Raw genomic sequence first — 57,671 nt, 5'->3', positions numbered from 1 at the left:
CGGGATGTCGGTGCCGGCGCCGAGCCGGGTGAACAGGGCGGCCAGGCCCGCCTGCAGGACGGTGAACAGGGTGGTGCGGTGGGTGCGGGCGAGGTCGAGCAGGGCGGTGTGCAGCTCGGCGCCCCAGGCGAGGTCGACCGAGTCGGCGGCGCCGCTGGGCGCGGGCGGGCGGGGGCGGTCGGTGGGCAGCTCCAGTTCCTCCGGGAGCCCGGCCAGGGTGGTTCGCCAGTGGTCGAGTTGACGGGCTGTCAGGCTCTCGGGGTCCTGCTCGTCGCCGAGCAGGTCGCGCTGCCAGAGCGCGTAGTCGGCGTACTGGATCGGCAGCGGCTCCCAGTCGGGGCCGCGGCCGGTGAGCCGGGCCCGGTAGGCGGCGGCCAGGTCGCGCAGCAGGGGGCCGAGCGACCAGCCGTCGGCGGCGATGTGGTGCAGCACCACGAGCAGCACGTGCTCGGTCGGCGAGAGGGTGAACAGGGTGACCCGAATGGGCAGTTCGCAGCTCAGGTCGAAGGTCTCGGCGCACGCCGCGTCCCGCTGTCCCGGATAGTCGGCCGGGGTGCAGTCCAGCGCCCGGAAGCGCGGCTGCGCCTCCTCGGCCGGCAGGATCCGCTGCACCGGCAGGCTGTCGGCCACCGGGAACACCGTGCGCAGCGACTCGTGCCGGGCGACCAGGTCGGCCGTCGCGGCGCGCAGCGCCTCATAGTCCAGCGTGCCGCGCAGACGCAGGGCGAACGGCAGGTTGTACAGCGCGCTGGGCCCCTCGATCTGGTCGACCAGCCAGAGACGCTGTTGTGCGTACGAAACCGGGATCACGGTGCTACCTCTACTCACGTCTCGGGCCACGGGGTGTTCGGGTCAGGCGCTCAGGCGTCGGCGAGCTGGGGCCGGATGCTGGGCCGGCAGTCCAGCACCTCGACCGGCTGCCCCATCGAGACGGCGATCTTGCGCGCGCCGCGGTAGGGGTCCCGGCCGTGCGCGCAGAGCACGTTGTCGACCAGCATCACGTCGCCGACCTGCCAGCGTTCGCGCACGGTGGCGGCCCGGTAGGCCTCGTTGAGCAGGTCGACGTCCGCGCGCTCCAGCGGTTCGCCGTCACCGAAGCCGGTGTTGAACGGGAAGCCGTCCGGGCCGAACTCGTCGGTCATCGCCTCGCGAATGTCCGGGTCCAGCGACCACTCGTTCCAGAAGGCCAGGTGGTTGAACCAGACCTCCTCGCCGGTCGCCGGGTGGTGGATGGTGCCCGGGCGCAGCTGGGCGGTGCGCAGGTTGCCGTCCGCCAGCCACTCCCAGGTGATGCCGTTGGCCCGGCAGTAGGCCTCCACCTCGGCCCGGTCCTCGGTGGCGAAGGCGGTGCGCCAGCCGAGCGAGACGTAGTCGGAGTAGTTGCGGGTGAGCGTCCACCCGGTGGCGCGCATCCGCTGCACCAGGTGCGCGGGCAGCGAGGCGAGCACCTGGCGGACGTCGGCGGTGGGCGTGGCCCCGCCCTCCTCGGGGGCGGTCAGGCAGGCGAAGAGCAGCCGGCCCGGGAAGGTGAGGGTGTAGCTGTTCTCGTTGTGCATCCGGATCGACTGGGCCGGCGGCAGGTCGGTGGAGGAGAAGACACCGTTGCCGTAGTCGCTGCGCGGGGTGGCCTTCTCGCGGTAGGGGGTGCGCTCGGGGATCAGCACGTCGCGCACCGCCCCGACGTCCTCGGTGCCGGCGACCGGCAGGCCGCGCAGGAAGATCGTGCCGTGCCGGTGCAGCGCTTCGGTGAGCTCGCGCTCGTTCTCCCGCAGCCACTCGCAGGCCTCGCCGAGGTCGGCGGTGCGCGGCGCGTGGGCCAGGGCCGGGCGGCCGGGGTTCAGTTCCCAGGTCAGCATGGCGGCGCTCACTGCCCGGCGAGGGAGGCGGTCAGGCTGGCGGGCCTGATGTCGGTCCAGTTGGCCTCGATGTAGTCGAGGCAGCCCTGGCGGGTGTCCTCGCCGTGGACGGTGGTCCAACCGGCCGGCACGTCGATCCAGACCGGCCAGAGGGAGTGCTGGTTCTCGTGGTTGACCAGCACCAGGTAGCCGGCGCTGTCGTCCTCGAACGGGTTGCTCATGGTGTCCTCCTCGGGTGGCTTCACCTGCTTGGATGCTTAGAAGGTAGGCCCGGGGAGGACGGCGGTTGGGCAGTAGTCGAGGCAGGAAGGCGGCAGTTGGGCGCCCGTCAGGTGCCGGTCGGGCCCTCGCGCCGCGCGCGGTGCAGGCGCGAGCCCACGACGGCGAGCAGGGTGATGCCCAGGACCGGGTAGATCGAGCCGGGCAGCTGCCAGTGCCAGGCGACACCGCGCCCCCATCGGTGGGGCGCCAGCCACATGGCGTGGCAGGTGAACACCGCCAGTGTGGTGCCGAGCAGCACCCACCGCGCCGTGGTCCTGGCCTCCACGGCCAGCAGTGCGATGAGCGGGATGCACCAGACCCAGTGGTGGGTCCAGCTGATCGGCGAGACCAGCAGCCCGGTGAACGCCGTGCAGACGGCGCCCCACGCGTCGGCCCGGCGCATGTACCGTGCGGAGCGCCCGGCCAGGACGGCCACCGCGAGGCCGAGGGTGCCGACGACGGCGGAGGCGGCCAGCCCCAGCACGCCCGGGTCGTTCACGTCGAGCAGTCGGCAGACGGCGCCCCGCAGGGACTGGTTGTCCATGATCACCGTGGTACCCACCCTGCTCGGGTCCCAGAGGTAGCGGGTCCAGAAGCCGAAGGAGGCGTCGGGCAGCACCAGCCAGCCGACCAGACCGGCCGTCAGGAACGTTCCGGCCGAGACCAGAGCCGCTCTGACCCGGCCGGTGAGGAGCAGGTACACGGTCAACAGACCCGGAGTGATCTTGATTGCGGTGGCCAGGCCGATGCCCACGCCCTTGAACCGGCTCCGGTCGGGCCGGGTCAGGTCCCACAGGACCAGGCACAGGATGCCGAGGTTGACCTGGCCGTACTGGAAGGTGGTGTACACCGGTTCCAGCCAGACGCCGAGGCCCGTCGCGAGCAGGACGACGGCTGCCCCGTGGCGTGCGCGGGGCCAGCCGGCCAGGCGGAGCGAGAGGTGCACGGCCAGGGCCAGCAGCGCGAGGTTGAGGAGCACCACCAGCACGCGCAGCGTGCTCACCTCGAACCAGGTGCTCGGCACGAGGAGCATCGCGGCGAACGGCGGGTAGGTGGCCGGCAGGTCCCAGACCCGCATGGCGTACAGGTCCGCGCCGTGGGCGACGGCGGCGCCCTCACCCCGGTAGACGAGCATGTCGACCATCGTCGAGCCGTGGATGTGGCGCACCAGGGCGAACGCCGCCAGCAGCACCGCCGCGACGCAGGCCGCGGCCGCGGTCACCGCTGTCGGTCTCGCGGGGCCTGCGGTGTCGCCCCGCCCGTTCGCGACCGCCTGCCGCATCCGCCGCTTCAGATCCAACGCACGCACCACGACACCCCCCTGTCGGCATGGACCGGATCGCTTCCGCTGATCAGCGACCGGATCCGATCACCGTAACCGGCCCGCCGGCCCGCGCGTTTCGCGCACGAGCGGTCCGCCGCGCGAGCGGCGACTCGAAAGCGCTTGCGGGGCTGGGCAGATGGGGCCTCTCGGGCGGACTGTGCCGGTTCTGCAACAAAGCACCTTGGGGCAATCCCCTGGGTGGGGTTCAGCGCGGGGTGAGGCGGACCGGGAAGTGGTCCAGGCCGAAGTTGATGATCGAGCGGTTGTGGGTGACCGGGCCGGTCGGTTCGATCACGGCGACGCGTTCCAGCATCGCCGTGAACAGGGCGCCGAGTTCGGCCTTGGCCAGGGGTGCGCCGATGCAGTAGTGGGCGCCGAGGCCGAGTGCGAGGTGCTTGTTGGGCGAGCGGTCGAGGCGGATCTCCTCCGGGGCTTCGAAGGCCTCCGGGTCGCGGTTGCCGGACCAGACCCAGACGGCGACGCGGTCGCCGCGGCGGATCGCGCGGCCGTCGAGCTCGGTGTCCCGGGTGGCGGTGCGCAGGGTGTGCAGGCCGACCGAGGTCCACCGCAGCAGCTCGTCCACGGCGCTCTCCATGCCGACCTCGCCCTGCTGCAACTGCCGCCACAGCTCGGGGTGCTGGGCCAGGGTGTGCAGGCCCATCGCGGCGGTGTGACGGACCGTCTGGACGCCGCCGACCACGATGTTGTCGAGGTTGAGCACCACGTCCTCGACCGGCAGCAGCTTGCCGCCGACCCGGTAGGTGGCCATCTTGCTGATCAGGTCGTCGCGCGGGTCGGTGCGGCGCAGCATCACCTGGTGCAGCAGGTAGGGGATGAGCTGCTGGTGGCCGGCCCGGCGCTCCTCGGGGGTGCGGCCGAGGAAGGCGACGTCGCAGACCCGTTCGACCATCTCGCGGTCCTTCTCGGGCACGTCGAGCAGGTCGCACATGACCGACAGCGGCAGCGCGGAGACGGCGTCGACCAGGTCCACCTCGCCCAGCTCGACGGCCCGGTCGACGATCGCGGCGGCCAGGCCGGTGATGCCGCCGGCGGCCGCGCGGACCGGGCCGGGGCCGAAGAACGGGTTGGCGGGGGCCCGGAGTTCGCGGTGCCGGGGCGGGTCGGTGAGGGCCATCATGCGGCCGGAGCCGACCGGCACGTTGCCCACGCCGGCACCGAGCAGCGAGCCCTGCTCGGAACTGTAGAGCGCGGCGTCGCGCAGCACCTGGGCGCAGTGCCGGTAGGAGAGCACCGACCAGACCGGACCGTCGTCGGCGGTGTCGGTGCGGTGCACGGCGGCCTGTTCGCGCAGTTCGGCGACCAGGGCGGGGGTGTCGGGGCGGGCCCACAGGTCCGGGTCGGTGAGGTCGACCGCGGTGGTGGTGCTGGTGGTCATGTCTGCTCCATCGTCAGCTGGTGGGCGGCGGCGGGCCGCGTGATCAGGGAGGTCAGCAGCTCGACCGGGCCGGGCAGGTCGACGGTGGCGAGCAGGTGGCCGCCGGGGACGGTGTGCCGGCCGAAGGCGGCGCGGGTGTGCTCGGCCCAGCCGTCGAGGCGGGCGGTACCCACCATCGGGTCCTCGGCGCCGATCACGGCGTGCAGGGCGGCGTCGAGCGGCGGGTGCGGCCGGTGCCGGTAGCCGGTGGAGACGGCCAGGTCGGCGCGGATGCTGTGCAGCGCGTGTTCCTTCAACTCGGGTTCGAGTTCGATCAGTTCGCCGAGGCCGGCGAGGCGCAGCAGGTCGTCGGCGTCCTGCTGCTGCGGGCGTTCGGGGCCGATCCAGTCGGCGGGCGGCGAGGCGGCGGCGGCGACCAGCAGCTCGGGCCGCCGCCCGGCGGGCAGCGCCTGGGCCACCTCGTAGCCGAGCAGGGCGCCGAAGCTCTGCCCGTAGAAGCCGAACCGGCCGGTCAGGTGCGGGTCGAGGGCGTGCACCACGGCCTCGACCAGCAGGTCGAAGCTGCCCGGCATGGGGTGGCCGAGCCGGCCGCCGCGGGCGGGCAGCCGCAGCGCCCAGACCTCGGCGACGGGGGCGAGGGCGCGGGCCAGCCGGGTGTAGGCGGTGGCGTCTCCCCCGGCGTGCGGGAAGCAGAACAGCCGGTAGGGGCTGTGCGGTTGGGGCACGGGGACGAACAGCCAGTCCCCCTCGACGCGGGGCCGCACCCGCGCGGCGGTGGTCACGCGCCGCCGACCCGGGCGCGGGCGGTCAGGCTGGGCCGGGGGGCGGCGGGCCCGGCCGCGGCGGCCTGCTCGACGGTGGTGGTGAAGGCGGCCAGGTCGGCCGAGTCGAGCAGGTGGCGCATCTGGAGCTCGATGCCGAGCTTGCGGCGCAGCAGGTGGACGACCCGCAGCGCGGTGAGCGAGTGGCCGCCGAGCGAGAAGAAGTCGTCGGTGGGCAGCACCTCGGGCACGCCGAGCACGCTGGCCCAGACCCCGGCGACCTGCTCCGCGAGGCCCTGACCGGCCGACGGTGCGTCAGTTGACGGGACATCAGTTGGCAGGGCGTCGACCACCGGCGCGGGCAGCGCCGCCAGGTCGACCTTGCCGTTCGGGGTGAGCGGCATGGCGTCCAGCACGGTGATCGCCGAGGGCACCAGGTGGGCGGGCACGGCGGCGCGCAGCCGCTCGGTCAGCTCACTGGCAGTCACGGCGCCGGTGACGTAGCCGACCAGCCGGCGGTCGCCCGGGGCGGGCTCGTGCACGGTGACGGCGGCGGCCTGCACGCCGGCCAGCTGGGCCAGGGCGTGCTCGACCTCGCCGAGCTCGATCCGGTAGCCGCGCAGCTTGACCTGCCGGTCCACCCGGCCGACGTACTCCAGCAGGCCTCCCCGGCCGCGCCGGGCCTGGTCGCCGGTGCGGTACATCCGGGTGCCGGCCGCGCCGAAGGGGTCGGCGAGGAAGCGCTCGGCGGTCAGCCCGGGCCGGCCGACGTAGCCGTGGGCCACGCCGGGCCCGGCCAGGTACAGCTCGCCGACCTCGCCGTCGGCGACCGGCGCGAGCTTCTCGTCGAGCAGGTAGAGGAGCACGCCGGCCATCGGCTCGCCCAGGTGCGGGCCGGGGCCGCTGATCGGCGCCACGACGGCCTCGACGGTGCACTCGGTGGGCCCGTACAGGTTGAACGCCTCGATGCCGCCGTCGGCCAGCTCCCGCCAGGTGCGCTCGGGCACGGCCTCGCCGCCCATGAACAGCCGGGGCACCCGGGCGCCGGCCAGCGGCTCGCGCAGCAGCTCCCAGTGCGAGGGGGTCAGGTCGAAGTCGGTGACGGCGTGCTCGGCCAGCAGGGCGGCCAGTCGGGCCGGGTCGGCGCGGTGCTCGTCGCCGATCACCAGCAGGGTGTCGCCGCGGCAGATCCGGGACCACTGCGGGACGGAGGCGTCGAAGGAGACGCTGGCGTTCCAGCCGACCACGGCGGGCTCGGCGCGGAAGGCGCCGACGGTCTCCAGGCCGGTCAGCAGGTCGGCGACGGCGCCGCGCGCCACCTCGACGCCCTTGGGGCGGCCGGTGGAGCCGGAGGTGTAGATGACGTAGGCCGGGTCGAGCGGGTGCCCCGACTCGGGCAGTTCGGGCCCGTCGGCGGCGGCGTCGGGGCGCAGCACCGGCACGCCTTCGGCGGCGGGCAGGCCGTCGGCGCTGATCAGGGCGGCGAGCCGGGCGTCGGCGGCCATGAAGGCCAGCCGCTCGGCGGGGTAGGCCGGGTCGAGCGGCACGTAGGCGGCGCCGGCCCGCCAGACGGCGAGCAGCGCGACGGGCAGCTCGGCGGTGCGGGCCAGGTGGACGCCGACCCGGTCGCCGCGGCCGACTCCCCGGGCGCGCAGGGCGCGGGCCAGGGCGGCGGTGCGGCGGTCGAGTTCGGCGAAGTCGAGTCGGTCGGCGCCGGCCAGCACGGCGGTGCGCTCGGGGTGGGCGGCGACGGCGTCGCGCAGGCGTTGCAGCAGGTCGGTCATGACGGTTCCCCAGGTGGTCGGTGGCGGGTCGGCGAAGGTCGGCGATGGTCGGCGCAGAAGCGGAGGTCAGCGCAGGTCGGCGGCCATGCGGTGCAGGGCGTCGGTGTAGGTGTCCATGAACTGCTCGGCGGTGTCGTCGGGGACCAGGGACCGCTGGTGGTCGACGGCGAGCAGCACCCGCTGCGTGACCGGGTCCTGGATCACCGAGGCGCCGAAGGTGAAGCTGTTGGGTTCGTGGCGCAGGGTCGGCTCGGTGCCGATCCGGCCGTCCACGATGCGGGCCGTGCTGAGCCGGCCCAGGGCGTGGAAGCGCAGGTAGCCGAACTGGCTGTCCAGCGCGGTGTCGGTCATCAGCCGGGCCAGCCGGGCGAACGGCACCCGGCGGTGCGGCATCATGTCGAGCTCCTCGCGGTGCACCTCGCGCACCAGGGCGAGCAGGTCCTCGGCGGGCTCGCAGCTCAGCGGCACGGTGTTGAGGAAGAGCCCGTAGACCTCGGTGCCGCCGAGCCGTTCCAGCCGGCCGTTGACGGCGAGGCCCGTGGTGACGCGGCGTCGGCCGGTGATCGCGGCGAGGGCGTGCAGGTGGGCGGCGAGCGCGACCGACTTGACGGGCACGGACAGGGCTTCGGCGATCTGCCGCAGCTGTTCGGGTGCCTCGGGCAGCACCCGTTCGACGGTGCGCGGTGCCTCGTGCACGTCCTCGCTGCCGGGGAAGAGCTGGCCGCTGGCGCCGGTCAGGCGCTCGCGCCAGTAGGCGAGCGACTGCGGGTCCTCGGCGGCCTGGCGTTCGACGGCGACGAAGTCGCGGTAGGCGGTGCGCGGCGGCGGGGTGGGGGCGCTGTGCGGGTCGGCGGCCAGCGCTCCGTGGCGCTCCAGGATCTCGGTGAGCAGGGAGGTGAAGCTCCAGCCGTCGAGGATCGCGTGGTGCTCGGAGACGGTGAGCTGGAAGGCGTCGTCGGCCAGGCGCTGCACGGTGATCCGGAACAGCGGCGGTTCGGCGAGGTCGAAGGGTGTCCAGCGGTGGGTGTCGAAGACCTCGCGGACGGCCGCGTCCTGGTCGGCCGTGCCGCGCAGGTCGGCGAAGTCGACGGGCGCGGGCAGCGGGCCGTGCACGAGTTGCAGCGGTTCGCCGTAGCCGGCGACGTCCAGGCCGGTGCGCAGCACCGGGTGGCGGTCCATCGCCTCGCTGACGGAGCGTCGGAAGGCGGTCTCGTCGAGGTCGCCGGAGATCCGGTAGGAGTTGACGTTGTGGTAGCTGTCGGTGCCGCCGGCGACCTCCATGTGGAAGACCATGGAGAGCTGCATGGAGACCATCGGGTAGGCGTCGGCGAGGCCGGGCGGCAGTTCTGCGCGGTCCTCGGGGTCGATCAGGGCGAACGGCTCGTGCGCGTCCGCGCCCTGTTCGACGGGCTTGGCCAGCGGCAGCAGGGCGGCGACGGTGGGGGCGTTGAAGACGTCCCGCAGGCTGATCCCCCAGCCGCGCTCGTGCAGGGCGCCGGCCAGCTGGACGGCGCGGATGGAGTCGCCGCCGAGGTGGAAGAAGTCGTCGTGCACGCCGATGCCGTCGACCTCCAGGACCTCGGTCCAGACGGCGGCGAAGGCCTCCTCCTCCGGGGTGCGCGGCTCGACGTGGCGGCCGGTGGCGGCGGTGGCGCGCTGGCCGGGGGCGGGCAGCGCGGCGCGGTCGACCTTGCCGTTGACGGTGAGCGGCAGCGCCTCCAGCACGGTGTAGCTGGCCGGGACCATGTACGGGGGCAGCGAGCGGCCGAGGAAGCCGCGCACGTCGGCGGGTTCGCGCCCGGTGAGGTAGGCGGTGAGGCGGTCCTCGTGCACGGTGACCACGCAGGCGTCGACGTCCGGGTGGGCGGCGAGGGCGTTCTCGATCTCGCCGAGCTCGATCCGGAAGCCGCGCAGCTTGACCTGGAAGTCGGCGCGCCCGATGTACTCCAGGCCGCCGCCGGGCAGCCGCCGGGCCAGGTCGCCGGTGCGGTAGAGCCGGGCGCCGGGCGGGCCGTAGGGGTCGGCGACGAAGCGGCCGGCGGTCAGCCCGGGCCGCCCCCAGTAGCCGTGGGCCAGGCTGCCGCCGCCGATGTACAGCTCACCGGCCGCCCCGGGCGGCACCGGCCGCAGCCAGTGGTCCAGCACCTGGGCGCTCAGGTGCGGCATCGGCGCGCCGATCAGGCTGCGCTCGAAGCCCGCGCTGCCGGCCAGGTCGTGGGTGGTGACGTGGACGGTGGTCTCGGTGATGCCGTACAGGTTGCACAGCCGGGCCGGGGGCGCGGGCGTCAGCTCGAACCAGCGCTGCACCACGGCCGGGTCAAGCGCCTCACCGCCGAGCATCACCCACTTGAGTGCGGGCAGTTCACGCGGCTCGCGCCGCAGCACCAGCTCCAGCTGGCGCAGCGCCGAGGGGGTCAGGCAGAGGTAGGAGACCCGCTCGCGCTCCAGCAGTTCGGCGAACTCCTGCGGCGAACGGCTCGTCAGGTACGGCACCACGACGAGGCGGGCGCCGTGCAGCAGCGCGCCCCACATCTCCCAGACCGTCCAGTCGAAGGCGTAGCTGTGGAAGAGCGTCCAGGTCTCCTGCGGGCCGAAGCCGAAGTGCTCGGCGCCGTCCGCCATCAGCCGGCTGACGTGCTCGTGGGCGACGGCGACGCCCTTGGGGCGGCCGGTGGAGCCGGAGGTGAAGATGACGTAGGCGACGTCGCCGGGGCGGCCGGCGGCGGGCGGTCGGGTGTCCGGGCGGGCCGCCAGGTCGGCGGCCTCGGCGGTCAGGTCGTAGGCCTGCCAGGGCCCTTCGGGCACCAGGTCCGGGCGGTCGGTGACCACCAGGGCGACCTGGGTGTCGCCGAAGACCAGCGCGGCGCGGTCGGCGGGGGCGGCCAGGTCCACCGGCACGTAGGCGGCGCCGGTCTTGAGCACGCCGAGGACGGTGACCAGGACGTCGGCGGTGCGCTCCAGCAGCATGCCGATCCGGTCGCCGGGCCCGGCCCCGCGGGCGCGCAGGGCGTGCGCGAGGCGGTTGGCCCGGCGGTCCAGCTCGGCGTAACTCAGGTTGTGCTCGCCGTCGCTGACGGCGGGTCGGCCGGGGTGGGCGTCGGCGGCCCGCTCGAACAGGTGGTGCAGGCAGTGGCCGGGGGCGTCGGTGGCCGGGGCGGTGTCGGCGGCGCGGGTGGTCAGGCGCAGCACGGTGGCGTCGGGGTCGTCCAGGGCGGCGCCGAGCAGCTCGTCGTAGTCGGCGGCCAGCCGGTCGACCGTGCCCGGGTCGAAGAGCTCGCTGCGGTACTCGGCCTCACCGCGCAGCTCGCCGCCACCGTCGCCGCCGTCGAAGACGGACCAGGTCAGGTCGAACTTGGCGGTGCCGTTGGCGCGCACCCGGCTGACGGCACTGGCCGGGCCGAGCGCGAGCGGGGTGCGGTTCTCGCCGTGCGCGCCGAACACCACCTGGACCAGCGGCGGGTGCTGGGCGGTGCGGGCCGCGCCGAGCTGGTCGACCAGCTGGTCGAACGGCACGTCGAGGTAGCCGTAGGCGTCGAAGGCGGTGTCCTGCACGTGCTCCAGCAGGGCGCGGAAGGTCAGTTCGGGGCCGAGCCGCAGCCGCAGCGGCAGCAGGTTGACGAAGTAGCCGAGCAGGTGCTCCAGTTCGGGGCGGTCGCGGGTGGTGACCGGGGTGCCGATCAGCAGGTCGTCGGCGCCGGTCCAGCGGTTCAGCAGCAGCGCGAACGCGGCGAGCTGGACGGTGAACGGGGTGACGCCCTCGGCCTCCGCCAGCTCCCGGACCCGGGCCGCGGTGCCGGGCGCCAGGTCGAAGTCGGCGGTCCGGCCGGCCGCGCCGCGCTCGGAGGGCCGGGGCCGGTCGGTGGGCAGCTCCAGCAGGGCGGGCGCGCCGTGCAACTGCTGCTTCCAGTAGGCCAGGTGCTCCTCGTAGGAGGTGTCCAGCTGCTCCCGGGCGTAGTCGGTGTACTGCACCGTCAGTTCCGGCAGTTCGACCTGACGGTCCGTCAGAGCTGCGCCGTAGAGCTCGACGAGCTCGCGCTCGAAGACCTCGGCGGACCAGCCGTCCCAGACGATGTGGTGGACGGCGAACAGCACCGTGGTGCGCTCGTCGGCGAGCCGGAAGGCCTCGGCCCGCAGCAGCGGGCCGGTCGCCAGGTCGAAGGGCTCGGCGCTGCGGGCGGCAAGAAGTTGCTCCAACCGCTCGGGCCGGGCGGGCTCGTCGAGCGGGCGCAGGTCGGTCACCGCGAGCGGCACGGCGAGCGTGGGGTGCACCTGCTGGCGGGGGCCGTCGGGGTGCAGCGCGAAGGTGGTGCGCAGCGCCTCGTGCCGGGCCACCAGGGCGTCCAGCGCGCCCTGGAACAGCGCGAGGTCGAGCGGGCCGGTGACCTCGAAGGTCCACGGGGTGCAGTAGGTGACGGCCTGCGGGTCGAGGCGGTCGAGGAACCAGAGGCCGCGCTGCAGCCCCGAGACGGGCGCGCTGTGCGCCGGGTGGTCGGACGGGCTCACGGCCGCGTCTCCTTCCTGTGCGTTCTGGGCCTGGGTCACTTGGCGGCCAGCCGTTCGGCGATGGCGCTCACGGTCCGGCCCTTGAACACCAGTTGCGGGGGGACCCGGGTGCCGGTGGCCTGGGACAGCCGCATCGCGACCCGGACGGCGGCCAGCGAGTTGCCGCCGATCCGGAAGAAGTTGTCCTCGCGCCCGACCTCGGCGAGGTCGAGCACCTCGCGCACCGCGTCGGCGACCAGCCGCTCGGCCTCGGTCAGCGGGTCGGCCGCGGCGGCGCGGCGGCCGGCCGGGGCGGGCAGCGCCTTGCGGTCGACCTTGCCGTTGTGGTTGAGCGGCAGGGCGTCCAGCACGTCGAGGGTGGCGGGCACCATGTGCTCGGGCAGCAGGCCGGCCAGGTGGTCGAGCAGCGCGTCCGGGTCCACCGGTCCGGCGCCGAGGGTGACGTAGGCGGCGAGCCTGCGGTCGCCCGGGGCGGGCTCGTGGACGGTGACGGCGGCCTCCTGGACGGCCGGGTGGCGGGTGAGCGCGTCCTCGATCTCGCCGGGCTCGACCCGGAAGCCGCGGATCTTCACCTGGTCGTCGATCCGGCCGGTGACCTCCAGCAGGCCGTCGGCGTTCAGGTGGCCGAGGTCGCCGGTGCGGTAGAGGCGCTCGCCGGGGGCGCCGAACGGGTGGGCGACGAAGCGGGCGGCGGTCAGCGCGGAGCGGCCCAGGTAGCCGTAGGCGAGGCCGCCGCCGGTGGCGTACAGCTCGCCGGTGGTGCCGGGCTCGACCGGGCGCAGCAGCTCGTCCAGGACCAGCACGCCCTTGCCGTTCAGCGCGGTGCCGATCGGGACCGAGTTGCCGGCGGGGGCGGCCCGGTCGACCTGGTGGCTGGTGGTCAGGCCGAGGCTCTCGACCGGGCCGTAGCCGTTGGCGACCGCCAGCTGCGGGTAGCCGGCCAGCGCCTTGGCCACGTGGGTGACGGAGGCCCGCTCGCCGGCGGTGATGGCCAGCTTGAGGCCGTCGTAGGTCTGCGGGAACTCCTCCAGCAGGAAGTTGAACAGGCTGGCGGAGAGCTGGAGCTGGGTGACGCCGTGACGCGGGGTCAGCTCGGCGATGGCCTGCGGCTCCGGCCGCTGGCCGGGCTGCAGTACGCAGGTGCCGCCGAAGCAGAGCGCGCCGTAGAGCTCCAGCGCGAAGGCGTCCCAGGAGACCGGCGAGCACTGCAGCCAGACCTCGTCGGGGCCGAACCGGGCGTAGTCCTGGCCGAGGTAGGTGGTGGTGAGCGCGCGGTGCGGCACGGCCACGCCCTTGGGGCGGCCGGTGGAGCCGGAGGTGAACATCACGCAGGCCAGGTCGGCGCCGTCGATGGGCAGGCGCAGGTCGTGCGCCGCCTGCCGGGCCAGGTCGCCGGCCGCGGCGTCCAGGTCGAGCTGGCGCTCGACGGCGAACGGCACGGTGGCGTGCCGGTGGGTGATCACCGTGCGGGCGCCGGCGTCGGCGACCGCGCCGGCCAGCCGCTCGGCCGGGAAGTCCGGGTCGAGCAGGGTGTAGGCGGCGCCGGCCTTGAGCGCGGCCAGCAGCGCGGTGACCATCTCGGGCCCGCGCTCGGCCAGCACGGCGACGGTGTCGCCGCGGCCGATGCCGAGCTCCGTCAGGCGGCGCGCCAGGCGGTTCGCGTCGGCGTTCAACTCGCCGTACTCGATGGTGCGTTCGCCTGCGATCAGGGCGGTGGCCCGGGGGTTGCCGGCGGCCCGCGCCTCGAACAGGGCGTGCACCGGCACCTCGACGGCGGCGGCCAGGGTGCCGAGCCACTCCTCGCACAGGGCGGCCATCGCGGCGGGGCCGAACAGGTCGCTGTCGTACTCGAAGCGGCCGGTGAAGCCGGTGCCGAGGTCGTCCACCGAGACGGACAGGTCGAACCGGGAGACCGGGTTGGAGTGCAGGGCGCGGGTGACCTGGTGCCCGCCGACGGTGAACGGCCGGGTGTCCAGCGGGTGCAGCTCCAGCAGCACCTGGCAGAGCGGGTTGCGGTCCTCGGGGCGCTCCTCCAGCACGGCGGCGGCGATGTCGTCGAACGGGACCTCCTGGTGCCGGTAGCCGCCGATCGACACCTCGCGCACGTGGCGGACCAGCTCGCGGAACGAGGCGCCCTCCGCCAGCTGCAGCCGCAGCGGCAGCAGGTTGACGAAGTAGCCGATCAGGCCGTCGAGTTCGGCCCGGCCGCGGGCGTTCACCGGGGAGCCGAGCACCAGGTCGCGCTGCCCGGTGCGGCGGTGCAGGGTCAGCGCAAGGCCGGCGAGCAGCACCATGAACGGGGTGGCGTCCTCGCTGCGGGCGAGCGCCCGGACGGCCTCGGCCACCGGGTCGGGCATGGTGAACCGGTGGAAGGCGCCGCGGAAGGCCTGCTCCTCGGGCCGCGGGTGCTCCGGCTCCAGTGCGGGAGCGGTCGGTGCGTCGCGCAACTGCTGGCGCCAGTAGTCGAGCTGACGCTCCGCCTGGTCGTCCTGGTACTGCCAGGCCGCGTAGTCGCCGTACTGGACGGCCGGCTCCGGCAGCTCGGCCGCCCGGCCCTCGGCCAACGCGGCGTACAGCTCCTGGAGTTCGCCCTCCAGCACCGGCAGCGAGCCCTCGTCCCAGACGATGTGGTGGAACATCAGCAGCAGGGTGGCGGTGTCGCCGGTGCGGAACACCCGGGCCCGCAGCAGCGGTCCGGCCGCCAGGTCGAAGGGCTCCAGCGCGGCCTCGGCGACCAGTTCGTCCACCTGCTCGGCGGTGGTCTCGGTCAGGGTGAACGGCAGCTCCACGGCCGGGTGGACGACCTGGCGCGGCCCGTCCTCGGCGAGCTCGAAGGTGGTCCGCAGGCTCTCGTGCCGTGCGACCACGCCGGCCAGCGCCTGCCGCAGCAGCTCGGGGTCGACCGGTCCGGCGAAGCGGAACACCCAGGGCACCACGTAGGTCGGCGAGTCCGGGTTCCACTGGTCGAGGAACCACAGGCCGCGCTGGAACTTGGACAGCGGGGCCTCGGTGGCGCCGGTGCGGACCGGGGCCGGGCGCTCGCCGGCGGCGGCGGAGCTCACGGCGGCGGCGAACTCGGCCAGCGTCGGCGCGTCGAAGATGGTGTAGGGCGAGATCATGCCGAAGACGTCGAAGACCCGGCCGACCACCCGCACCGCGGTCAGCGAATCGCCGCCCAGGTGGAAGAAGTTGTCGTCGGCGGTCACCTCGGGCACCCCGAGCACGTCGGCCCAGACCGCCGCGATCAGCTGCTCGGCGGGGGTGCGCGGCGGCCGGCCGGCCGACTGGCCCGCGGGTGCGGCCTGCGGGGCGGGCAGCGCCGCGCGGTCCACCTTGCCGGCGGCGGTCAGCGGGAAGGCGGCCAGCGCGGTGAGGGTCGCCGGGGCCAGGTGCTCGGGCAGCCGCTCGGCCAGCCAGGGCCGCAGCTCGGCGTACTGCGGGGCATCGCCGGTCACGTAGGCGGCCAGCCGGCCCTCGTGCGCCACCACCAGGCAGCCGGTGATGCCGGGGTGGCCGGCCAGCACCTGCTCGACCTCGCCGGGCTCGACCCGGAAGCCGCGGATCTTCACCTGGTGGTCGGTGCGTCCGAGGAACTCCAGCGGACCTTCCGTTCCGGTTCGGCGCACCAGGTCCCCGGTGCGGTAGAGGCGGTCACCGGGGCCGCCGGACGGGTCAGCGACGAAGCGCTCGGCCGTCAGGCCCGGGCGGCCGAGGTAGCCGGAGGCCAACAGCGGCCCGCCGACGTAGAGTTCGCCCGCCTCACCGGCCGGCACCGGACGCAGCCGCTCGTCCAGCACGTGCAGCCGCCGGCCGCCGAGCGCGCTGCCGATCGGCACCCGGGCGTCCGGCTGCCCGCCGGCCGCGTCGAACCGGTGGGTGGTGGCGGTGATCACGGTCTCGGTCGGCCCGTAGGCGTTCAGCAGCTCGATCCCGGTGGCCGCCCGCCAGGCGGCGGCGGTGGCCGGCTCCAGCTTGTCGCTGCCGGAGACCAGCAGCCGCAGGGTGCGCGGCACCCGCCCGCCCAACGCCGCCACCACGTCCTGGAAGTAACCCGCCGCCAGGTTGGCCACGGTGACGCCCTCGGCGTCCAGCAGGTCCAGCAGCGCGGCGGGGGCCAGCAGCCGCTGCTCCGGCAGCACCAGGCAGGCACCGGCGCTCAGCGCGGCGAGCACCTGCTCCACCGCCACGTCCACGGTCGGGCGGGCGAACTGGAGCACCACGTCCCGCTCGGTCAGGCCGAACGCCTCGACGGCGGCGGCCAGGTGGCCCGTCAGGGCGGCGAGCGGCACGTGCACGCCCTTGGGGCGGCCGGTGGTGCCGGAGGTGTAGATGACGTAGCCGGGGCCGGCGGCCGTGCCGCCCGCCCGCTCGGTGAGCTCCTCACCGTCCAGGGCCAGGTCCGCGCCGGCGTCCTCGGCGATCCAGCGGTTGCGCTCCTCGGGCGCCTCCCGGTCCAGCGGCAGGTAGGTGGCGCCGGCCCGCAGCACCGCGACCAGGGCGACCACGTGGTCCAGCCGGTCGCGGCCGGTGACGGCGACGGTGCGGCCGGGGCCGAGCCGGGCCGCGAGGGCGGCGGTCAGGCCGTCCAGCTCCCGGTAGCTGACGGTCCGTCCACCGGTCCGCACGGCCGGCCGGTCCGGGAAGCGGTGGACGGCCGCGGCGAACGGCTCGAACGCGTGCTCGGCGGGCCCACCGTTTCCGGTGCGGCCTCCTGTTCCGCCAGGAAGATTTCGAGAGGACATCAGCGAACCCCAGAGGTGAGAAAGATCGGCGACGAATTGAACGATAGGGAGGATCTCCCGGCCCTACCGGCAGGAATTGAGGAAGGAAATCGGCAGTTTCACGAGCGGTTTCCGAGCAGGCTTGATCAGGCTCCGGATCAGGTCATGGTGCCGATTTCCGGGCAGGCCGGTCAGTCGACCCGGACCGGCGGAATGCGCCGGCCGACGATCGATCAGAATCCCTCCGGGGACCAGACGTCCTCCCGGTCGAGGGCCTGCGGAGCGTATTTCCCGAGCGCACTGATCAGCAATCGGAGTTCCAGCGCCAGGCATTCCGCAAAACGTCGCAGTCCGCTTTCCCGGTCCTCCGCGACGGCGAGCAGCGCCGCCCGGCCGAGGCCGACCGCGCGGGCCCCCAGGGCCAGGCTCTTGACCGCGCGGGCGCCTTCCCAGATCCGCCCCGAGACCAGCAGGCAGGGCGGCGGCGCGGCGGCCAGCCGGCGCAGGCACTCCGCGAGCGGCAGCCCGACGTGCGGCAGGAACACCCCGGGCGCCCAGCCGGTGCCGCCCTCGGCGCCGTCCACCACGACGGCGTCCGCGCCGGCCTCGTGCGCCACCCGGGCGGCCTCGGCCACGTCCCGGCCGGGGTAGAGCTTCACCCAGATCCGCACCCGCGGGTAGTTGTTGCGCATCAGCCGGATCTGCTGGCGCAGGATCTCCGCCGTGAAGGTGCCCGGGGTGGCGGTCCGCAGCACCCGCCCGTCGCCGAACAGCGCGTCCAGCCCGAACCGGTCGCCGAGCGCGGCGGCCGCCTCGGCCTCCAGCACGGTCATCCCGCCCAGGCCCGGCTTGGCGCCCTGGCCGACCTTCAACTCGAAGGCCAGGCGGCCCGATTCGAGCAGCGGCAGGGCGGCCGGGTCGCTGTGCACCAGGTTCCACACCTCGGCGTCGGCGTCCTCGGTGCTCTGCTGCACGGCCACGCCGCCCAGCCCGTCCGGGAGTTCCTCGGTGTAGGCGCGCAGCCGGCCGAGCAGGGTGCGGTCGGCGGCCTCGCCGAGCCGGCCGTAGCCGTTGACCGGCACCACGTTCTCGCCGATCACCATCGGGATGCCGAGCGCCCCGGCCTGCCGGCTCAACGCCAGCCCGAGGTCGCCGCCGGCCGCCCGGGTGGAGCCGGTCGCCGAGGCGTACACCGGCAGGGCGGAGGTGAACCCGCCGATTTCGGTGGACAGTTCGACGTCCCGGTAGTCGGGCTCGCGGCCGAGGTCGATCAGCTTGGCGAGCCGCTGCGGCAGGAAGAGCGGCGGCACGATCCGCAGCGCGTCCAGGGCATCCGGCAGCGCGGCGTGGTCGGCCGGCTCGGGGCGGCCGGCGCCGAACAGCACGTGGCCGTAGTCCTCGGCGGGCGGGAACGCGGCCGCCGCCCCGGCCCGGGCCCGCCGCCGGACCTCCTCCTCCGGGAAGCCCGGTGCGCTGAGGTCGCTCACGGGGAGACCACCCCGGGCAGCTTCGGGAAGGCGCTGGCCTGCCAGACGGCGTCCAGCCCGGCGACGTACCGGGTGAACCGCTCGACGCCGATGCCGAAGCCCGCGCTGGCCGGCACGCCCTCGCGCACCAGGTCCAGGTACCAGCGGTACTTCTGCGGGTTCTCGCCGGTCTCCCGCATCCGGGTGATGATCTCCGCGTAGTCGTTGGTGCGCTGGCTGCCGCTGCACAGCTCGCCGTAGCCCTCGGGGGCGAGCAGGTCGAAGTTGCGCAGCAGGCCCGGGTCGTCCGGGTGCTCGCGGTCGTAGAAGCCGCGCGAGCCCTTGGGGTAGTCGGTGACGAAGAACGGCCGGTCGCGCCGGGTGGAGAGCAACGCCTCGCCCGCCCAGTCGAGTTCGGCGTCCGCGCTCTGCGGATGGCCGACGCCCTGCAGCTCGGCGACCGCCTCCGCGTGCCGCATCCGGCCGAAGGAGCCCTTCAGCAGCTCGGCGAACGCCTGCGGGTCCCGGCCGAGTTCGGCGAACTCCTTGGGCAGCTCGCGCAGCGCACTGTCGACCATGTGCACCACCAGGTCCTCGGCCAGCTGCACGACATCGTCCCGGCTCGCACCGGCCACCTCGACGTCCAGCTGGTGGAACTCGGCCAGGTGGCGGCTGGTCCCGGCGGTCTCCAGCGGCTCCAGCCGGACGTTGGGGGCGATGCAGAAGATCTTGTCGAAGGCGAGCAGCGAGGCCTGCTTGTACAGGATCGCACTGGTCATCAGCTTGTACCGGTGACCGTAGAAGTCGATGTCCACCTGCTTGGAGCCGCGCGCGCCGGGGTCGGTGACCGGGCCGATGATCGGCGGCAGCAGCTCGGTGAAGCCCCGGCCTCGCAGGAACTCACGGGCAGCGGTGAGCAGTTGCTGCTGGACCCGGAGCGCGCCGCGGGTGGTCGGCGAGGTCAGGTGCCGGCCCGGGTCGGTGGGGGGCAGGGGCGTGGCGTCGGTCATGGTGGGGAGTCCTGTTCTCTCGTGGGATACGTGGGTGAAAGCTGACGGGGTGTCAGCGAACTGCGGGCAGGCCGCGGGGTGTCGGCGCGGGCAGGCGCTCGGCCAGGCCGTCGTAGCGCCGCTGGACGTGCGAGAGCGCGGTCAGCAGCCCGGCCGAGCCGAGGATCGGCGGGCGGCCCCCCTCGACCAGCCCGGCGATCGGCATCGAGCCGACCGAGGACCAGCGCAGCCACCCGTCCGCGCCGAGCGAGCTGCGGGCGCGCCCGGCGTTGTCCGGGTGCAGGCAGTACGGCACGTCCAGGTAGCCGGCCGCGAACGCCCGCACCAGCGCCCGCCCGAGGTCGGCGTCCAGGTCCAGCACCGTGCCGATCAGCGCCCTGGCCTCGGCCTCGATCCCGGTGTCCGGCGGCGCGGCGCCCGGCGGGCCGGCCCGCTCGACCGCGGCCGCAGCCGCGGCGGTCTCCAGCGCCCGCACGTTCTCGGCCACCGTCGGAATGCGGTGCGCCTCGGCCGTGGTCTTGACGATCAGTCGGGCGGCGCCGCCGCGCACGGCGAGCCGCGCCGCGTCCTCCAGCAGCAGCCGCGCGCCGCCGGGCGTGCGCGGGTAGACGCCCATGTAGGCGTACACCACCAGGTGCCGGTCCACGTCCGCCAGCAGCTCGTCGGCGATCCGGCCGAGCGCGACCAGCGCCTCCAGGTCCTGGCGGGCGTTGGCCTGCTGGGCGTAGCTGAGCGAGACGCTGCGCAGCCCGTGCTGACGGAAGAACAGCGCCTCCAGCACGCTGATCGCGATCAGCAGCGAGGGCGGGCAGAGCTGGCCCATCATGCAGCCGCCGAAGGTCTCCAGGTGCGGCTCGACGGCGGATCCGCGCGCGGCGGCCAGCAGTCGGCAGCTGCGCTGCCAGTTCGCCACCGCCTCGTGCAGCGGGGTGCGGCCGTACGGCAGGCAGTAGGAGACCGGTCCGCCCTCGGTGGCATCCAGGCCGGCCGCCAGCAGCGCCCGGACGATGCCCTCCGGCGCGGCCGAGCCGTGCCGGACCTGCACCGGGAAGCCCGCGTCCGCCACTCCGCGCAGCACGCCCCGGGTGACCTCGACCGGGTGGGTGGCGATCGGGTAGCCGTTGAGCCCCGCCCCGGCGGCCAGCGCCCGCCGGGCGGCGTCGAGGTCGCCGGTGCGGGTGTAGCTGTCCAGGGTGACGGTGCCGACGGTGACGGCGAGCGCCGCCCGGGTGGCGAGCAGGCCCGCCCGCATCGCGCCCGCCTGCGCCATGCCCATCCGCGGCTGCACCACCAGGGCGCCGGCCCGCGCGGCCTGCGCCACGAAGGCGCCGAACCCCGGCGCTTCGGCCCCGGGCGGCACGGACGGCCGCACAGCGGGCCCCGTCACGGCAGCCCCCGTCACAGCAAGACCTGCGAGCGCAGCCCCGCGACGAACTCGCGGAAGCCCGCGACCGAGGAGCCCTCCTCGAACACCGCGTCGAAGCCGGCCGCCAGCAGCACACGCTCGCGGTCGGGGTCGTCGGCTCCGGCGATGCCGAGCTTGCCGCCGATCACCGTCGGGGTGAGCCGCAGTTCGGGGCAGGCGCGCAGGGCCGGTATCACCCGCAGGCCCTCCTGGTGGCCGTGCCCGTTGACACTGCTGATCACGATCAGGTCAGGCTCGATCCGGCGGCACTCCGCGAGCAGCAGCGCGTCCGGAACGCAGGCGCCCAGGTTCGTCACCCGGTGGCCCAGTTCCTCCAGCAGCAGTTGCAGGAAGACCAGGTTCCAGGTGTGCGAATCCGAGGCCATCGTCGTCACGACGATCTCCAGCCCGTTCTGCTCGGCATTTCCGTGCTCCACAACTCAGCCCTCATCGGTAGAGATCGGCGATGGAATCCCGCCGACGCCCCGGCCGGCGGCCCGGGAATTCCGGCGCGGATTCCGCGACGGCCCAGCCCCGCCAAGAACGTTAGGAGTGAACAGGTCCGGCGAGCGGCAGCTCGTGCGGCAAGATTCGGGCAGCTAGCGGCAGATTCGGCATGACCTGTACCTGCCGTCAACCCGCCGCCAACCTGCCGTCGGCACGCCACCGACCCACCGTCAGCCCGCTGCGGCTACCGCGAACAGCGGGGCCGACACCTCGCCGACCGGCGCCAGGCGCCGCCCCGGCTCCTCGCGCACCAGGCGCCGGCACAGGTTGAGCACCGTGAACCGCACGCCATCGCGGGCGGCCACGCTGCGGATCAGCCCGCGCGAGAGCAGCTCGTGCACCGTCGCCAGGCAGGTCTGCGGCGCCCAGCCGCTGCGCACCACCGCGTCCTCCCCCGACCAGTCCCCCGGCTCGTCCACCAGGACGTCCAGCAGGGCTCTCTGACGGTCCGTCAGTCGACGGATCGCCGGCTCCACCTCGTCCCGCAGGTCGCCGCGCGCGCCGAACACCACCGGCGGGGCCGCCAGCGTGAACGGCACGGCCGCCAGCCGGGTCACCAGCTGCGCGGTGGACTGCACCAGCGCCCACCCCGCCGCGCGCTCCAACGCGCCCGGCAGGCCGTCCAGATGGCGGCAGAGCTCGGCGACGGCAGGCGCCTCGGTGCGCCCCAGGGTGTAGCCGGGGCGCAGCCTGGACAGGTGCGAGAGCAGCAGCCGCACGGCCGCGACCTGTGCCAACGCCTCCGGCTCGGCGTCGAGTTCGGGCGCCGGCACCGGCAGCGGCGCGAGCGGGATCACCTGCCCGCCGGGCAGCGGGCGGGCCTCCCGCGCGGTGATCAGCACCCGCAGCCCCGGGCAGTGGTGGAACAGCCCGTCCAGCTGGCCGGCGTCCACCCCGCCGTCCGCGCCGTCCAGCACCAGCAGCACCGGCCGGTCGCCGAGCCCCGGCACCAGGTCGTCCAGCACGCCGCGCCACGGGTGCGGGCCGCCGCCGCACTCCACCCAGCGCACCGACCAGCGGGCGGCCAGGTGCAGCCGGCGCGCCACCTCCAGCGCGAGCCGGGTCTTGCCCACTCCGCCCAGGCCGACCAGCGAGACCAGCCGGTCGCCGTGCACGGCGAAGGCGTCGGTCAGCACCTCGGCCTCCATCTCCCGGCCGACGATCGCCCCGCGCGCCACCGGCGGGGCCGCCGGCTCGCCCAGCGACTCCGGCACCAGCGGGTGCCGGCGGGCGGCCTCCTCGAAGTCCGTCCGGCTGCGGCCCTCCAGCCGCAGCGCATCCGCCAGCAGTCGGACGGTCTCGTTGCGGGGCCGGCGCACCCGGCCGCTCTCCATGTCCCGGATCGCCCGCACGCTCAGGGTGGCGTGATCGGCCAGGCACTGCTGGGTCAGCCCGATCCGCTCGCGCCGTACCCGCAGCAGCTCCCCGAAGCCCGCCGCCGTCTTCACCGCTTGCATCGACTGCACGCCGTCCATGCTTCGTCTGCCCTTCGTGATCCCGGACTCCCTGTGTCGTCGGGCCCGGCGTCGGCAACAGCACTGGGGTCCCCGCGCAGCCCGTGGTCCGACCGCGCGGGCCCCGGTGGTCAGGCTGTGGCCTCCGAACCGGTTCCCTCCGGTTCCCGATGCTCCAGGCTCGCCATCTACGCCGGATCAACGGCCGGTCACCGGCCCCACTCATGACCTTCACACTGACCTCACAGGCTGTCACCACCAGGGCGGGCCTGCTCGAACACCCTCCCGAGGGGCGGAAGTTGATCATCCGACAGGACCGCCGCAGCTGGCACGCGGAGAGCCCCGTGCACCGGCGTGCAGCCGGGCGCGTTTACCGGCCCGGGGCCGTCGGTGCCGGCAGCCTGCCCGAACGGGCAGGTGGCTGCCCCGACGGGATCGGAGCCTGCGCACCGCCACCGTGCTGCGGATCGCCGTCGTGCCGCTGCTCGCCGCCGTGCCGCTGATCGCCGCCGGCTCCGGCGACGCCGCCCTGCTCTCCCGCACCCTGCCCACCGCCCGGCACCGCCGCTTCGCCCTGGCGGTCTCGATCGGCTGGGGAACCCTCTCGGTGGCCGGGCTGCTCCTCGGAGACGGGCGTGGGCGGTGTAGGTCACAGCGGGGTTGACCTCAAGTCTGCTTGAGGTTGAAGACTCCGTGCTGTCCGAATCGCAGTGATTTAAACAGGAGAGTGATCAGCATGCGGACTGTGCAGGCGGAGCGTTTCGGCGGCCCCGAGGTTCTGGTTCCGGGCGAGGCACCGGAGCCGGTCGCCGGTCCGGGACAGGTACTGGTCGAGGTGTCCGTCGTGGGCATCACGTTCGTCGAGACCCGGATCCGCCGTGGCGTCGACCAGTGGCACGCCAAGCCCGAGCTGCCGTACGTGCCGGGCGGCATGGTGGCCGGCCGGGTGAGCGCCGTCGGGGAGGGAACGGATCCGAGCTGGATCGGTCGGCGCGTGCTGGCCGACGCGGGGCCCACGGGTGCCTTCGCCGAGCGGGTGGCCACCGATGCGCAGGGCCTGGTCCCGGTGCCCGACGGGCTGGAGCTGCGCGAGGCCGCCGCCTTGCACACCGACGGCAGCACCGCGACGGGCCTGGTCGAGGGCGCCCGGATCGTCGCCGGGGAGTGGGTGCTGGTCGAGGCGGCGGCCGGCGGTGTCGGCACCCTGCTGGTCCAGTTGGCGCAGGCGGCCGGGGCCCGGGTCATCGGGATCGCCCGCGGGGAGCGCAAGCTCGACCTGGTCCGCGCCCTGGGAGCCGAGGCCGCGATCGACTACACCGCACCGGACTGGACCGAGCAGGTGCTCAAGGCGACCGGCGGCGCGGGAGTCGACGTCGTGTTCGACGGTGTGGGCGGGGAGATCGGCCGGGCCGCGTTCGAGCTGACGGCCCGTCACGGCCGGTTCTCCGTGCACGGCGCCGCCAGCGGTCAGCTGACGGCGATCGAGCCCGCGGACGCGCAGCGGCGCGGGGTCGAGGTGATCGGGATCGAGCAGCTGTACGGCTTCCGGCCGCGGATGCGCCAGTGGGCCGAGCAGGTCATGACGGAGGCGGTCGCGGGCCGGGTCCGCCCGGTCATCGGACAGCTCTACCCGCTGGAGCAGGCCGCGGACGCGCACGCCGCGATCGAGAGCCGCAGCGCCCTGGGCAAGACCCTGCTGCTGGTCTGACCGTGTTCACCAGGCTCACCGCGCGCTGCCGCCGGCCAGGTCGGCGAGCAGCTCGCGGGCCGCCCGCGCCCCTGACGCCATGGCGCCCTGCACCGAACCCGTGGCCCGGTGGTCCCCGCAGACGTACAGCCCCGACTGCCACCTGCTCGTGCGGATCAGCGGGTGCGGCGCGGGCATCGCCGGCAGCGCCCCGTCGATCCGGTACCGGGCCAGGAACTGCCAGTCGGCGGCGTCCACCCCGTACAGCTCGCCGGCCCGCCCGCGCGCGAACGCCTCGCCCGCCGCGCCGTCCAGAACGGAGGTCGCGACCAGCGCCCGCCCGTCCGGCGAGCAGCCCGGCACCACCTCGGAGAGCACCACCGTGTTCAGCACCGCCCGGTCGGCGTCCACCACCAGGGTCGGCTCGGGCAACGGGCTGCGGGCCGCCGCGTGGTAATAGGTCGTCACCGACCGCGTGGGCACCGGCGCGAAGCCCGGCAGCAGGCGCGCGGCCGCCGCCGGCCCGGTCGCCACCACCACCGCACGCGCCCGCAGCACCGATCCGTCCGCCAGCACGACCCCGTCGGCACGGACCTCGGCCACCGGCGCACCGCACGCGACGGTGCCCGGCGCCAGCCCGGCGGCCAACTGCTCGGGGACCGCCCCGATCCCGGCCTCCGGCAGGCACAGCGTCCCGCGCAGCATGCTGCGCCACACCAGGTGGAACACCCGGCTGGAGGTCTCCAGCCCGTCCTCCAGGAACACCCCGGCCAGGAACGGCCCCAGCACGGACTCCACCGTCCGGTCGGAGACCCCCGCACCGGCCAGCGCCCGGTCCGTCGCCACGTCCCGCCCGTGCCGCAGGAGGGACGGGGGCGCGAGCGCGTCCCGGGCGGTGAGCAGTCCGAGGGCGGCCAGGTCGCGGAGCGGCAGCGCGCCGCCGCGCAGCGCCTCGGCCGCCTGGCGCGGGCGCCGGGTCGGATCGGTGACCCGGTGGTTGCCCTGACGGCCCGCCAGCAGGAACCCGGGCGTGAAGGGGCGCAGTCGCAGGGCCCGCAGCTCCAGGCGGCGCTTCACCTGCGGGTAGGCGGTGTTGAACACCTGGAAGCCGCGGTCCAGCCGGAAGCCGTCGACCAGGTCGGTGCGCATCCGGCCCCCGACACCGTCCTGCGCTTCCAGCACCCGGACCGGCCGACCGGCTGCCGCCAGGTCCAGCGCGCAGGCGAGCCCGGCGACCCCGGCGCCCACCACGATCACCGGATCCGAGCCGGCCGTCTCCGTGCTGGTCACCCGCACTCCCTCGCCTCGCGGTCACTGCTGACCCAGTGTCACCCGCGACCACCCCGTTGCGGGGTGCACGACGCGCGGCGCCGGGTGGGAGGGCGCCCGCATTCGCAGCGAGAAGGGCCTGCGCCGGGGTGGACGAGCGGCGGCCGCCGATCAGCCGCTGACGTTGAGCGTCGCGTACTCCTCGACCCCGAGATCGGTCAACACGCCCCGGAGCCGGTCCAACGCCCTGTCCCGGTCCAGGCCCGGCTCGATCTCCAGGTCGAGATGGCAACGTCCCATCCCACTGCCGGCTCCCGTGACCTCACCATCGGAGCCGAACGCGGCCTCCAACGCCTCCTCGACCTCGTCACGGTCGATCGGCAGTCCGGCGAAGACGATCTCCACGAACACCACGGTCCTCCCTCTCAACCCGGCGAACCATACCGGTCAGGCTCTAGTCCGGCGGGCGCTGGAGGAGCCGTCGGGAGGCCTCGAAGCCCAGCCGTTCGTACACCGGTACGGCCCGGCGGCCGGAGTGGACCGTCACGCGCAGGGAGCCCAGGCGGGTCGCGTGCTGCGAGGCGGCGTCCACGAGTGCCGAGCCGATCCCCCGGCCCCGGTGCTCCGGCAGGACGAAGACGCTCTGTATGTCCCCGGCCAGGCGGTTCGTCGCGCCGGGCCGGGGCACGCGGGGTACCAGGGCGACCCAGGCCATGCCGACGATCTGCGGCTCGTGGAGCCGGGCCACGTAGGCCAGGTGCGAGTCCCGGCGGGTGTCCCACCACTGGGCGAGCTGCGCGGCGAAGGCGTCGACGGCCGGACCGCCCGGCTCCTCGTGGTGGGTGTCCAGCCAGAGCAGCCGGGCCAGCTCGGCGACGTCGTCCGGGCCGGCCTGACTGATCATCACGGCGCGAGTCTAGCCAGCGCTCCCGCCGGCCGGCCCCGCCGGGTCGCCGCCTAGCTCAGGGTCTTGAGCGAGGCCGCGTCGTAGGGCTTCAGCTCGTCGAGCCGGCCGCCCAGCACCTTCGCCGCCCACTGCGGGTCCTGGAGCAGCGCGCGGCCGACGGCGACCAGGTCGAACTCCCCGCACTCCATGCGGTCGAGCAGCTCGTCGATCGCCTTGAGCGGCGAGCCCTGGCCGGCCAGGGCGTCGAGGAACTCGCCGTCCAGGCCGACCGAGCCGACGGTGATGGTGGGCTTGCCGGTGAGCTTCTTGGTCCAGCCCGCCAGGTTCAGCTCCGAGCCCTCGAACTCCGGCAGCCAGTAGCGGCGGGTGGAGGCGTGGAACGCGTCGATGCCGGCCTCGGCGAGCGGGGCCAGGATCGCGGCCAGCTCCTGCGGGGTCTCGGCGAGCCGGGCGTCGTAGGCGTCCTGCTTCCACTGCGAGTAGCGGAAGATCACCGGGAACTCGGGCGAGACGCGCTCGCGGACCGCCGCCACGACCTCGGCGGCGAACTTGGTCCGGGCCACCGGGTCGCCGCCGTACTCGTCGGTGCGACGGTTCGTGCCGGCCCACAGGAACTGGTCGATCAGGTAGCCGTGGGCGCCGTGCAGCTCGACGCCGTCGAAGCCGATCCGCTCGGCCTCGGCGGCGGCCTCGGCGAACGCGCCGATCACGGCGTCCAGGTCACTGCGGGTCATCGCCCGGCCGGTGCCCTCGGTGCCGTCGGTCCGCACGCCCGAGGGGCCGACCGCCGGGGCGTCGGCGTACGGCGGCTTGCCCGCCCGGCGCACCATGCCGATGTGCCACAGCTGCGGCACGATCAGCCCGCCCGCCTCGTGCACGGCCTCGGCGACCTGCGCCCACCCGGCCAGCTGCTCCTCGCCGTGGAACCGCGGCACCCGGTCGCTCATCCCCGCCGACTCGTGTCCGACGTAGGTCCCCTCGGTCACGATCAGCCCCACGCCGGCGCCGGCCCGGCGAGCGTAGTACGAGCGCACGTCCTCGCCGGGCACGCCGCCCGGCGAGAACTGCCGCGTCATCGGCGCCATCACGATGCGGTTCGGGACGGTCAGCCCGTTCAGGGCGACGGGCCGGGAGAGGATCTCGGCCGCGCGGGCGGCGGGGGACGCGGAAGCGGTCACGGGTTTTGCTCCTTGGTACCAGACGGTGCACAGGCACGGTGCACACGCACGATGTACACGCACGTGTGGACCGCGCGCAAGGAGCAACCGTCGCGGCGCCGCGGACATTTCGCCGCCGCGCCGCGCCGCCGTGTGATCCGGGACACCCGCCCACGGCCTTCACCGGCCTCCGACCAGCTGTTATGCGGTCGCCGTCAGCTCTTCCTCCCGGTCGGGCGCGAGCAGCAGGAAGCGTTCGCGGTCGGCGGCGGCGCCCGCCCGGTCGCCGGTGCGGCCCCGGCAGATCGCGCGGTGCAGCAGGGCGTCCGGCTCGTCCGGGTCGGCGGCCAGCGCCTCGTCGAAGTCGGCGATCGCCTCCTTCCACTGGCCCAGGGCCTCGCGCACCGTGCCCCGGTTGAAGAGCATCGCCGGGTCGGGCAGCAGCGCGACCGCCCGGTCGAGGTCGGCCAGCGCGCCGGTCAGGTCGTCCTGCTCGAAGACCACGGCGGCCCGGGTCGCCCACGCCTCGGCCAGGGTCTCGTCCAGGGCGATGGCGGCGTCCAGTTCGGCGCGGGCCGCGGCCAGGTCGCCGGAGTCCATCGCCAGCCGGCCGGCCAGGCTGTGCAGGTGCGGGTGCTCCGGCGCCCGTTCCAGCGCCGCCGCCACCAGCGGGCCCGCCTGCTCGGCCTCGCCCTCCTGCAGCAGCAGTCCGGCGAGGTTGACGTAGGCGTCCACGAAGCCCGGGTCGATCTCCACCACGTAGGCGAAGTCGGCGACGGCGCCCGCGATGTCACCGCAGGCCGCGCGCAGGTCGCCCCGGTTGTAGTAGACCTCGGGGAACGGCGGGGAGAGCCGGATCGCGGTGTCGTACTCGGCCAGCGCCTCCTCCGTGCGGCCGAGCCGGCGCAGCACCGAGGCGGCGTCGAAGTGGTACTCGGCGTAGTTCGGGTCCGCTTCGATGACCGACTGGAAGTCGGCGAGCGCCTCGTCGAGCCGGCCGAGGCCGCTGAGCACCTGGGCCCGGTTGTGGCGCAGCACCGAGCGGTGCAGCAGGTGCTCGCCGGTGCCCAGGTCGTGGTCCAGCCGCTCCAGGCCCTCGGCGACCAGGCGCAGCGCGTCCTCGGGCCGGGCGAGGTGACCCTCGATCAGCGCGCGGCCGTTCTTGTGGAACACCGTGTTGAAGGCGCGCTCCTTGGGGTCCGGCAGCAGGTGCGCGATGGCGATCGCCTGGTTGATCCAGGCCATCGCCTTGTGGTGGTCCTTGCGGTCCTCGTCGTGGTGGCGGGTGTAGAGCATCGCCGTGGCGTAGGCCGCCTGCATGTGGATGGTCGGGTTGACGGTGAACGCCCGTGCCTCGTCGTAGAGTTCCTCGGCCTCGACGGGCCGGCCGAGGGCGGCCAGCGAGGTGGTGGTCTTGGTGGTGAAGGTCCACCACTGCTCGTAGGCGGCGCTCCAGTCGATCAGGGCCCGGCCGCGCTTGCCGAAGTCGACGGTGGCCTCGTAGAACCCGTGGTCGATGCAGTAGTTGAGGCCGTGCTCCAGTGCGGCGGCGCCCGGGCCGGCCGGGTCGGTGCCGAGCTCGCGGTGGAACGGGATGGCGCCCAGGCGCAGCGACTGGGAGTCCAGCGCCTCCAGCTCCTCGGCCCGCCAGTCGTGCAGCACGCGCCGCTCGGCCTCCGGCAGGCTCTCGTAGGCCCGCGCCAATTCCGGTTCGGTGCTCAGGCATTCGGTGGCGACGTAGCTACGGGCCTGCTCCACCAGCAGGGCTCCGACCGGTTCCGGCCGGAGCCGGTCGGGGGCCTGGGGCGCGACGACGTCGAAGCGCTCGGCGTGCTGGGCCAGCATGGCCGCCAACTCGCCGTCGGCGGGCGGCTCTTCGCGGGTCGCGATGACCAGGGTGAGCAGCGCCGGGTCCAGCCTGCGCACCAGCACCCCGAGGAACTCCCGGTCCAGCGGGTCGGCTTCGTCCACCCGGTCGAACCAGAGCGACACCGGCTGATCCGTCATCGCCGCCACCACGTCGCGCAGGCACTCGGTGAGGCCGTGCGCGATCCGCAGGGTGCGCAGCCGGGAGTAGAACCGGGTGCGCTCCGAGGGCACCGCCAGCGAGGTGAGGGTCTCCCGGGTGGCCGCCATCGTGAGCCGCAACTCCGGTGCCACGGTCAGGAGTTCGACGTCGTGCGCGGCGAGCGCGTCGGCCGCGAGCTGGCCTGCGGCCTGGCCGGCGAGCCGGCCCGCCCGGGCGTGCAGCTCGCGCGCCAGCGTGCCGGCCGCGGTGTACGGGCCGCGCAGTCGGCGGTGCGCGTTGATCGGCGCCAGCAGCGCCGGCGGAAGCTGCGACCAGCCCGGCACCTCGGACGACCAGCCGCCCGGCGACGCCAGGTCAGCGGGGCCGACGATCCAACGGTGGCGCGGTCGGTCAGACATCTGTGTCTCCAGTCTCCGGTCAGGACGGGGTGGTGGCCGCCGCGGCGGCCCCGGCGGCGTGACGGCGGCGGCGCTCCTGCAGCGCCAGCCAGAGGGCGAAGCCGAGTTGGGCGAGATTCAGGGAGAGGAAGACCGCGCTGTCGAGCAGTCCGCCGACGCTCTGCGTGCCCGGGTCCGCCAGTCGGCCGAGGACCCGGCCGAACACCCGGACCGCGATCGGGACGACGATGAAGCCGAGCGAGCCGAACGAGAAGGTCCAGCCGGCCAGCAGCAGCCAGGAGTACCAGCGCGCCGCCGCCCGGTCGCGCGGGTGCCACAGCTCCGGGTCGGTCATCCGCTCCGGCCGGCCGACCAGCCGGTTCCACCGGTTGCGCAGCACCGCGCGCGCCGTCCCCTGCAGGTCGACGCAGCCGAGCACCGTGACGGCCACGTAGTAGAGGTCGGTCTCCAAGTAGAGGAAGAACTGCCAGATCAGCCGCAGCACCGTCATGTAGGAAGTGGCCAGCAGGATGCCGCCGGCCAGGCCGAGCCTGCCGTCCGGATGCCGCGTCAGGTCGGCGGCCAGCGTCAGCAGCATGATGACCAGCAGGTCCGCGAGCATCCCGGCGAGCATCGGCAGGAAGCGCTTGCGCCGGGGCACGGCGACCAGGCCGTCCATCTCGGTGAGGAAGACGATGTAGTAGAGGCGCCGGCCGATGGTCAGCCGGGAGGAGAGGCCGAGCCGGCGGCCGGCCAGGGCGTGGAACGACTCGTGCAGGAGCAGCAGCGGGATCTGCCCGAGGAAGGTGACCAGTTCGATCACCGACATGTACTTGGTGAAGAACAGGTTGTTGTTGGCCGGCACCAGGTCGTGGTGCTCCGCCATCGCCACGGCGGTGAGCACCGCCAGGGCAAGGAGGAGGAGCCCCGAGAGCGGCGAGAAGACCAGCCGGCCGAGTCGCGCCCAGCGCACGGGGCGTGCCGGCCCGGCGGCTTCGGCTGCGGCCTCCCCGGTCGGCGCCAGGAAGTCCAACTCGCCCAGCGCCTCCAGGAAATCACCCAGGTCGACGGACTCGCCGTAGGTCTCCAGGTACCAGCTCGCCCCCTCGCCGAGCGTGCACCCCTCGCCGAGCCGGCGCAGCAGTTCGGCGCCGTCGGCGGGCAGTACGGCGTAGGAGTCGGTGGCCGCGCAGCCCACGGTGACCTCGTCGCCCTCGGGCAGGTAGGTCAGCGGGTGCAGCCGGATCCGCGCATCCAGGTCGACGCCGACGCCCACGGGGTCGGGCCCGGCCGCGTCGGGCCGTTCGTCCGCCGGGCGGGGTGTCGCACCGTCATGCTGCGCCGCGGTACCGGGCATCTGCGCCGCTCCTTCGACTCGTCTCGTTACTGCTGGTGGTCGGGATCCGGCCCGACCGGTGGTCGGCCGACGGGCCGACCACCGGAGACGGACCCGCGCCTAGAACGGGCCGGTGGTGGTGTTACCACCACAGCTGCCGTAGAGCGCGGCGGCGCTGGTCAGGCGCACGGCACCCGGCTTGCGGATAGCGATCTTCTTCATCACGTCACCCCTTTCCGTGAGGTGTGGGCCCCTCAAGAGGGCATCAGGCGTTGCGGATACCGCCACAGGTGCCGTAGAGCGCGATGGCAGCGCTGGTCAGGCGGACGGCACCCGGCTTGCGGATGGCGATCTTCTTCATGACGTCACCTCCTTCCGTCTTCCGTCAGGTGTGGGCCCTCAGCAGGGCATCAGGCGTTGCGGATACCGCCGCCGCAGCTGCCGTAGAGCGCAATGGCAGCGCTGGTCAGACGCACGGCACCCGGCTTGCGGATGGCGATCTTCTTCATGAGGTCACCCCCTTCCACGCAGATCGACGGGACAGGTCGACACGGCCTTCTCGACTCCGCTCAACACGCCGTCAGGCGTTGCGGATGACGATGACGCCGCCGCCACAGCTGCCGTAGAGCGCGACGGCGGCGCTGGTCAGGCGCACGGAGCCGGGCTTGCGAATGGTGATCTTCTTCATGTCGTCACCTCCTCGGGGCCACTCATGACCGTTCGTCATCGAGCGCGACCGGAGTCCGACGGAGCGACCGGGCGCGCGCAGGTGAGCATCCTGGACTCACCTCGCGGGCGGGAGCACGAACCCGTGCGCGACGGGAATCGCCCGATATTTTCTCTGGCTGCCTCGATGCCGACTGTCATTCATCTCTGCTGACGGCCTTGCGGTGACGAACATAGGGCCAGCCGTGTCGGCGGTCAAGAACACGGGGACACATCAAAGTCCCTGCAGTCACGGGAAGTTGATCACGCCTCGAAGGTTTGAATCCGCTTAGCCGCACGGCGGGCGCCCACTCGTCCCAGCACTCGGCCAAGCACTCGTCCCAGCAAAGGAAAAGGGCCGGGCAGCTGCCCGGCCCTCCCCCGACGATCCGTCACCTCATCAGCGCTTGCCCTCGACCCACTCCGCGTAGCCGATCCGGTCCACCGCGGCCACCTCCACCCCGATCCCCCACTCGTTGCGCCCCAGCCGCGACAGCGGACGCAGCAACCCGATCTCCGGGTGCCCGTCGACCAACACCGCCTCGTCCACCGCCATGTGCACCACCTCCCCGAACACCACGGTCCCGTCCCCCAGGCTGACGGTGCTGTGCAGCCGGCACTCCAACGCCACCGGCGACCCCGCCACCCTGGCCGGCTTCACCCGCGCCGACGGCTCGGCCACCAGCCCGATCGCCTCGAACTCGTCCACCTCCGCCGGGAAGTCCGTCCCCGACGCGTTCACCTCGGCCATCAACGCCTCCGGCGCCAGGCACACCACGAACTCCCGCGTCTCCATCACGTTCCGCAGCGAGTCCCGACTCGCCACCGACGTGAACTGCACGATCGGCGGCTGCGTGCTGGCTATCGTGAAGAACGAGTGCGGTGCGAGGTTCGGTATAAAGCGATCCTTGCTGATCGTGGAGATCCAGGCGATGGGCCGCGGCACGACGGTGGCGGTGAGCAACCGGTACACGTCGTTGCGGGCCATGGTCTGAGGGTCGAAGTCGATACGCATGCCCATAAGTATCCAGGGCCGTGCGCAGGCGGCGGATCCTAGCTGTGGATCGCGGTGCCACCAAGCTCGTGGTTCTGACGGAAGGTGCCCGATGCCGGCAGGCACGAGCCCTGGAGCAGTACCGTCATGACCGAACCGATCGCCCTGCTCGACGCGCCATTCGACTGGGACGGCGTCGAGATCCCCGCCCACGCCCGCGGCGGCCGGGTCACCCTCAACCTGTACGACGAGCTGTCAAAGTTCGTCCCGCGCCGCCCCGGCGTGTACCTACGCATCTCCTCCGATCGCTTCGGCCTGGAGGCCGGCGTCGACCGCCAGCTGGAGGATGCCGAAGACACTCGCTCGCGTCTGCGCTGGGGCCCGTTCGCGAAGGTCTACAAGGAGAACGACACCTCCGCCTTCAAGAAGCGCAAGATCACCCGCAGCGACGGCAGCGTGGACTGGGTCGTCATCCGCCCCGAGTTCCGCCGCCTGCTCGCCGACCTCGCCGCCGGGGTGATCGACGGGGTCATCTTCTACGACCTCGACCGCCTGGTCCGCCAACCCCGCGACCTGGAGGACCTGATCGACATCGTCGAGCACACCCAGCGCCCGGTCGTCGGCGCCACCGGCGGCCGGATGAACCTCATCAACGACAGCGACCGCCACATGGCCCGCTTGATGTGCGTCATGGCCCTCAAGTCCTCCGAGGACACGGCCCGCCGCGTTGCCCGCTCGAAGCCGTCCAGGATGTCCTTTGACGTCGTTGCGGCGCCGGATCTCCTTGTTGAGCCGTTCCTCCGGGTTGTTCGACCAGATCGACTTCCAGACCGTGCGGGGGAACGCGGCGAAGGAGAGCAGGTCCTCGCGAGCGTTCTCCAAGTGCTCGGCTGCTTTGGGGAATCGCTCGTCGAGGGCGGCGAGCACAGTGGCCATCTGCTGGCGGACGGCCTTCGCGTCGGGCTGTTCGAAGACGATCCGCAGCAGGGTCGCGGCCCAGGGCTGGGCGGGCTTGGGGACCTGCGAGAGCAGATTCCTGGCGTAGTGCGTTCGGCATCTCTGCCAGGATGCCCCGGGCAGGGTCGCTCCGATCGCGTCCACCAGTCCTGCGTGGGCGTCGGAGACGACGAGCCCCCCGGGGGGTCTTCGTGGAGTTGAACTCGTACGCCACTACCCGGCGCACAGCCGCACCGACTCACTGGTGCGAAGGCGGATGCCCGACCCGCCGTCGTTCTCAAGCGGGTCGGGCATCCGGGTGCGGAGCGGGGCCGGTCAGTAGAACAGGTCGGGGCTGAGCTGGTAGTCGTAGCCCGAGCCGCCGGGCCAGTAGAAGCGGACCTCGGCCTTGTAATCGTGGCCCGCGGTCGGGTCGGTGAGGGTCCAGGTGAAGCTGTAGGGGCCGCTGTGGCAGGGGAAGGTGGTGTCCAGGGCCTTGCCGCCGGCGGTGTAGTCCCAGAGGATCACCTCCTCGTTGCAGTTGCCGTTGCCGAAGTTGCTGGTCGCCGTCGCGGTGACCTGGCCGTTGCCCGCACTCACGCACGCCTGCTCGGTGGCGGTGCCGCCGCAGCCGCCGCCGCTCGAAGCCACGGCGGTTCCAGCGCTGCCTGCCAGTGCGATGCCGGTGGCCAAGGCCGTGCCGACCAGGGCCGCGGCCGCCTTCCTGAGACCATTGACGAACATGGTGATCCTCCTGCTCACTTCGGCCCGGTCCGATCGCCGGGCACGTGAACAGGTTCGTGTACGGTGATGGACATTTGATGAGCACTCGGGTCAAGTCAGGTATTCCAGCGCTCGCTCGACGTTGGCCGCCTCCGTGGAGAGGCCCAGCTGCCGGAACCGACCCAGCGCCTCGTTCAGCCAGTCGGTGGCCCGATCGGTGCGGTGCAGCACCGCGCACGCCTCGCCGAGGGTCTCAAGCAGGAATCCTTCGAGCGTGCCCGAGGCCTGACGCGCCAGGGGTAGGAGTTCCTCGCCCAACCGGAGGGCGGTCCGCGCGCGCCCGGCCGCCAGGTGGACCCGGACGGCCAGGACGCCTGCGGCGACCTGGTACTCGGTCAGGCCCAGGCTGCGCGTCCGACGGCCCGCTTGCTCGGCTTCGGTGAGCGCCAGGGCCAGATCGCCGACCAGGTGGAGCACCCGGCCGAGGTGGATCCGGGCGAGCGCCTCGGCGCTGCTGAACTGCCCGGCCGTCAGCTCGGCGCCGCGTACGGCGGTGGCCCTGGCCTGGGCGTGGCGACCGGTCTGGGCCTGGCTGATGGCCATTTCGCCGAGCGACACACCCTCGGCCGCCCGGTCGCCGAGCTCGCGGTAGAGCGCGGCGGCCACGGTCATCACGTCGATCGCCTCCTCGTACTTCCGCAGCATCCGAGCGGTCGCGCCGCGCAGGTGCAGCACCCGCGCACGCAGCCTGTGCGGCTCCGGGCCGCCCTGGCAGAGCGGCAGCGCGCGGTCGAGTTCGGCTGCGGCCTGGGCGAAGCGGCCGGTGTGCCAGAGCATGCCGCCGCGCACCGAGCGCGCCATCGCCTCCGCCTCCCTCGCCCCTTCCGCCGCCTCGCCGGCACGCTCACCACGGTGCATGGCGGCGGTCGCGAGGTCAGCGGCGAGCTCGGCCACCGACGCCGCGTGGCTGCGGCCGAAGAGGAAGAGGGCCGAGCCCAGCGTATCCAGCAGGTCGGCGCTCTGAGTGAGCGACAGCTCGGGGTCACGGCAGGCCCGGCGGATCACCGCCTGGTGCAGGGTGCCCTGGGCCAGCATCCAGTGGTTGGCCTCTTCAGTGGTGCGGAAAGCCAGGCCCGGTCTGGCGGTCGTGGCCGAGACCGGCCTGCGCCGAGCGCGGTCGGGGGTGCGGGCCGAGGTCCCTTCGGCGTTTCGGGCGCTCGCCAGGCAGAAGTCGAGCAGCCGGGCGAACGCTGCGGTGACCGCCGCGGCGGTGTCCTGCCGGCCGCTCTGCTGGCGGGCGAACACCTTCACCAGGTCGTGGAAGGCGTACCGGTCGGCGGCGGGTGACTGCAGCAGGTTGAGGTCCACCAGCGACTCCAGTAGCGCGCGGGCCTCCTCGGCTCCGTGGTCGAGCAGGGCAGCGGCGGCGGCGAGCGCGATCTCGGGCACGTCGGGCACGGCGACCAGCCGCATGGCGCGTGCCTGTTCGGTGCTCAGCCGGGCGTAGGAGAGCGCGAGTACGGGCTCCACGGCGGTCTGGTGATGGGCGAGTTCGGCGAGCCTGATCCTCTCGTCGGCGAGATTCGCGGCGAGCCGGGCCAGCGGCTGCCCGGGATCGGCGGCCAGCCGGGAACCGGCCACCCGCACGGCCAGGGGCAGCAGACCGCAGGCCGCGGCGATCGTGGCGGCCGCCTGCGGCTCGGCCTCGACCCGGGCGCGTCCGACGATGACGGCCAGCAGGTCGATCGCTTCAGACAGTGGCATGGCGTCGAGGTGGAGGTGGTGGGCGCCGGGGAGCAGGCTCAGCCAGCCGCGGCTGGTGACCAGCACCGCACAGGTCCTGGCCCCCGGCAGCAGCGGGATCACCTGCGCGGCGTCGGACGCGTCGTCGAGCAGGAGCAGCAGCCGGCGTCCGGCTACCGTCGTGCGGTAGAGCGCGGCGCGCTCCACCGGGTCGGCGGGGACCGCCCGGTCCGGCACGCCGAGGGCGGTCAGCAGGGTGGCGAGCCCCTCGGCGGGGTCGAGTGGGTCGGCCTTGGTGCCGCGCAGGTCCAGCTGGAGCCGGCCGTCGGAGAAGTGGTCGCGCAGGGTGTGTGCGACGTTCAGGGCCAGCGTGGTCTTCCCGACCCCGCCCAGGCCGTTCACCGCCAGGACGACCACGGCGGGCGGGTCCGGTTGGGAGAGCAGGCCGGTCATCCTCGCCACCTCGGGTCGGCGGCCGGTGAAGTCCACGATGTCGGAAGTAAGCTGATGGAGCATCATGGGGGGAGCAGCTGCCGCGGCGGCTGCCGGCCGTTGGGGCGGGCTGCTGATCCGGGCCAGCAGGGCGTCCAGCTCCGCGCGACCCAATCCCTGGTAGTGGTAAAAGCGGCGGGCTTCGGCGTACACGGCCCGGGCTTCGGCCGCTTGGCCCGCCCGGCGGAGCGCCAGCATCAGCACTGCCCGCAACCGCTCGTGGTACGGGTGGGCGAAGACGGCCTCCGCCAGGTCGATGAGGCAGGAGGGGTTGTCGCCGAGCTCGACGTCCAGCCCCAGCTTGGTCTCCAGCGCCGTCACCTGGCGCTCGATCAGATGCCGGCGCAGTTCGTCGGCGTGACGTCCTGGCAGGCCCGCCAATGGTTCGCCCTGGTGCAGGGCGAGCGCTTGGGCCAACAGGTCCCGAGCCCGGGCGCGCTCGCCGGCTGCGCGGGCCAGGTCGGCCTGCGCGACCAGGAAGTCGAATACGCCGACGTCCACGCCCTGGACGGCCACGTCGAACCGGTAGCCGCCGTCGACCGTGACCAGCAGCCGCTCAGCACCGACCTTCCGGAGCTCCCGGCGCAGCCGGTAGGCGTGGGTGGCCAGAACGGACCTGGGCCGATTCGGTGGGCGGTTCTCCTCGAAGACCCCACCGGTGAGCGCGGCCGGCGTCAGCACCCGGCCCGGCTGGGCGAGCAGCATGGCGAGGAAGGCCTGCTGCTGCCGCCGCCCCAGGTCGAGGGGGTACCCGTCGTGCCAGCCGCCCAGCGGGCCCAACAGCCGGAAGTGCAGACCCGCCCCGCCGCCTGGCAGGCTGTCGGAGTGCTGTCGCCACCAAGCCGACACATCCGTCCTCGGGGACACGCTCCGACTCACCGTTCGTTCCTCTCCCTGCCGTCCCGGCCACTACCGCCCGGCCCGGGCACAGCTCGTCCGCTGCTCCGCACCCGCCGGGACCAGCGCGGAGATCGGCCAGGCCGGGCGGCGTACCAGCAGCTCGGCCGAGCAGCGCAGCGGCCCCGGCAGGTGATGGCAGGCGGCGGCCAGCGCTCGTGCCGACAACGGCTCACGGGCCAGCCGCTCCGGGCCGAGTACCCGGCCGAGCAGGAGCAGCGCCTCCTGCGAGGTCATCCGGTCGAGACTGACGCTGTGCTCCCCCGGTGGCCGGTTCCGGGGTCCACCCGGTCCATCGAGCGTGAGGAGAGCGGCGCAACCGGGTGCCGTCGGCAACAGCGAGCGGACCGGCTCCACAGCGGTGTCGCCGTCGAGGACGACCAGCACCCGCCGTCCGGTCAGCAACCGGTGGAACAGGACGCGGCGGTCGGCCGGGCTCACCGGCAACGCGCGCTCCTCGACGCCCAGCGCACGCAGGAACGCCGCCAGGATCCGGGGCGCCGCATCGCGGCCGGCACCACGCAGGTTCGCGTACAACTGCCCGTCCGGATAGGCGGCGCCGGCCCGGTGGGCGGCGTGCACCGCCAAGGTGCTCTTGCCGACCCCACGCGGTCCGATCACCGTGACCAGCGGTGCCGCGGGCCGGGCCGGGCCGGTCAGGGCCTCGGCGATCGCGGCCAACTGGGCCTGCCGACCGGTGAAGTCGGTCAGGTCGGGAGGAAGTTGGAACGGTCGCCGTACTTCCCGCATGACCACCGCCGGGCCCGCGCGGCCAGACAGTGCCAGATCCAGCTCCTGGCGGTCCCGCACGGCCGCCTCCCGCCGGGCAGCCAGCAGCCGGCGTTCGTGCGCCGCGAACGGCCCCGGCACATCGTCCAGTGCCCGGCCCCCGGACCACAGCGCCACCGCACTGGAGAGCAGGGACCGGGCACGCTCCGGCTGCCAGTTCCGGTGGGCGGCAGTGGCGGCGGCGAGCCCGGCCAGGAACGCTGTCCGGTCGGTGGCCTGCGGATCGACGTCCAGCCGGTACCCCTTGCCCACGTGCCGCAGGACGCTCGCGCCGGCCCGTCCGGGAGCCGCTCCGTCCAGTACCTTGCGGAGCCGGTACACGTGGCCGGGGAGGGCGACGAACCGGTCCGGCGCCTCGTCCTCCTCCTCGCCCCACACCCCGTCGATGATCTCTCCCACCGGCACGGGCCGTCCTGCGGCGACGAGCAGCACCGCGAGCACGGCTCGGTCCCGGGCCCGGTTGATCCGCAGCTCCCGACCCGCGTGCCAGGCCCGCAGCGGTCCCAGGACAGTGAAGTGCAGTTCCACCACTATCCCTCCAGCACACAGAGGACAACAGTTCGTCAGCATACCGATCCAGAGCGTGACTCGGCGGCAAGCCCCACACTCCCGGTCATTTACCCGATGGACCGCCGGTGCCGAGGGGCGCGGCACCGAGCCCGCACGCCGGATGCCGCGCGCGGGGACCGCTCGATGCGCTCCCGGAGAGCGAAGACCCGTGCGCCGGGGCGTACAGATGAGCGTGCTCGGGGTACGGCCCGGAGCGCTCCCGACCTCGACGCCTGACATGCCATCAGGCGACCGAACGGCTTCGGCTTCGAACCTCACCCGAGGGCCGAAGCCCTTCCGCCGGGGGCCGAGTGGTCCACCAGGAACCGCGCATCCGCGCCGTGTGCAGAGCAGCGTCGGCGGGTGGAGTCACGGTTGCGTCCAGAACCGTGCGCAGCTGCCCGGCCACGGAAGTCCGGGTCACTGGTCGACCGGCGGAACAACCGGGTACACCGCGGGCCTGCCAGACCTGGCGCCGGGCCAAGCCTCCCAGGACCGGCGCCGACATCGGCACCCGCAACTGTTCCCCGCATGCGCACACCCTTCCCACCGGCAGCGACCGGAGCGCCTTCGACCCTCCCCGATGAACCGTCAGAGAGTGTTCGAAAGTCTGGTTCGGCTCTGGCGCTGCCGCCCGGACGCTGAGAGTGTCCTTCTGCCCGGCTATCCGGGACCGGGCCGGTGGCCTTGCGGAGCGGTCCGCCAACGGCCACCGGCCTCAACGACTTAGAAGTCATCTCATTTGGGCGATTGAGTAGACTCCGGGCGTGCTGATCGTTGAGCGTCTGGTGCCAGACGAGCTGTGGGAGCTGTTCCAGTTGGTGGTGCCGGATGCTCCGGTACGCCCGCAGGGCGGTGGCCGGCGGCGCCACGGAGACCGCGAGGTGTTGGCAGCGATCGTGTTCGTCGCGACCTCGGGGTGCACCTGGGCCCAGTTGCCGCCCTGCTTCGGCCCCTCCGGGCCGACGGCTCACCGACGCTTCACCGAGTGGAGCAAGGCCAGAGTGTGGGCCAAGCTCCACCGGGGCGTCCTGGACGAACTCGGCTCGCGGGGCGAGCTGGACTGGTCGCGGTGCGCGGTCGACTCGGTGAACATGAGGGCCCTGAAAAGGGGGAACTGACAGGTCCGAATCCCGTTGATCGAGGCAAGTACGGGTCAAAGATCCATCTGCTCACCGAACTCACCGGTTTACCCCTGTCGCTCGCGATCTCCGGGGCCAACGTCCACGACAGCCAGGCCCTGATCCCGCTCACCGACGCCATCCCGCCGATCCGCTCCCGCCGCGGCCCCAGGCGACGCAGGCCCGGCAAACTGCATGGCGACAAAGCCTACGACCACCGCTTCATCCGTACCTACCTGCGACGACGTCAGATCCCGGCTCGCATCGCGCGCCGAGGCATCGACTCCTCACAGCGACTCGGCCAGCACCGCTGGGTGATCGAGCGCACCGTCGCCTGGCTCGGCGGCTTCCGCCGGCTCCACCGCCGCTACGAGCGCAAGGGCGACCACTTCACGGCCTTCGCCAGCATCGCCGCAGCCCTCATCTGCTATCGGCGTCTTGCCGGTTGATGTGTGCCTGAAGCAGTTGAAGGGCAGGAGTGTGGCCGTAGTGCGCGGCCATGGCCATCGACGTGCGTCCTGCGGGGTCGGCCAAGCACGGGTCAGCGCCGAACGCCAACAGCACAGCCGTGGTGTGCACCGTCAAGGGTTTGCCCGCTTGAAGGGCGCCATCCCCCTCGGCATCGATCGCATGAGTCAGGAGGGTCATCTCCCCGAAAACCTCGTCCGGGTTGCCGCAAGCAGCCAGCAAACGGGCCAGAGCCTCAGCGTCCTCGCGCTCCACGGCTTGATGCGCCGGGGTCCAATAGTCACTCACCAGAACATTCAATCCCAGCCGGGCTCAAGCGGAAGAGATGCCCTCAATCCCAAATGAGATGACTTCTTAGTGGGCATGGCGCCCGCCGCGACCCTGGGCAGCACACCGGCCGCGAGCAGCGAGGACTTCCCGACTCCCGACGGTCCGATGACGACCAGCGCGCCGCCCTCGCCGAGCCTCTTGTCCATCTGCGCGCACACGGTGGCGACCGCCTGGTCCCGGCCGAAGAACCAGTGGCTCTGCTCCGGCCCGAACGGCGTCATGCCCGGGTACGGGCAGAGCGCCTCGGCCCCCTCGCCGATGCCGACGCGGCGGACTCCCGGACCGTAGTGGATGTGCTGGTCGCCGCCCGCCACGAAGGCGTTCCCGCCGCCGGAGACGCGAACCAGCTGGTTCGGCGGGCCCGTTCGGGCCGGTCTGGCGGGTGGCTGCGGATCCTGCGGGTCGGTCACTTCTCCCCGCCGAGGTTGATGGTCTGGTCGCCGGCGGCCTGGAACACGCTGCCGCCGCCCGACACTTCGGCGCGCATGGTCACCGAGCCGCTCGCGTCCGGGGCACCGTGCGCCGGAGCTGCAACGGCCGCCGGGGCGGGCGCCGGGGTCGGCTCGGCCTCCGGGGCCGGGGCCGGCTCGGCCTTCACGTCCGGCTGGGCGCGCAAGGTGCCGTTCCCGGCGGGCGGCTGCACCGTCGGAGCCGCTCCCGGCAGCGCCAGCCGGGCGTCGAACCGGCGGCCGTGGCTGGTGAAGGAGAGCGGTCGGAAGTCCTGCTCGCGTGCGGCGCAGAGCCCTGGCCGCACCACGCCGTCGAACCAACTCTCCGACACGACCAGGGCCATGAGCGCCTCCGGAGCGGCGGCCAGGGCCTCCTTGACCAGCGGCGAGTCGGCCAGCCGGAAGGTCTGGTCCACCGCGTCACCGAGCCAGGAGCCCTGCGCCGTCCGGACCAGCTCGCCCGCGTGCAGCGCGATCCGCAGCCGCAGCCGGGCGAGTTCGGTGTGCTGCCGGGCCAGTCGGCCGAGCCGGCCCGGGAGTTGGTGCAGGCAGGCATCGGTGAGCGCGGTCTTCGCGCTGCCCGACGGCAGGACCACCAGGGCACCGTCGCCGCGCTCGTCGATGGTGCAGCTGCGGGGGTCCGTGCCGGCCTCGGCGAGCACGAAGCCGACGAGGTCGGCGGTGTCGCGTTGCAGGCGCAGGCGGACGTCCGCCGGGCGGCCGCTGGAGTTCTCGATGTCGACCACGAGGATCGGGTGATGGGCCGGGTGACTGTCCCGATCTGACACGGTGTCTCCTTGGTGTCGAACGGCTGGGACCACTAGGACCGCTGAGGCCACTAGGCAGTGTCCTGGCGATCAGTTGAGTCGTTGATACGACTATGGGGAGTAGGACTGATCTGACGGATGCCCAGTGGGAGCGTCTGGAGCCGTTGCTGCCGGTGAGCAACGGGCGTTGTGGCAGGTGGCGGGACCATCGCCAGGTCGTGAACGGGGTGCTGTACCGAATACGCACGGGCGTGCAGTGGCGTGATCTGCCGGAGCGGTACGGACCGTGGAAGACGGTGCAAGAGCGGCATCGTCGCTGGTCGGCGGATGGGACGTGGGAGAGGCTCCTGCGGCGGATCCAGGCCGAGGCGGACGCGGCCGGCGAGATCGACTGGGATGTCTCGGTCGACTCGACGTCCGTGCGCGCGCACCACCACGCCGCCGGTGCCCGGCACGCTCCGCCACCCGCCCTCAAAGGGGGCTCCGCGCAGATGGTCAAAGCCGCTCGGATTCGGGCGGAACTGATCGACCGGCTGGCGGAGGTGGTGCGGGAGGTGAGGCGCTCGGCCGCTCGCGCGGCGGGTTCACCACCAAGATCCACCTGAGCGCGGACGGCCGCTGCCGGGTGCTCTCGCTGGTCATCACGCCCGGGCAGTGCGCCGACTGCACCCAGTTCGAGCGTGTCATGGACGGGATCCGGGTACCGAGGCTGACCTGCGGCAGGCCGCGCACCAAGCCGGACAGCGTCAGCGCCGACAAGGGCTACAGCAACCGCCGAACCCGCCGCTACCTGCGCAGACGTGGAATCCGGCACGTCATCCCCGAGAAGCGCGACCAGGCCGCCAGTCGAGTCCGGCGCGCCGGGCCGGTGGCCGACCGCCCGGATTCGACAAGAACCGCTACAAGAAACGCAACACCGTCGAGCGGGCGATCAACAAGCTCAAGGCTTTCCGGGCGGTAGCGACCAGGTTCGAGAAGCGCGGCTACGTCTACCTTGGCACCGTCACCCTAGCCGCGCTGGTCATATGACTCCGCACATGATCGCCAGGACACGTCCTAAGGCCTGGGTCAGGCAGTCAAGGGTGGGTTTGCCGATCGCGTAGCGACGCCGAAGGCTCCCTTGACGGGCTGGCCCTGGCCGTACTCTAAATGGAATGGCGGCCCCTGCCCCTCGACGTAGTGACCTCTGCCAACCTAGGCGGACGAATCATCTGCCCTCGCGCGCGGAACAATAGAAAGCCCAGCCCGATAGCTAATCGGGCGCGGCAATATCGCGATCTCAGTCAGAAGTTTCGCGCATGGCCACTATTAATTTCTCCGATAAACATGCCCAACGAATCCTCGGAGAATTACAGTACTGACCCGTGGGGATTCTTACCGTCGCAAACCGGGATGATTGGCCCCGCACTGCAATCTACCTCGATACACTCAGAGTTAGCATTGCCATAGCCGGACTTGAACCAGCCCAGCCCTTCCGGATTAGGCATTCCAAAAACCCTTTTCCGCATCAGAAATAAAGCTTCTCGACTACTCATGGGCGCAGATTGCCCTGCGCGAGAAGCTGCATGAACTCTCGAAGCGACGACCAGACGCGAGAGGGCATTCACAAATTTAAGGCTGGCGGCTTTGAATAGCTATACACAAAGTGCATTCACCATCAAACCTAATCAGCATGGTAGCGACGCGCCAGGAAGCCTAGAATTGGACAACGGGATCCCTTCAGGAACCAGACATCCCGTTCTTAAACGCTGGAGGCCTGTGATTTTTATCACTGCCACGACGCATTGCATTCGAGTGGGTCGTGACCTGTGCTAGAAGGCAGCTCATGGTTCGAATCCATCCGAGAGGCAATGCACGGCGACCAGGGCCGCTTTGGCCCCCAAAACTTCACAGGAGGTCCAAGCATGACGCATATCAGGCTCTTACGAAGTAAGAGCGTTCGCTTGATTGCAACTCTGGCTACGGGGGCTGCGTTCGCCTCTTTCGCTGGGCATGCCTTTGCGGACACCGCGGCTGGGGATAATGCCGCCTATGCCGCCACCACGCAAGTCGGCTGCGGTTACAACTACGGAGGCACTTCCTGTGAGCCGGGTTACGACTCTTCGGGCTTGACCCAGTGGGCATGGGCGCAGGCGGGCTACTCTATCCCGCGCACCGTAGTTGAGCAGTGGTCAGCATTTCCGGGGGTCGCCCTGTCTGGTCTTCAGCCAGGCGACCTGGTGTTCTTTGACTGGTCTAACGACGGTCCTCGAGGAGTCGGAATCTTCGTCGGCAATGGTCAGATCGTTACGGCCGGAGATTTGGATAATGGAGTTGTGTCGGAAAATATTTCGAGCCTCGGTGATGAGGTTAGGGCGGATCGCCCAACGGGCTGAGCAGCCGCGACAGGCGACAATAAAAGTCGCTTGAGGTCCTTCAGTGACACCCTGGGCAACGTTCGCTCTGGTGGCTATCTGACGTAGGCGGACGTTGTCCGCATACAGGTTCCGCCAGATAGAACGAGGATTGCTGAGAGCGCTTGCTCTATGTAGGCACGCTGCTCCGCCAACGTGATGCCGGGGCAGTCCCATTCCGTGGCGACGTCAACTGGCTCGCCTCCACCGGTCTGCCTCCTGCGCTGCCAATCACTGCAGTCTTTAAGTAGCTTGCACTCTTCGGCCTCGTACTCAGCACGATCACTGTAATAGCGCTCGGTGCTGATCTGCCGCGCCTTGCGGGCCTTCTTGGCATCGGCGATGTCTTCCTGGCTCCGGGCCGGGTCCTCTTCGTACGGCCAGAGCCCCGGGTCGGCGACCGCCTTACGACGCTCGTTCTCTTCCTCATGCTTGGCAAGCACGAGCAGCTTGTCGGTTTCTGGACCGTTGATGCTGACTCCCCCGCACCCTCGGCTAGGAATTGTCCGGTCGATCATGTGACTATCGCCAGCCTTGCTCGTTGGTCCGGGCATGGGGCGGGGAGATCTCACGGATGCCGAGTGGGAACGGCTGCGGCCATTCCTGCCGGTCAGCAACAGGCGTTGTGGTCGGTGGCGGGACCATCGGCAGGTGATCGACGGGATTCTGCACCGGGTGCGGACCGGTGTGCACTGGCGTGACCTGCCCGAGCGCTTCGGTCCCTGGAAGACGGTCTACGAACGCCATCAACTGTGGTCGGCCGACGGGACATGGGAGCGCCTGCTCCAGCGGGTCCAGGCGGAAGCGGACGCCACTGACGACATCGACTGGGACATCTCAGTCGACTCCACCGTCGTCCGGGCCCACCAGCACGCGGCCGGCGCCCGCACCGACCCGCCACCAGCCCTCGGGCCAAAGGGGGCTGGATCAGGAGAACACCAGGACGAAACGCCGCAGCAGAGCCTCGTCGCCCGCCTGGCGGAGGTGGTGCTGGAGATGAAGGCCTGGGCTGCTCGCGGGGCGGGTTCACCACCAAGGTCCACCTGAGCGCGGACGGCCGCTGCCGCCCGCTGTCCCTGATCGTCACCGCGGGGCAGCGGGCGGACTGCACGCAGTTCGAGCCCGTGCTGGAGAAGATCCGCGTCCCACGGACCGGCTTGGGCCGGCCCCGCAAGACGCCCGACAGCCTGGCCGCCGACAAGGCCTACAGCAACGGGCCGTGCCGCGACTACCTGCGCAGGCGCGGCATCCGGCATACCATCCCGGAGAAGACCGACAGTCAGGCCGCCCGCCTGCGCAAGAGTTCACGCGGCGGGCGGCCGCCGGGCTTCGACGAGGAACGGTACAAGAAGCGGAACACCATCGAACGGGCCATCAACAGGCTCAAGCACGCCAGAGCCGTCGCCACCCGATACGACAAACGCGGATACGTCTACCTCGGCACCATCACCGCAGCAGCCCTCGTCATCTGGCTCCGCACATGATCGCCCGGACAGAACCTAGAACCACTGGGGCCGCTGGGACTTCGTGGGTCGGCGGTCGGCTCACCGGCCCTCGGTTTCCTGGGCGCGCCGGATCAGCGCCGGTAGGTCGTCGATCACCACCCGGCCGCGCCGGCCGTGCGCCATGCCGTGGCGGGCGAGGGCGGTGAGGGTTCGGCTCACCGTCTCGCGTGCCACGCCGGCGCAGCCGGCCAACTCGCTCTGGTCGACCGGCACGGTGACCGGTGCCGCCGGTCCGTCGTGTTCGGCGCAGCTCGCTCCCAGCCGGGCCAGCAGCCGGACGACCCGGTCGGACGCGGAGAACTCGCCGAGTTCGCCGATCCGGCCGTCGGACTCGCGCACCCGTCCGACGATGATCCGCAGGACGGCGAAGCAGAGCGCCGGGTCGGAGCGGAGCGTGTGCAGGAACCGATCGGCCGGAATCTCCCACGCCGATACGTCGGTGACCGCGACGGCCGTCCCGGACCGCGTTCCGCCGACGATGCAGGCGAACTCGCCCACCAGCTGGCCCGGTCCGCGGATGGCCAGGTGCTTGAACCCGCCGGCGGCGGACACCGAGGAGACTTTGACCACGCCGTGCGTCACCAGGAACACCTTGTCCGCCGAAGTCCCCTCAAGCGTCAGCACGTTGCCGTGGTCCAGGCTCGCCCGGCGCCCGCCGGCGCGGATCCGGCCGACCTCCGCTGCGGACAACCGCGGCTCGCCCGTCGAGAAGACCACCACTCACCCCCGTGAGGACACGCTCCGACAGCGGTTCGGCTCGTGGCGCGCGGCCATGGACCGGTGCACGGCTCAGGCTAAGTCTCGGCCAGGTCGCGTTGTGTGTCCACGGTCACGCAAGCACTCTCGGCAGCGGAGGATCTGGCCGGCGGAGATTGGCGGTTCCACCTCCAGACCTCCTTGGTTGCCCTACCGTGGAACGCAGTTGCACCACGGATACTGCAGTTGCGCCACAGATACCGGAGTGATCGGATGCCGAAGCACCTCGCGCGAGCCGTTCTGGAGAAGCTGCCATCCGATCGGCTGGCTCCCAACGAGCTCGCCGGCTTCGAGGCCAACGCGGCCGCGTGGGAAGCGCGGGTCTCCGGAGAGGTGCCCGACCGGGAAGGCGTCAACGGTTTCGGGTTCGACAGCATCACTCCCGAGGCGACCCAACTCGCCCTGCTGGTGGCGCAGACGGCGATGGGCGTCGTGGTCGAGAACGGCCTGCGCGCGACCTGGAAGCGACTTCGCAGGCGCCCGGAGCAGCCGACGCCCCTGACGGCAGCCCAGTTGCTTGAGGTCCGCTCCCGGGTCGTCTCGACGGTCCGGAGCGGCGGTGCGAGCGCGGACACGGCCACGGTGTACGCGGACGCGGTCGTGGAAGCGCTCAGGCAGGGCGAGGGCGGTGAAGAAGCGGACTGACGATGAGAACCCGGGCTCTGGCCGGCCTGATCGTGCTGTCCGCCTGGTACGTCGTCAGCTTGCTGACCGTCGGCGCGCTCCTGTGGTTCGACCTCCTGTGCCTGCGGTTCATCGGAGTGCTCGTCAACTCGGGCTTGGCGTACTGGGTCGTGTTCTACGCCATGCCGGCCTCCCTGGGCGTGGCCGTGCTGCTCGTGGGCAAGGTGGTGCGTTCCGTCCTGCCGCTGGCGCCGGTGCGCGAGGGTTCACTACCGGTCGACAGGGCGCAGGCTGCCGCGCTGTGGCACATGGTCGACGAACTGGTGGAACGGATCGGCGCCAGGCCGCCCTCCGAGATCCGCCTGCTCGTCGACGTGAGCGCGGCGATCGTCGAACGGACGGCCCTGCTGGGGCTCTTGGGCGGCAGGCGGGTCCTGTACATCGGCGCGCCGTTGATGATCACGCTCGACGCCGACGAGTTTCGCGCGGTGGTGGCCCATGAGCTCGCCCATGATGCCGCTCGGCACACCCGGTTCAGTGCGCTGACCGTTCGGGTCTCGCACGCCCTGGACACCACCGTGCGCGAGGCCCGGGCAGACCTGAGGACCAAGGGCTTGCTGCGCATGTACCAGTGGATCGCCCTCGCTCCCCTGCTGGTCTTCGCCGCGATCTACCGCGACACGGTGCTGCCGGCCCGCCGCGAGCACGAGTTCGCGGCCGACGACATGGCTGCGGAGGTCGTCGGCACGGAGGTGATGGTGCGAGCACTGCGTGGGTACCATGCCGCGAACCGTTCGTGGCACGACTTCACCGTGCGGCTCCTGCGACCCAACCTGGCTGCGGGAGTTGTCCCGGACGATCCGTTCGCGGCCTTCGCACACATCGTGGCCCAGCCCCACTACCGTGAGCGCCTGCACGCCTTTCGGGCGGGTCCGCTGCCCTTCCTGGGCAGTGGCGGGTTGAATCCGCACCCGAGTCCGCGCGAACGGGAGGAGCGTCTGCTCCGCGGCCGGCGGTCCGGCGCGCCGAGCGGCGCCGCACCCGCGCCGAAGCCGCTCGACGGCGCTGCGGAGTTGGCGGCGCTGATCGCCCGCACGCCGTGGGCGCGAACCGATGCACTCCCCGGCTCCGACCACAGCCGGATCACGCCCTGGCCGCAATGGCTCTCGTCGGTCGGGGAGTTCACGTCCGTCGGCGAGGCGGACCGACTGCTGCGCGCGGCCGCCCGCCTGACGCCCAGTGAGCAGCAGTGGAACGGGCTGACACTGCACTCCGTCCTCGTGTGCGTCGCAACCCGCTCCCACCAGCTGGTGCAGGAGTACGGCCGACTCTCCGGCCGTCGGTCGAGCGCGAGGGAGGGTGAACGCCGGCTGGCCGAAGCCGCTGCCGCGCTGGTCCAGCGGTGGCTCGTCGTGGGCGGACTGGCGTCCTGGCGCGTCGACTGGGGCGCCGCGGTGACGGCGGACTGCCCTGCGCTGGGGCAGGACGAGCTCGGCGCGCTGGTGCACGACGCGCTGTCGAGGGAGCCGGACGCCGCGGACAGCACAGAACTCCACCGCCGCCTTGAGGCGATGGGGCTGGACCTGGAGGCTGTGACCCGGCCGCTGCGCCCCTTCCCCGTCGAGGAAGCCCGCCGGACGTCGCGGGAGAAGCGAACGCCCCGTGAAGTTCGCAGCGCCCGCGCCGTCATGGTGGTGGGGACCGCGAGTCTCGTCATCGCCTCCTTCACCCACCTGTGACGCAGGTGCGCCGATCACCCGGCCGGCGGGCTGGGGGCGGCGATCGGGGCGGCGATCGCGGCGTGGAGCGCGCTGAGGACGGCGGCGGTGTAGGCGTAGAACGCGGGGGTTCGAAAGCGGGGGTCGCTGATCCGGTCGCGGCCGAGGTCGCCGTCCTTGACGAACTGTCGGCGCTGCCCCTGGCTGATCTCCAGCTGGACGCCTGCTCCCCGCTGGTCGCGGTTGGCGATGTTGCAGGGCTGGCGGCCGGCGAGGGCGGCGGGATTGCGGACCGCGACGGGGAAACCGCCGGCGCGAAGGGCCTCGGTCACCCACCGGACCGCATCGCTGTCCAGGCCGCCCACGTACGTGAGCGGTTCGACACCGGCCGCGCCGTGCCAGGACACCGTGTACCGCGCCGCCCCGACCAACGTGAGCGCCCGGGGGTCGTCGAAGTGCGTGGCCGTGACGTGGAGGTCACGCGGGTCCCCGTTTCCCACGGCCTCGAAGGAGTAGAACGAGCTGCCGGTCATCCTCGCGCTGTAGTCGGCGAGCTGGGTGGTGGGAGGCTCGATCCCGCCCCCGTGGATCGCCAGCTGCACCACCTCCGCTCCACCGCCGACGCCACGGCGCGCGGTGACCCGGTAGTCGGTTCCCTCCCGCTCGTGCGCGGCCAGATCGGCGAAGTCGGCGAACCGGTCCCCAGGCGCGGCCCCGGTGGGGGCGCAGTCGTCGGCCGCCGCCACGGCAGTGGCCGGCTGCACCAGGAGGACGAGCAAGGCCGACGCGATCGCGACTCGCACCTGTCGAGTGGTCAACCCGGGCTCCTCGGTTCACGGCACGCGGCGTGCCGGACCCACGTGCCCGGCGAGCTACCAGTGTCCGACCGGTCCGGCCCGAAACTGATCGACACTCCGCACGTGTGCCCGGCAGGCCGTACGCCGCCGTCCGCCACCGGGGTGAAGTCCCCCGAGGAGCACGGTTGACTGGGCCTCAGACCTTCAGCGCAGCCGCGATCGTGTCGGCGAGCGGGGTCGTCGGGCGGCCGATGAGCCGGGAGAGGTCACCGCTGCCGCCCTCCAGCAGGCCGCGCCTGATGCCGGCGACATCGACGTCGACGAGGACGTCGGCGAACGCCTCCGGCAGACCCGCACCGAGCAGGATCCCCTTGAGGGCCTCCGGTGGGACGTCGGCGTGGGCGACCGCCGTCCCGGACTGCCTGGACAGCTCGGCGGCGTACTCGGCCAGGGTCCAGGCCTGATCGCCGCTCAGCTCGTACGCCCGGTTCTCGTGGCCCTCGCCGGTGAGGACGGCGACCGCGGCGGCGGCGAAGTCCCGTCGGGCGGCCGAGCCGATCCTGCCCTCGCCGGCGCTGCCCACCACGCCGTGCTCCAGCTGGACCTGGATCTGGGCGGTGTAGTTCTCGGTGTACCAGCCGTTGCGCAGGAAGGTGTAGGGCAGACCGGAGTCGAGGATGGCCTGCTCGGTGGCCTTGTGCTCGTCCGCGAGCGCGAAGTCGGCTGCGGGGCCGCCCAGGATGCCGGTGTACGCGATCCGGGCCACGCCGGCCTCCTTGGCCGCACGGACGACAGCGGTGTGCTGCGCGACGCGCCGCCCGACCTCACTGCCGGAGATCAGCAGCACGACGTCGCCGGACCGGAAGGCGCCGGCCAGGCTCTCGGGCTCGCTGTAGTCCGCGAGGCGGAGCTCGACGCCACGATCGGCGATGTCGGAGGCCCTCCCCCTGTCACGTACGAGGGCGACGACCTGCTCGGCGGGGACCACGGCCAGTAGTTCGTCGATGACGAGACGGCCGAGCACTCCGGTTGCTCCGGTGACCACGATGCTCATGGGATGCGTTCTCCTGTCGGCGAGTGTGCGAATGCAGGACCGACGCTAGAGCCATCACTAACTTATAGATAGTACCCACTTTGAAGTAAGGTACTGATATGGGAGTAAGTGATGAGTCGACCGTATCCCCGACGCCGGCAGCCGACGTGAACGTGGCGAGCTGTCCCTCGCGCCTGATCCTGGAGCACGTCACCAGCCGGTGGGGCGTCCTGGTGCTGGCGGCGCTGACCGACGGCACCCGGCGCTTCAGCGAGCTCCGCCGCACCATCGGCGGGGTCAGCGAGAAGATGCTCGCCCAGACGCTGCAGACCCTGGAGCGGGACGGCTTCGTGCACCGCCTGGCACACCCGGTCATCCCCCCGCGCGTCGACTACTCCCTCACCCCGATCGGCGAGGAGGCCGCCCGCCAGGTGTGGTCGCTGGCCCGATGGGCGGAGAGCCACGTCACGGACGTCATGGCCGCGCAGGACGCGTACGAGAAGGCCAAGCAGGACCGGTAGCCGCGAGGCTCGGCGTCCCGGCCCACCCGCGTGCTGAGAGCGGCCGGGTCGCCGCTCTCAGCAGGGTTGGCTCAGCGGGGTGTCAGGCGGCCCCGCCGCGGTGGTCGAGGACGACGTCGCGGACGGCCAGGACCGCGTCGGGGGCCAGCTGGGCGAGGGCGGGCAGGGCGTGGTGCCACTCGTCGCCGAGCAGAACGTCCGTCAGCAGGCCCCGGGCGCGGGCCAGTCGGGTGTCGTCCGCCGGGGGCAGGGGTGCGAACGCCTCGATGCAGGCCCGGACCTGCGCGAGCCATCCGTCGGCCAGCAGCGGGGTCGTCAGGGCCGGCCCACGGAGCCCGCCGACGGTCATCGCCAGCGCGCACCTGGTGGCGGCCCGGTCAGCGGGGTTCTCCCAGACGTTGTCCGCCCACTCCTCGGCCTGCGCCCATTCCCCGTGGGCGGCATGTATGAGGGCCAGCGTCCCGAACAGCCGCGGCTCGTAGCTGCTCGCCCCGCGGCCGGACACGTACTCGTCGACACCCTCACGCAACAGGCGCGCACGCTGCGGGAAGTCACGCTGCAGGAGCAGTGCGGCCAGTGCCTGGTAGCTGGGATCGGACGCCCCCCAGTACACGGGGTGGGAGATCGGATCCTCGTCGGTGGCCTGCGCCAGCAGCTCCAGCAGGCGCCGCGTGCGCGGCGGGTCGAGCCGGCCCGCCATGGCGAGGAGGTCGACGCAGCAGGCGATCTTGACCTCGGGGTCCTCGGCTGCCCGGAGTTGGTGTTCGTAGCCGTCCAACAGGGCGCCGACCCGAATGGGATCGTGGGCCCCGAGCGCGGCGACGTACCCGCCGGCCGGCCAGGCCTCGCTTTCCGCCAGCAGGTCCAGGACCCGGGTCAGCCGCGCCGACGGCCCCAGGTGCGCCAGCGCCTCACCGGCCGTCAGCAGCGCCGTGGTGCGCGACTCCCAGTCGTACCGGTTGCTCTCGTCCTCGCCCTCCTGCCTGGCCTGGTCGGCGAATTCCCCGGCGGCCGGTCCGGCGCCGCGCTCGTGGCACCGGACCGCCAGCGCCGCGAGTGCCCAGGTCCGCTCGAACGGACCGGCGATCGACCGGGCTTCGCGGCCGGCGGCGGTGAAGTCTGCGCAGGCGGCGAGCGCGTCCGTCAGCGCCGCCAGCCGTCGGTCGGACAACCGGTCCTGATCACGGGAGGCCGCTTGGAAAGACGCTTGGAGCGCCTCCTCCGCGAGTCGCAGGGCCTGTTCCCGGTCCTGGGCGAGGGTGTGTTCGGCCATGGCGCAGAGCGCCCTGGCCCGTTGTCGGGGGTCCGGAATCCGCTCGGCCCAGCGGCCGGCTTCCGGGAGGTCCCCGGCCTCGGCGAAGGCGCGGCTGACCTCGGCGAGGACCTCTGCTGGCGCCTGGCCGGGCGCGAAGGCGTGCTCCACCACCGCCCGGGCCCGCTCTGGCACGCCCGAGTGGACCCAGCCCGGTGCGACGACCCCCCAGATCGACGCCCGCACGCGTGCCAGGTGGGAGGGGTCCGGGTCCTCCGCCCAGGGCGGCGCGTCGGCGGGATCCTCGTCGGCGGCGATCCGCCCCGCGAGCGCCTCGGCCTCGGCGACCTGCCCGCTGCGGGTCAGCGTGCTCAGGAAGGGCAGGATGCGATCGTCGTCGGACCTGGTCGGCGGCTGGAGCAGCGTCGCCGCATGCTCGGCCGCGGCCCGGGCCAGTCGGGCCGCGGCCGCCGGGTGGACCGGGAGGAGGTCGTCGGCTCCCCAGGCGAGGGCGGCGGCCGGGCTGTGCTGGCTGGGCGCTTGATCGAGGGCCAGGTCGACCTCCTGGTCGATGCGCTCCACCAGCTCCGCCGCGCGCGCCGGGTCGGCCTCGGCGTGGGCATCGGCCAGGGCCGCCAGGAGGCGGATCCGGGCGATCACCGGCCGGTCCTCGACCGCGGCCTCGACGAAGGCCAGCGCCCGCTCGGCAAGGCCCGGATCACGCGGGCGAAGGGCCTTGGCCACGGCGGCCAGCGACAGCGCGGTGGCGAAGTCCCGGCGCCGCAGCCTGACCCCGGGCACCACGTCGTCCCCCGCCTCCTCGTCCTCGTACTCGTACTCGCCCCAGGGGAACTCCTCCTCTGCTGCCGCCGCCACGAGCGCGACGGCCGCCGCGCCCTCGCCCGTGGTGGCCAGTGCCACGGCGCCGGCGGCGAGCAGGTCACGCCGGTAGAGAGCTTCGGACGGCGGGTCGTAGAGGCCGACGTCCGCGGCCACCCGCTGGACCTCGCGGACCAGCTCACCCACCCGCCCGTCGCCGGCTTCGGCCAGCACCTGCGCCACGCCGACCAGCGCGTCCAGCCGCCCCGGCCCGGTCATGCTGCGCGCCAGGCCCTCCGCGCGGCGCGGCTGCCCGAGGCGGGCGATCATGACGGGCACCTCGGGCGGCAGTGCGCTGTTGCGGCGGGACACCAGCCCGTGGGCGGCGGCGAGGGCCGCCAGCCTCGCCAGGTCCGGGGTGGCCTGACGGCTGATCAGCTGCCGCACCGCGGCGATCTCCGCGAGTGCCGGCTGGTCGCTGCCGGTCACCGCGCGCAGCCGGTCGTGGCGGCGCGGGTCGGTGGCGAGGTCGGTGGCCAGCGGCGCGTCCTGCTCGCCGACGGCCAGGCGGCCGTACTGGCGCAGCAGGTACCAGGGGCTGTCCGGCGGCCAGCCGGCGGCGCGGTAGCGCTGGGCCCAGGCGTGGATCCGCTCGCGGTAGGGCGCGAGGTCCGGCCCGAAGGCGTCGAGGGCGGCGGCGAACAGCGTCTCGTGCGCGAACAGGTAGCCGCGCACGAGGGAGTCGCCGGCCGGCTCGCCGCGTTCGCGCAGGATCCGGCCGAACGGGCTGTCCAGCCGCCCGCGCACCACGAACTGCTCACGCCCCGTCAGTTCGCGCAGGTCGGCGAGGGTGAGGGTGCCGCGGGCGGCGGTCAGCAGGCCGAGGATCTCGCGGTCCAGGGTGTCGCCGGCCAGCGCCTGGCCGAGTTCGTAGCGCGCGTCGTGCTCGATGCCGAGGGCGGCGGGGGTGGCGACGAGCCGGGTGACCGGGCAGTGCCGCAGCGGGTGGCCGCCGGGGAGGTCGGCGGGAACGCCGGGGCGGGGGCGGCTGGTGACCAGGACGCGGAGGTTCGCGGGCGGGCGCTCGGGGAGCAGCGCGGCGATGCTGGACCGTTCGGACCGGTCCTCGTCGAGGCCGTCGACGACGAGCAGCAGGGTGGCGCCGTCGCGGGCCAGGCGGGCCGCCGCGTCGCGGAGCAGTTGGCGGCGCTGCTGGTCGCGGTTGGCGGGCGTGCCGTCCGGCTCGGGGTCCCGGCCGGCGATCTCGGCGAGTTGACGGATCAGCTGCTCGGTGAAGTCGGCGCTGTCGGCCTGGCCGGCCTGCCGGGAGGTGACGAAGTAGCAGACCGGGACGACGCCCGGCGGCGGGTGCAGCGCGAACCAGGCGGCGAGCGTGGTCTTGCCGGCCCAGGGCGGGCCCTGGAGCCAGCGGTACGGTTCGGCGCCGGCGCAGAAGTCGAGGAGGTCGGCGAGTTCGGCGCTCCGGTCGTCGAGGTGGTCCGGGACCAGGTCGTGGAGCAGGGCGCGCAGGCCGGCGGCCGGTCGGCCCGCCGCTGCCGTGCGGCTCGCCTCGGGCAGTTGCGGCGGGTCGATCGTGGTGCCCAGGAGCCCGGTGAGTGCGTCGAGTTCGCTCGCGCTGAGCTTCTCGGCCCAGCGGTCCACCCGGCTGGCGGCGAGCCGCCCCGGGCCGTCGTTCACCTGGTGCTGGCGGACGACTCCGACGAGGAGTCCGCCGCTCAGGACGGCGGCGCCGGACATGCCCTCCCACGGGGAGCCGTCCGCCCCGGCGGCGGGGGCTGCCACTCGCAGTTCGAGGGTGCCTTCGCGGCGGTTGGTGAGCGGGGAGCAGATCGCCCGGATGTGTTCCAGGTCGCGGTAGCGGGAGTTGTCGGGGTCCTTGCGGAGCTTGAAGTAGGGGAAGCCCGCCGCGCTGCAGTACAGGGGTGCGTCGTGCTCGCCGATCCGGCCGTAGGACACCGTGGCGGCACTGCCGGCGGGCTCGGCGAGCGTCAGCACCGCGAGGTCGATGCCCGGGTGGGCGAAGGCCGTCCGGGCCTCGATCGTCCGCTCGCCGGGGCGGTCGGAGTCGAACCGCACCTCGACCCGGGCGGCGTGCGCGACGACGTGCGCGGCCGTGAGGACCGTCGCGGGGGCCACCAGGTAGCCCGAGCCGCGCCGGCGAGGGCCACTGGTGAACTCGACGATGACCTCGGCGACCCGTTCGATCTGCAGGCCCGTCCCCTGGAGCCCGGTCATCATCTGAAGCTCCGTCATCTGAAGCCCCGTCATCTAAAGCCCTGTCACCCCTTGCCTAGCGCTCCCCGTCCACCTCGTTGCCGGAGATCAGCACCGGCATCCGGGTGTCGCCGGAGACCAGGGTGGGCTGCAGGGTGAGGGTGATCTTCTGGGTCCGGGTGTGCGTCGACTTGCCGTCGGCGCCCGCCTCGGCGATCCAGAAGCGCACCTTGCCGTTCGCGCCGGCCGCCTTCTCCACGGCCACGGTCGTCTCGATCTCGACCGGGCCGAGCTCGAAGCGCACCGCCTGCCCGTCGCCGCCCGCGATCGCGGCATTGAGCTCGCCCCGCAGTGCCGCGATCATCTCGGCCAACTCGATCACGCGTCCCCCTCGTTCATCCGCATGCCCCGACGGGGATCCTATCGGGGAGGGCGCCCTCTCCCGGCCGGTGGGGCCAGGGTGCTGGAAGCGGCCGGGGCCGAGGAGGCGGTGGCGATCGACAGGCCGGTGATGACGAGGTTGTGGTAGACCTTGCGGACCGGGTTGGCGAAGAGCAGCGGCAGGGCGAGGACGGCGTAGAACGGAGCGGGAAGACTCCGAGTGCCGGGGCGGGCGGGGCAGTGGCCCGCACCCGACCCGGCGCTCTGGTGACGGCGGGTCAGCCGAGGAGTTCCTCCCGCAGGCGGCGGGCGGCGCCGACCAGGCTCTCCAGCGAGGCGCGGGTCTCGGTCCAGCCGCGGGTCTTCAGCCCGCAGTCCGGGTTGACCCAGAGCCGCTCGGCCGGGATCGCCGCGAGGCCGGTCCGCAGCAGCTCGACGGCCTCCTCGGTGCTCGGCACGCGCGGCGAGTGGATGTCCCAGACGCCCGGGCCGACCTCGCGCGGGTAGCCCGCGTCGGCGAGCTCACCGGCGACCTGCATGTGCGAGCGGGTGGCCTCCAGCGAGATCACGTCGGCGTCGAGCTCCTCGATCGCCGTCATGATCGCGCCGAACTCCGCGTAGCACATGTGGGTGTGGATCTGGGTGTCCGCGCGCACGCCCGAGGTGGCCAGCCGGAACGCCGTCGTGGCCCAGTCCAGGTAGGCCGGGCGGCCGGCGGCGCGCAGCGGCAGGGTCTCGCGCAGCGCGGGCTCGTCGACCTGGACGACGGACGCGCCGGCGGCCTCCAGGTCGGTCACCTCGTCGCGCAGGGCCAGCGCCACCTGGCGGGCGGTCTCGGCGAGCGGCTGGTCGTCGCGGACGAAGGACCAGGCGAGCATGGTGACCGGGCCGGTGAGCATGCCCTTGACCGGACGGTCCGTCAGGCCCTGGGCGTAGCGGAACCAGTCGACGGTCATCGGGTGCGGGCGGGAGATGTCGCCGGCCAGCACCGGCGGGCGCACGTACCGGGTGCCGTAGGACTGCACCCACCCGTGCCGGGTAGCCAGGTAGCCGGTGAGCTGCTCGGCGAAGTACTGCACCATGTCGTTGCGCTCGGGTTCGCCGTGCACCAGCACGTCCAGGCCCGCCTTCTCCTGGAAGGCGATCACCTCCCGGACCTCGGCCGCCATCCGCTCCCGGTACCCCTCGGCGTCGATCCGACCAGCCGTCAGATCAGCTCGGGCCAACCGCAGTTCGGAGGTCTGCGGGAAGGAACCGATCGTGGTGGTCGGCAGCAGCGGCAGACCGAGCCGGGCCCGCTGGGCCTCGGCCCGCTCGGGGTAGGCCTGCGGGCGACGGGCATCGGCCTCGGTCACGGCGCCGGTGCGGGCGCGCACGGCCGGGTCGCGGGTGATCGGCGAGCCGGCGCGGGAGGCCAGGTCGGCCCGGTTCGCGGCCAGGTCGGCGGTGATCGCCCCGGTGCCC

The 57,671-nt window shown here is 72.9% G+C and carries 43 protein-coding genes and 3 pseudogenes (1 of these 46 running past the window's edge); 10 read left to right on the top strand and 36 right to left on the bottom strand.

Features of this window, described 5'->3' with window-relative positions:
• The 14 genes from FHX73_RS39455 to FHX73_RS39390 all read right to left on the bottom strand — a co-directional run.
• Window positions 1-810 carry the 5' end (the start) of a non-ribosomal peptide synthetase gene (locus tag FHX73_RS39455; protein ID WP_170305290.1) on the bottom strand. It extends 12,465 nt beyond the left edge of the window, so 810 of the gene's 13,275 nt are visible here — the first part of the coding sequence; it begins with the start codon at window positions 808-810; the stop codon falls past the left edge of the window.
• Between the two features lie 50 nt (window positions 811-860).
• On the bottom strand, window positions 861-1,856 hold the full coding sequence (locus FHX73_RS39450) for a TauD/TfdA family dioxygenase (protein ID WP_145910888.1): 996 nt from the start codon (window positions 1,854-1,856) through the stop codon (window positions 861-863).
• Between the two features lie 8 nt (window positions 1,857-1,864).
• Window positions 1,865-2,077, bottom strand: a complete 213-nt coding sequence (locus tag FHX73_RS39445; RefSeq protein WP_145910887.1) for an MbtH family protein — start codon at window positions 2,075-2,077, stop codon at window positions 1,865-1,867.
• Between the two features lie 107 nt (window positions 2,078-2,184).
• Window positions 2,185-3,339, bottom strand: a complete 1,155-nt coding sequence (locus FHX73_RS39440; protein WP_170305289.1) for a glycosyltransferase 87 family protein — start codon at window positions 3,337-3,339, stop codon at window positions 2,185-2,187.
• A 307-nt stretch (window positions 3,340-3,646) separates the two neighbouring features.
• Entirely contained in the window at window positions 3,647-4,837 is a 1,191-nt protein-coding gene (locus FHX73_RS39435; protein WP_145910885.1) for a cytochrome P450, read from the bottom strand.
• Window positions 4,834-5,619: a thioesterase II family protein gene (locus FHX73_RS39430; RefSeq protein WP_246214177.1), complete on the bottom strand. Its 786-nt coding sequence runs from the start codon at window positions 5,617-5,619 to the stop codon at window positions 4,834-4,836. Before FHX73_RS39430 ends, FHX73_RS39435 begins: the two co-directional genes overlap by 4 nt.
• Window positions 5,616-7,382 (bottom strand): non-ribosomal peptide synthetase, encoded by a 1,767-nt coding sequence (locus FHX73_RS39425; protein ID WP_145910884.1) that lies wholly within the window; start codon window positions 7,380-7,382, stop codon window positions 5,616-5,618. The genes FHX73_RS39430 and FHX73_RS39425 overlap by 4 nt, the downstream gene beginning before the upstream one ends.
• A gap of 66 nt (window positions 7,383-7,448) precedes the next feature.
• Window positions 7,449-11,885, bottom strand: a complete 4,437-nt coding sequence (locus FHX73_RS39420; RefSeq protein ID WP_246214176.1) for an amino acid adenylation domain-containing protein — start codon at window positions 11,883-11,885, stop codon at window positions 7,449-7,451.
• A 35-nt stretch (window positions 11,886-11,920) separates the two neighbouring features.
• A complete protein-coding gene (locus FHX73_RS39415; RefSeq protein ID WP_145910882.1) occupies window positions 11,921-16,627 on the bottom strand; it encodes a non-ribosomal peptide synthetase in 4,707 nt (1,568 codons plus the stop codon).
• Window positions 16,628-16,839: 212 nt separating this feature from the next.
• Window positions 16,840-18,093 (bottom strand): glutamate synthase-related protein, encoded by a 1,254-nt coding sequence (locus FHX73_RS39410; protein WP_145910881.1) that lies wholly within the window; start codon window positions 18,091-18,093, stop codon window positions 16,840-16,842.
• The gene (locus tag FHX73_RS39405) at window positions 18,090-19,082 is read right to left on the bottom strand and encodes an asparagine synthetase A (protein ID WP_145910880.1); all 993 of its coding nucleotides are present in this window, start codon (window positions 19,080-19,082) and stop codon (window positions 18,090-18,092) included. Before FHX73_RS39405 ends, FHX73_RS39410 begins: the two co-directional genes overlap by 4 nt.
• A gap of 52 nt (window positions 19,083-19,134) precedes the next feature.
• Window positions 19,135-20,469: a methylaspartate mutase gene (locus FHX73_RS39400; RefSeq protein WP_246214175.1), complete on the bottom strand. Its 1,335-nt coding sequence runs from the start codon at window positions 20,467-20,469 to the stop codon at window positions 19,135-19,137.
• 11 nt (window positions 20,470-20,480) lie between these two features.
• A complete protein-coding gene (locus tag FHX73_RS39395; protein ID WP_145911325.1) occupies window positions 20,481-20,873 on the bottom strand; it encodes a cobalamin B12-binding domain-containing protein in 393 nt (130 codons plus the stop codon).
• Window positions 20,874-21,164: 291 nt separating this feature from the next.
• Complete coding sequence (locus tag FHX73_RS39390) at window positions 21,165-22,451, bottom strand: helix-turn-helix domain-containing protein (RefSeq protein WP_246214216.1); 1,287 nt, start codon at window positions 22,449-22,451, stop codon at window positions 21,165-21,167.
• A 454-nt stretch (window positions 22,452-22,905) separates the two neighbouring features.
• On the opposite strand from FHX73_RS39390, the gene FHX73_RS39385 reads away from it, so the two are divergent.
• Both FHX73_RS39385 and FHX73_RS39380 read left to right on the top strand, forming a co-directional pair.
• Window positions 22,906-23,112: a hypothetical protein gene (locus FHX73_RS39385; protein WP_145910878.1), complete on the top strand. Its 207-nt coding sequence runs from the start codon at window positions 22,906-22,908 to the stop codon at window positions 23,110-23,112.
• 72 nt (window positions 23,113-23,184) lie between these two features.
• Window positions 23,185-24,156 carry a zinc-binding dehydrogenase gene (locus FHX73_RS39380; protein WP_145910877.1) on the top strand — a complete coding sequence of 324 codons (972 nt, stop codon included), beginning with the start codon at window positions 23,185-23,187 and terminating at the stop codon, window positions 24,154-24,156.
• A gap of 15 nt (window positions 24,157-24,171) precedes the next feature.
• Here the strand turns inward: FHX73_RS39380 and FHX73_RS39375 are convergent, their stop codons facing one another.
• The 7 genes from FHX73_RS39375 to FHX73_RS39345 all read right to left on the bottom strand — a co-directional run bounded on the left by FHX73_RS39375 (window position 24,172) and on the right by FHX73_RS39345 (window position 32,930).
• Window positions 24,172-25,425 carry an NAD(P)/FAD-dependent oxidoreductase gene (locus tag FHX73_RS39375; protein WP_145910876.1) on the bottom strand — a complete coding sequence of 418 codons (1,254 nt, stop codon included), beginning with the start codon at window positions 25,423-25,425 and terminating at the stop codon, window positions 24,172-24,174.
• A 150-nt stretch (window positions 25,426-25,575) separates the two neighbouring features.
• Window positions 25,576-25,815 carry a hypothetical protein gene (locus tag FHX73_RS39370; RefSeq protein WP_145910875.1) on the bottom strand — a complete coding sequence of 80 codons (240 nt, stop codon included), beginning with the start codon at window positions 25,813-25,815 and terminating at the stop codon, window positions 25,576-25,578.
• Window positions 25,816-25,858: 43 nt separating this feature from the next.
• Entirely contained in the window at window positions 25,859-26,308 is a 450-nt protein-coding gene (locus FHX73_RS39365; protein WP_246214215.1) for a GNAT family N-acetyltransferase, read from the bottom strand.
• A 53-nt stretch (window positions 26,309-26,361) separates the two neighbouring features.
• Complete coding sequence (locus FHX73_RS39360) at window positions 26,362-27,489, bottom strand: NADH:flavin oxidoreductase (protein ID WP_145910873.1); 1,128 nt, start codon at window positions 27,487-27,489, stop codon at window positions 26,362-26,364.
• A gap of 180 nt (window positions 27,490-27,669) precedes the next feature.
• Window positions 27,670-29,895: a tetratricopeptide repeat protein gene (locus FHX73_RS39355; RefSeq protein ID WP_145910872.1), complete on the bottom strand. Its 2,226-nt coding sequence runs from the start codon at window positions 29,893-29,895 to the stop codon at window positions 27,670-27,672.
• Between the two features lie 19 nt (window positions 29,896-29,914).
• Window positions 29,915-31,231 carry a hypothetical protein gene (locus tag FHX73_RS39350; protein ID WP_211786482.1) on the bottom strand — a complete coding sequence of 439 codons (1,317 nt, stop codon included), beginning with the start codon at window positions 31,229-31,231 and terminating at the stop codon, window positions 29,915-29,917.
• Between the two features lie 1,084 nt (window positions 31,232-32,315).
• Window positions 32,316-32,930, bottom strand: coding sequence for a flavin reductase family protein (locus FHX73_RS39345; protein WP_145910871.1), 615 nt, complete (start codon window positions 32,928-32,930; stop codon window positions 32,316-32,318).
• A 126-nt stretch (window positions 32,931-33,056) separates the two neighbouring features.
• On the opposite strand from FHX73_RS39345, the pseudogene FHX73_RS46880 reads away from it, so the two are divergent.
• Window positions 33,057-33,584, top strand: a pseudogene (locus FHX73_RS46880) (recombinase family protein); the annotation flags it as partial.
• Between the two features lie 12 nt (window positions 33,585-33,596).
• On the opposite strand, the pseudogene FHX73_RS45320 reads toward FHX73_RS46880, so the two are convergent.
• The 4 genes and pseudogenes from FHX73_RS45320 to FHX73_RS39325 all read right to left on the bottom strand — a co-directional run.
• Window positions 33,597-34,040 (bottom strand): annotated as a pseudogene (locus FHX73_RS45320) (transposase); the annotation flags it as partial.
• A 141-nt stretch (window positions 34,041-34,181) separates the two neighbouring features.
• A complete protein-coding gene (locus tag FHX73_RS39335; protein ID WP_145910869.1) occupies window positions 34,182-34,589 on the bottom strand; it encodes a hypothetical protein in 408 nt (135 codons plus the stop codon).
• A gap of 90 nt (window positions 34,590-34,679) precedes the next feature.
• A complete protein-coding gene (locus FHX73_RS39330; RefSeq protein WP_170305288.1) occupies window positions 34,680-37,583 on the bottom strand; it encodes an AfsR/SARP family transcriptional regulator in 2,904 nt (967 codons plus the stop codon).
• Window positions 37,584-37,712: 129 nt separating this feature from the next.
• On the bottom strand, window positions 37,713-39,017 hold the full coding sequence (locus FHX73_RS39325) for an AfsR/SARP family transcriptional regulator (protein ID WP_170305287.1): 1,305 nt from the start codon (window positions 39,015-39,017) through the stop codon (window positions 37,713-37,715).
• A 794-nt stretch (window positions 39,018-39,811) separates the two neighbouring features.
• Here FHX73_RS39325 and FHX73_RS39320 point away from each other — a divergent pair.
• Window positions 39,812-40,608 (top strand): IS5 family transposase gene (locus FHX73_RS39320; protein WP_425461486.1). Its coding sequence is split into 2 segments (ribosomal slippage): window positions 39,812-40,144 and window positions 40,147-40,608, totalling 795 coding nucleotides; the frame shifts between segments, so codons are not numbered across the junction.
• Here the strand turns inward: FHX73_RS39320 and FHX73_RS39315 are convergent.
• Genes FHX73_RS39315 through FHX73_RS39305 form a run of 3 tightly spaced genes read right to left on the bottom strand, consistent with a single transcriptional unit; the run spans window position 40,580 to window position 42,194 of the window.
• On the bottom strand, window positions 40,580-40,915 hold the full coding sequence (locus FHX73_RS39315; protein ID WP_145910866.1) for an ankyrin repeat domain-containing protein: 336 nt from the start codon (window positions 40,913-40,915) through the stop codon (window positions 40,580-40,582). The genes FHX73_RS39320 and FHX73_RS39315 overlap by 29 nt on opposite strands.
• Window positions 40,916-40,923: 8 nt before the next feature.
• The gene (locus FHX73_RS39310) at window positions 40,924-41,367 is read right to left on the bottom strand and encodes an ATP-binding protein (protein ID WP_145910865.1); all 444 of its coding nucleotides are present in this window, start codon (window positions 41,365-41,367) and stop codon (window positions 40,924-40,926) included.
• Window positions 41,364-42,194: a nucleotidyl cyclase domain-containing protein gene (locus FHX73_RS39305; protein WP_145910864.1), complete on the bottom strand. Its 831-nt coding sequence runs from the start codon at window positions 42,192-42,194 to the stop codon at window positions 41,364-41,366. Before FHX73_RS39305 ends, FHX73_RS39310 begins: the two co-directional genes overlap by 4 nt.
• 92 nt (window positions 42,195-42,286) lie before the next feature.
• On the opposite strand from FHX73_RS39305, the pseudogene FHX73_RS39300 reads away from it, so the two are divergent.
• Window positions 42,287-43,202: pseudogene (locus FHX73_RS39300) on the top strand (IS5 family transposase).
• 320 nt (window positions 43,203-43,522) lie between these two features.
• Here FHX73_RS39300 and FHX73_RS47740 read toward each other — a convergent pair.
• Window positions 43,523-43,660: a DUF397 domain-containing protein gene (locus FHX73_RS47740; protein WP_425461485.1), complete on the bottom strand. Its 138-nt coding sequence runs from the start codon at window positions 43,658-43,660 to the stop codon at window positions 43,523-43,525.
• A gap of 363 nt (window positions 43,661-44,023) precedes the next feature.
• On the opposite strand from FHX73_RS47740, the gene FHX73_RS47735 reads away from it, so the two are divergent.
• Complete coding sequence (locus tag FHX73_RS47735) at window positions 44,024-44,548, top strand: C40 family peptidase (RefSeq protein ID WP_145910862.1); 525 nt, start codon at window positions 44,024-44,026, stop codon at window positions 44,546-44,548.
• Window positions 44,549-44,622: 74 nt separating this feature from the next.
• Here FHX73_RS47735 and FHX73_RS39285 read toward each other — a convergent pair whose 3' ends face one another.
• Window positions 44,623-45,084 carry a hypothetical protein gene (locus FHX73_RS39285; protein WP_145910861.1) on the bottom strand — a complete coding sequence of 154 codons (462 nt, stop codon included), beginning with the start codon at window positions 45,082-45,084 and terminating at the stop codon, window positions 44,623-44,625.
• A gap of 34 nt (window positions 45,085-45,118) precedes the next feature.
• On the opposite strand from FHX73_RS39285, the gene FHX73_RS39280 reads away from it, so the two are divergent.
• Window positions 45,119-46,050, top strand: a protein-coding gene (locus FHX73_RS39280) for an IS5 family transposase (RefSeq protein ID WP_425461484.1) whose coding sequence is annotated in 2 segments (ribosomal slippage) — window positions 45,119-45,515 and window positions 45,515-46,050 — 933 coding nt in all. Because the reading frame shifts where the segments join, the coding sequence is not laid out codon by codon here.
• Window positions 46,051-46,110: 60 nt separating this feature from the next.
• Here FHX73_RS39280 and FHX73_RS39275 read toward each other — a convergent pair.
• Entirely contained in the window at window positions 46,111-46,761 is a 651-nt protein-coding gene (locus FHX73_RS39275) for a Crp/Fnr family transcriptional regulator (protein WP_170305285.1), read from the bottom strand.
• Window positions 46,762-47,040: 279 nt separating this feature from the next.
• Between FHX73_RS39275 and FHX73_RS39270 the strand changes: the two genes are divergently transcribed.
• Window positions 47,041-47,472, top strand: coding sequence for a hypothetical protein (locus FHX73_RS39270; RefSeq protein ID WP_145910859.1), 432 nt, complete (start codon window positions 47,041-47,043; stop codon window positions 47,470-47,472).
• A 2-nt stretch (window positions 47,473-47,474) separates the two neighbouring features.
• The gene (locus FHX73_RS39265) at window positions 47,475-49,190 is read left to right on the top strand and encodes a M48 family metallopeptidase (protein WP_145910858.1); all 1,716 of its coding nucleotides are present in this window, start codon (window positions 47,475-47,477) and stop codon (window positions 49,188-49,190) included.
• A 14-nt stretch (window positions 49,191-49,204) separates the two neighbouring features.
• Here FHX73_RS39265 and FHX73_RS39260 read toward each other — a convergent pair whose 3' ends face one another.
• Both FHX73_RS39260 and FHX73_RS39255 read right to left on the bottom strand, forming a co-directional pair.
• Window positions 49,205-49,987: a poly-gamma-glutamate hydrolase family protein gene (locus tag FHX73_RS39260; protein WP_145910857.1), complete on the bottom strand. Its 783-nt coding sequence runs from the start codon at window positions 49,985-49,987 to the stop codon at window positions 49,205-49,207.
• A gap of 175 nt (window positions 49,988-50,162) precedes the next feature.
• Window positions 50,163-51,020, bottom strand: coding sequence for an SDR family oxidoreductase (locus tag FHX73_RS39255; protein WP_145910856.1), 858 nt, complete (start codon window positions 51,018-51,020; stop codon window positions 50,163-50,165).
• A 98-nt stretch (window positions 51,021-51,118) separates the two neighbouring features.
• On the opposite strand from FHX73_RS39255, the gene FHX73_RS39250 reads away from it, so the two are divergent.
• Window positions 51,119-51,520 (top strand): winged helix-turn-helix transcriptional regulator, encoded by a 402-nt coding sequence (locus FHX73_RS39250; RefSeq protein WP_145910855.1) that lies wholly within the window; start codon window positions 51,119-51,121, stop codon window positions 51,518-51,520.
• An 82-nt stretch (window positions 51,521-51,602) separates the two neighbouring features.
• Here the strand turns inward: FHX73_RS39250 and FHX73_RS39245 are convergent, their stop codons facing one another.
• The 3 genes from FHX73_RS39245 to metE all read right to left on the bottom strand — a co-directional run.
• Complete coding sequence (locus FHX73_RS39245; RefSeq protein WP_170305284.1) at window positions 51,603-55,865, bottom strand: trypsin-like peptidase domain-containing protein; 4,263 nt, start codon at window positions 55,863-55,865, stop codon at window positions 51,603-51,605.
• 37 nt (window positions 55,866-55,902) lie between these two features.
• Window positions 55,903-56,208 carry a trypco2 family protein gene (locus FHX73_RS39240; protein WP_145910853.1) on the bottom strand — a complete coding sequence of 102 codons (306 nt, stop codon included), beginning with the start codon at window positions 56,206-56,208 and terminating at the stop codon, window positions 55,903-55,905.
• A gap of 277 nt (window positions 56,209-56,485) precedes the next feature.
• Window positions 56,486-57,671: 5-methyltetrahydropteroyltriglutamate--homocysteine S-methyltransferase (metE, locus tag FHX73_RS39235; RefSeq protein ID WP_145910852.1), on the bottom strand; the 1,186-nt coding region annotated here is incomplete at its 5' end.

The organism is Kitasatospora viridis, from assembly GCF_007829815.1.
Classification (GTDB): domain Bacteria; phylum Actinomycetota; class Actinomycetes; order Streptomycetales; family Streptomycetaceae; genus Kitasatospora; species Kitasatospora viridis.
The sequence above is the reverse complement of the archived record's forward strand: the minus strand, read 5'-3'. Positions and strand labels throughout refer to the sequence as shown.

Bases quoted from the DNA above. Each gene is read 5' to 3' on its own strand.
- FHX73_RS39415 (WP_145910882.1), bottom strand. From the start codon at position 16,627: ATGTCCTCTCGAAATCTTCCTGGCGGAACAGGAGGCCGCACCGGAAAC.
- FHX73_RS39335 (WP_145910869.1), bottom strand. From the start codon at position 34,589: ATGTTCGTCAATGGTCTCAGGAAGGCGGCCGCGGCCCTGGTCGGCACG.
- FHX73_RS39255 (WP_145910856.1), bottom strand. From the start codon at position 51,020: ATGAGCATCGTGGTCACCGGAGCAACCGGAGTGCTCGGCCGTCTCGTC.
- FHX73_RS39390 (WP_246214216.1), bottom strand. From the start codon at position 22,451: ATGCAAGCGGTGAAGACGGCGGCGGGCTTCGGGGAGCTGCTGCGGGTA.
- FHX73_RS39245 (WP_170305284.1), bottom strand. From the start codon at position 55,865: ATGACGGAGCTTCAGATGATGACCGGGCTCCAGGGGACGGGCCTGCAG.
- FHX73_RS39285 (WP_145910861.1), bottom strand. From the start codon at position 45,084: ATGATCGACCGGACAATTCCTAGCCGAGGGTGCGGGGGAGTCAGCATC.
- FHX73_RS39435 (WP_145910885.1), bottom strand. From the start codon at position 4,837: ATGACCACCAGCACCACCACCGCGGTCGACCTCACCGACCCGGACCTG.
- FHX73_RS39350 (WP_211786482.1), bottom strand. From the start codon at position 31,231: ATGCCCGGTACCGCGGCGCAGCATGACGGTGCGACACCCCGCCCGGCG.
- FHX73_RS47740 (WP_425461485.1), bottom strand. From the start codon at position 43,660: ATGCCTAATCCGGAAGGGCTGGGCTGGTTCAAGTCCGGCTATGGCAAT.
- FHX73_RS39405 (WP_145910880.1), bottom strand. From the start codon at position 19,082: ATGACCGACGCCACGCCCCTGCCCCCCACCGACCCGGGCCGGCACCTG.
- FHX73_RS39425 (WP_145910884.1), bottom strand. From the start codon at position 7,382: ATGACCGACCTGCTGCAACGCCTGCGCGACGCCGTCGCCGCCCACCCC.
- FHX73_RS39265 (WP_145910858.1), top strand. From the start codon at position 47,475: ATGAGAACCCGGGCTCTGGCCGGCCTGATCGTGCTGTCCGCCTGGTAC.
- FHX73_RS39250 (WP_145910855.1), top strand. From the start codon at position 51,119: ATGGGAGTAAGTGATGAGTCGACCGTATCCCCGACGCCGGCAGCCGAC.
- FHX73_RS39345 (WP_145910871.1), bottom strand. From the start codon at position 32,930: ATGCGTATCGACTTCGACCCTCAGACCATGGCCCGCAACGACGTGTAC.
- FHX73_RS39270 (WP_145910859.1), top strand. From the start codon at position 47,041: ATGCCGAAGCACCTCGCGCGAGCCGTTCTGGAGAAGCTGCCATCCGAT.
- FHX73_RS47735 (WP_145910862.1), top strand. From the start codon at position 44,024: ATGCACGGCGACCAGGGCCGCTTTGGCCCCCAAAACTTCACAGGAGGT.
- FHX73_RS39380 (WP_145910877.1), top strand. From the start codon at position 23,185: ATGCGGACTGTGCAGGCGGAGCGTTTCGGCGGCCCCGAGGTTCTGGTT.
- FHX73_RS39355 (WP_145910872.1), bottom strand. From the start codon at position 29,895: ATGTCTGACCGACCGCGCCACCGTTGGATCGTCGGCCCCGCTGACCTG.
- FHX73_RS39445 (WP_145910887.1), bottom strand. From the start codon at position 2,077: ATGAGCAACCCGTTCGAGGACGACAGCGCCGGCTACCTGGTGCTGGTC.
- FHX73_RS39395 (WP_145911325.1), bottom strand. From the start codon at position 20,873: ATGGCCTCGGATTCGCACACCTGGAACCTGGTCTTCCTGCAACTGCTG.
- FHX73_RS39365 (WP_246214215.1), bottom strand. From the start codon at position 26,308: ATGATCAGTCAGGCCGGCCCGGACGACGTCGCCGAGCTGGCCCGGCTG.
- FHX73_RS39450 (WP_145910888.1), bottom strand. From the start codon at position 1,856: ATGCTGACCTGGGAACTGAACCCCGGCCGCCCGGCCCTGGCCCACGCG.